At 39.4% G+C, this 57,671-nt stretch carries 53 protein-coding genes (1 of these 53 running past the window's edge); 19 read left to right on the forward strand and 34 right to left on the reverse strand.

Features of this window, described 5'->3' with window-relative positions:
- Positions 1–467: 467 nt before the first annotated feature.
- Genes IEV69_RS10120 through meaB form a run of 3 tightly spaced genes read right to left on the reverse strand, consistent with a single transcriptional unit; the run spans position 468 to position 2,421 of the window.
- Positions 468–1,046 carry a phosphatase PAP2 family protein gene (locus tag IEV69_RS10120; RefSeq protein ID WP_188442092.1) on the reverse strand — a complete coding sequence of 193 codons (579 nt, stop codon included), beginning with the start codon at positions 1,044–1,046 and terminating at the stop codon, positions 468–470.
- A 2-nt stretch (positions 1,047–1,048) separates the two neighbouring features.
- Positions 1,049–1,279, reverse strand: a complete 231-nt coding sequence (locus IEV69_RS10125) for a DUF8828 family protein (protein ID WP_188442094.1) — start codon at positions 1,277–1,279, stop codon at positions 1,049–1,051.
- Between the two features lie 59 nt (positions 1,280–1,338).
- Positions 1,339–2,421: a methylmalonyl Co-A mutase-associated GTPase MeaB gene (gene meaB, locus IEV69_RS10130; protein WP_188442096.1), complete on the reverse strand. Its 1,083-nt coding sequence runs from the start codon at positions 2,419–2,421 to the stop codon at positions 1,339–1,341.
- Positions 2,422–2,514: 93 nt separating this feature from the next.
- Here meaB and IEV69_RS10135 point away from each other — a divergent pair, with 93 nt between their 5' ends.
- Entirely contained in the window at positions 2,515–2,940 is a 426-nt protein-coding gene (locus IEV69_RS10135) for an Ohr family peroxiredoxin (protein ID WP_188442098.1), read from the forward strand.
- 189 nt (positions 2,941–3,129) lie between these two features.
- Here IEV69_RS10135 and IEV69_RS10140 read toward each other — a convergent pair whose 3' ends face one another.
- From IEV69_RS10140 to IEV69_RS10150, 3 genes are all read right to left on the reverse strand, one after another.
- The gene (locus IEV69_RS10140; protein ID WP_188442100.1) at positions 3,130–3,720 is read right to left on the reverse strand and encodes a superoxide dismutase family protein; all 591 of its coding nucleotides are present in this window, start codon (positions 3,718–3,720) and stop codon (positions 3,130–3,132) included.
- Between the two features lie 107 nt (positions 3,721–3,827).
- The gene (locus tag IEV69_RS10145; protein WP_188442102.1) at positions 3,828–5,747 is read right to left on the reverse strand and encodes a S9 family peptidase; all 1,920 of its coding nucleotides are present in this window, start codon (positions 5,745–5,747) and stop codon (positions 3,828–3,830) included.
- Positions 5,748–5,890: 143 nt separating this feature from the next.
- Positions 5,891–6,451: a PepSY domain-containing protein gene (locus IEV69_RS10150; protein WP_188442104.1), complete on the reverse strand. Its 561-nt coding sequence runs from the start codon at positions 6,449–6,451 to the stop codon at positions 5,891–5,893.
- 97 nt (positions 6,452–6,548) lie between these two features.
- Here IEV69_RS10150 and IEV69_RS10155 point away from each other — a divergent pair, with 97 nt between their 5' ends.
- The gene (locus IEV69_RS10155) at positions 6,549–8,093 is read left to right on the forward strand and encodes an NAD(P)/FAD-dependent oxidoreductase (protein WP_188442106.1); all 1,545 of its coding nucleotides are present in this window, start codon (positions 6,549–6,551) and stop codon (positions 8,091–8,093) included.
- Positions 8,094–8,835: 742 nt separating this feature from the next.
- On the opposite strand, the gene IEV69_RS10160 is transcribed toward IEV69_RS10155, so the two are convergent.
- Both IEV69_RS10160 and IEV69_RS10165 read right to left on the reverse strand, forming a co-directional pair.
- A complete protein-coding gene (locus IEV69_RS10160; RefSeq protein WP_188442108.1) occupies positions 8,836–9,837 on the reverse strand; it encodes a pirin family protein in 1,002 nt (333 codons plus the stop codon).
- A gap of 119 nt (positions 9,838–9,956) precedes the next feature.
- Positions 9,957–10,334, reverse strand: coding sequence for a LysM peptidoglycan-binding domain-containing protein (locus IEV69_RS10165; protein WP_188442110.1), 378 nt, complete (start codon positions 10,332–10,334; stop codon positions 9,957–9,959).
- 184 nt (positions 10,335–10,518) lie between these two features.
- On the opposite strand from IEV69_RS10165, the gene IEV69_RS10170 reads away from it, so the two are divergent.
- From IEV69_RS10170 to IEV69_RS10185, 4 genes are read left to right on the forward strand one after another with little or no spacing between them, the layout of a single operon-like run.
- Positions 10,519–11,145, forward strand: a complete 627-nt coding sequence (locus IEV69_RS10170; RefSeq protein WP_188442112.1) for a hypothetical protein — start codon at positions 10,519–10,521, stop codon at positions 11,143–11,145.
- A complete protein-coding gene (locus IEV69_RS10175; RefSeq protein WP_188442113.1) occupies positions 11,142–11,441 on the forward strand; it encodes a winged helix-turn-helix domain-containing protein in 300 nt (99 codons plus the stop codon). The genes IEV69_RS10170 and IEV69_RS10175 overlap by 4 nt, the downstream gene beginning before the upstream one ends.
- Positions 11,442–11,493: 52 nt before the next feature.
- Entirely contained in the window at positions 11,494–12,843 is a 1,350-nt protein-coding gene (gene creD, locus IEV69_RS10180; protein ID WP_188442115.1) for a cell envelope integrity protein CreD, read from the forward strand.
- A 29-nt stretch (positions 12,844–12,872) separates the two neighbouring features.
- The gene (locus IEV69_RS10185) at positions 12,873–13,211 is read left to right on the forward strand and encodes a potassium transporter KefB (RefSeq protein ID WP_188442117.1); all 339 of its coding nucleotides are present in this window, start codon (positions 12,873–12,875) and stop codon (positions 13,209–13,211) included.
- A 129-nt stretch (positions 13,212–13,340) separates the two neighbouring features.
- On the opposite strand, the gene IEV69_RS10190 is transcribed toward IEV69_RS10185, so the two are convergent.
- The 3 genes from IEV69_RS10190 to IEV69_RS10200 form a co-directional block, all read right to left on the reverse strand.
- Positions 13,341–13,706: a DUF2200 domain-containing protein gene (locus tag IEV69_RS10190; RefSeq protein WP_188442119.1), complete on the reverse strand. Its 366-nt coding sequence runs from the start codon at positions 13,704–13,706 to the stop codon at positions 13,341–13,343.
- A 143-nt stretch (positions 13,707–13,849) separates the two neighbouring features.
- Positions 13,850–14,281 carry a response regulator gene (locus IEV69_RS10195; RefSeq protein ID WP_188442121.1) on the reverse strand — a complete coding sequence of 144 codons (432 nt, stop codon included), beginning with the start codon at positions 14,279–14,281 and terminating at the stop codon, positions 13,850–13,852.
- Positions 14,278–16,626 carry a PAS domain S-box protein gene (locus IEV69_RS10200; RefSeq protein ID WP_188442124.1) on the reverse strand — a complete coding sequence of 783 codons (2,349 nt, stop codon included), beginning with the start codon at positions 16,624–16,626 and terminating at the stop codon, positions 14,278–14,280. The genes IEV69_RS10195 and IEV69_RS10200 overlap by 4 nt, the downstream gene beginning before the upstream one ends.
- A gap of 596 nt (positions 16,627–17,222) precedes the next feature.
- On the opposite strand from IEV69_RS10200, the gene IEV69_RS10205 reads away from it, so the two are divergent.
- On the forward strand, positions 17,223–17,456 hold the full coding sequence (locus IEV69_RS10205; protein WP_229741425.1) for a hypothetical protein: 234 nt from the start codon (positions 17,223–17,225) through the stop codon (positions 17,454–17,456).
- 301 nt (positions 17,457–17,757) lie between these two features.
- Here the strand turns inward: IEV69_RS10205 and IEV69_RS10210 are convergent, their stop codons facing one another.
- The 5 genes from IEV69_RS10210 to IEV69_RS10230 all read right to left on the reverse strand — a co-directional run bounded on the left by IEV69_RS10210 (position 17,758) and on the right by IEV69_RS10230 (position 21,233).
- Positions 17,758–19,374, reverse strand: coding sequence for a bifunctional metallophosphatase/5'-nucleotidase (locus tag IEV69_RS10210; RefSeq protein WP_188442126.1), 1,617 nt, complete (start codon positions 19,372–19,374; stop codon positions 17,758–17,760).
- 12 nt (positions 19,375–19,386) lie between these two features.
- Positions 19,387–19,830 carry a DsrE family protein gene (locus IEV69_RS10215; protein WP_188442128.1) on the reverse strand — a complete coding sequence of 148 codons (444 nt, stop codon included), beginning with the start codon at positions 19,828–19,830 and terminating at the stop codon, positions 19,387–19,389.
- Positions 19,817–20,239, reverse strand: coding sequence for a DoxX family protein (locus IEV69_RS10220; protein WP_188442130.1), 423 nt, complete (start codon positions 20,237–20,239; stop codon positions 19,817–19,819). The genes IEV69_RS10215 and IEV69_RS10220 overlap by 14 nt, the downstream gene beginning before the upstream one ends.
- 54 nt (positions 20,240–20,293) lie before the next feature.
- Positions 20,294–20,635 (reverse strand): hypothetical protein, encoded by a 342-nt coding sequence (locus IEV69_RS10225; protein WP_188442132.1) that lies wholly within the window; start codon positions 20,633–20,635, stop codon positions 20,294–20,296.
- A 184-nt stretch (positions 20,636–20,819) separates the two neighbouring features.
- Positions 20,820–21,233: a MotA/TolQ/ExbB proton channel family protein gene (locus IEV69_RS10230; protein WP_188442134.1), complete on the reverse strand. Its 414-nt coding sequence runs from the start codon at positions 21,231–21,233 to the stop codon at positions 20,820–20,822.
- 187 nt (positions 21,234–21,420) lie between these two features.
- Here IEV69_RS10230 and IEV69_RS10235 point away from each other — a divergent pair, with 187 nt between their 5' ends.
- Both IEV69_RS10235 and IEV69_RS10240 read left to right on the forward strand, forming a co-directional pair.
- Positions 21,421–22,473, forward strand: a complete 1,053-nt coding sequence (locus IEV69_RS10235) for a sensor histidine kinase (protein ID WP_188442136.1) — start codon at positions 21,421–21,423, stop codon at positions 22,471–22,473.
- The gene (locus tag IEV69_RS10240) at positions 22,473–23,189 is read left to right on the forward strand and encodes a LytR/AlgR family response regulator transcription factor (protein WP_229741426.1); all 717 of its coding nucleotides are present in this window, start codon (positions 22,473–22,475) and stop codon (positions 23,187–23,189) included. The genes IEV69_RS10235 and IEV69_RS10240 overlap by 1 nt, the downstream gene beginning before the upstream one ends.
- 248 nt (positions 23,190–23,437) lie before the next feature.
- Here the strand turns inward: IEV69_RS10240 and IEV69_RS10245 are convergent, their stop codons facing one another.
- Positions 23,438–23,833, reverse strand: a complete 396-nt coding sequence (locus tag IEV69_RS10245; RefSeq protein WP_188442137.1) for an OsmC family protein — start codon at positions 23,831–23,833, stop codon at positions 23,438–23,440.
- Between the two features lie 389 nt (positions 23,834–24,222).
- Between IEV69_RS10245 and IEV69_RS10250 the strand changes: the two genes are divergently transcribed.
- Positions 24,223–24,600: a hypothetical protein gene (locus tag IEV69_RS10250; RefSeq protein ID WP_188442139.1), complete on the forward strand. Its 378-nt coding sequence runs from the start codon at positions 24,223–24,225 to the stop codon at positions 24,598–24,600.
- 287 nt (positions 24,601–24,887) lie between these two features.
- Positions 24,888–25,055 carry a hypothetical protein gene (locus tag IEV69_RS10255; RefSeq protein WP_188442141.1) on the forward strand — a complete coding sequence of 56 codons (168 nt, stop codon included), beginning with the start codon at positions 24,888–24,890 and terminating at the stop codon, positions 25,053–25,055.
- Positions 25,056–25,284: 229 nt separating this feature from the next.
- Here IEV69_RS10255 and IEV69_RS10260 read toward each other — a convergent pair whose 3' ends face one another.
- Together IEV69_RS10260 and IEV69_RS10265 are read right to left on the reverse strand one after the other, a co-directional pair.
- Positions 25,285–25,884, reverse strand: a complete 600-nt coding sequence (locus IEV69_RS10260) for a peroxiredoxin-like family protein (RefSeq protein ID WP_188442143.1) — start codon at positions 25,882–25,884, stop codon at positions 25,285–25,287.
- 169 nt (positions 25,885–26,053) lie between these two features.
- Complete coding sequence (locus IEV69_RS10265) at positions 26,054–27,010, reverse strand: alpha/beta fold hydrolase (RefSeq protein WP_188442145.1); 957 nt, start codon at positions 27,008–27,010, stop codon at positions 26,054–26,056.
- A 294-nt stretch (positions 27,011–27,304) separates the two neighbouring features.
- Here IEV69_RS10265 and IEV69_RS10270 point away from each other — a divergent pair, with 294 nt between their 5' ends.
- The 7 genes from IEV69_RS10270 to IEV69_RS10295 all read left to right on the forward strand — a co-directional run bounded on the left by IEV69_RS10270 (position 27,305) and on the right by IEV69_RS10295 (position 34,670).
- Positions 27,305–28,288 carry a glycosylasparaginase gene (locus tag IEV69_RS10270; protein ID WP_188442346.1) on the forward strand — a complete coding sequence of 328 codons (984 nt, stop codon included), beginning with the start codon at positions 27,305–27,307 and terminating at the stop codon, positions 28,286–28,288.
- Between the two features lie 1,088 nt (positions 28,289–29,376).
- Complete coding sequence (locus tag IEV69_RS10275) at positions 29,377–30,381, forward strand: ester cyclase (protein WP_188442147.1); 1,005 nt, start codon at positions 29,377–29,379, stop codon at positions 30,379–30,381.
- A 146-nt stretch (positions 30,382–30,527) separates the two neighbouring features.
- Positions 30,528–30,665, forward strand: a complete 138-nt coding sequence (locus tag IEV69_RS13905) for a hypothetical protein (RefSeq protein ID WP_229741427.1) — start codon at positions 30,528–30,530, stop codon at positions 30,663–30,665.
- Positions 30,666–30,674: 9 nt separating this feature from the next.
- Positions 30,675–31,817 carry an alpha/beta hydrolase-fold protein gene (locus tag IEV69_RS10280; protein ID WP_229741428.1) on the forward strand — a complete coding sequence of 381 codons (1,143 nt, stop codon included), beginning with the start codon at positions 30,675–30,677 and terminating at the stop codon, positions 31,815–31,817.
- A 153-nt stretch (positions 31,818–31,970) separates the two neighbouring features.
- Positions 31,971–32,492, forward strand: a complete 522-nt coding sequence (locus IEV69_RS10285) for a hypothetical protein (protein WP_188442149.1) — start codon at positions 31,971–31,973, stop codon at positions 32,490–32,492.
- Entirely contained in the window at positions 32,492–33,352 is an 861-nt protein-coding gene (locus IEV69_RS10290) for a tetratricopeptide repeat protein (RefSeq protein WP_188442151.1), read from the forward strand. Before IEV69_RS10285 ends, IEV69_RS10290 begins: the two co-directional genes overlap by 1 nt.
- A gap of 784 nt (positions 33,353–34,136) precedes the next feature.
- Positions 34,137–34,670 carry a hypothetical protein gene (locus IEV69_RS10295; protein ID WP_188442153.1) on the forward strand — a complete coding sequence of 178 codons (534 nt, stop codon included), beginning with the start codon at positions 34,137–34,139 and terminating at the stop codon, positions 34,668–34,670.
- Positions 34,671–35,045: 375 nt separating this feature from the next.
- Here IEV69_RS10295 and IEV69_RS10300 read toward each other — a convergent pair whose 3' ends face one another.
- Together IEV69_RS10300 and IEV69_RS10305 are read right to left on the reverse strand one after the other, a co-directional pair.
- Entirely contained in the window at positions 35,046–35,444 is a 399-nt protein-coding gene (locus IEV69_RS10300; RefSeq protein ID WP_188442155.1) for a hypothetical protein, read from the reverse strand.
- Between the two features lie 710 nt (positions 35,445–36,154).
- Positions 36,155–36,373: a hypothetical protein gene (locus IEV69_RS10305; protein WP_188442157.1), complete on the reverse strand. Its 219-nt coding sequence runs from the start codon at positions 36,371–36,373 to the stop codon at positions 36,155–36,157.
- 415 nt (positions 36,374–36,788) lie between these two features.
- Here IEV69_RS10305 and IEV69_RS10310 point away from each other — a divergent pair, with 415 nt between their 5' ends.
- Complete coding sequence (locus IEV69_RS10310) at positions 36,789–38,318, forward strand: SulP family inorganic anion transporter (protein ID WP_188442159.1); 1,530 nt, start codon at positions 36,789–36,791, stop codon at positions 38,316–38,318.
- Between the two features lie 363 nt (positions 38,319–38,681).
- On the opposite strand, the gene IEV69_RS10315 is transcribed toward IEV69_RS10310, so the two are convergent.
- The 13 genes from IEV69_RS10315 to IEV69_RS10375 all read right to left on the reverse strand — a co-directional run.
- Entirely contained in the window at positions 38,682–39,167 is a 486-nt protein-coding gene (locus tag IEV69_RS10315) for a DinB family protein (protein WP_188442161.1), read from the reverse strand.
- A 7-nt stretch (positions 39,168–39,174) separates the two neighbouring features.
- Positions 39,175–40,092: a carbon-nitrogen hydrolase family protein gene (locus IEV69_RS10320; protein WP_188442163.1), complete on the reverse strand. Its 918-nt coding sequence runs from the start codon at positions 40,090–40,092 to the stop codon at positions 39,175–39,177.
- Between the two features lie 156 nt (positions 40,093–40,248).
- Positions 40,249–41,313 (reverse strand): ligand-binding sensor domain-containing protein, encoded by a 1,065-nt coding sequence (locus tag IEV69_RS10325; RefSeq protein WP_188442165.1) that lies wholly within the window; start codon positions 41,311–41,313, stop codon positions 40,249–40,251.
- Between the two features lie 179 nt (positions 41,314–41,492).
- On the reverse strand, positions 41,493–42,920 hold the full coding sequence (locus tag IEV69_RS10330) for a T9SS type A sorting domain-containing protein (protein ID WP_188442167.1): 1,428 nt from the start codon (positions 42,918–42,920) through the stop codon (positions 41,493–41,495).
- Positions 42,921–43,106: 186 nt separating this feature from the next.
- On the reverse strand, positions 43,107–44,183 hold the full coding sequence (locus tag IEV69_RS10335) for a ligand-binding sensor domain-containing protein (protein WP_188442169.1): 1,077 nt from the start codon (positions 44,181–44,183) through the stop codon (positions 43,107–43,109).
- 658 nt (positions 44,184–44,841) lie between these two features.
- On the reverse strand, positions 44,842–47,925 hold the full coding sequence (locus IEV69_RS10340) for an efflux RND transporter permease subunit (RefSeq protein WP_188442171.1): 3,084 nt from the start codon (positions 47,923–47,925) through the stop codon (positions 44,842–44,844).
- A gap of 144 nt (positions 47,926–48,069) precedes the next feature.
- Positions 48,070–49,575 carry an efflux RND transporter periplasmic adaptor subunit gene (locus IEV69_RS10345; protein WP_188442174.1) on the reverse strand — a complete coding sequence of 502 codons (1,506 nt, stop codon included), beginning with the start codon at positions 49,573–49,575 and terminating at the stop codon, positions 48,070–48,072.
- A 10-nt stretch (positions 49,576–49,585) separates the two neighbouring features.
- The gene (locus tag IEV69_RS10350; protein WP_229741429.1) at positions 49,586–49,879 is read right to left on the reverse strand and encodes a hypothetical protein; all 294 of its coding nucleotides are present in this window, start codon (positions 49,877–49,879) and stop codon (positions 49,586–49,588) included.
- 20 nt (positions 49,880–49,899) lie between these two features.
- Positions 49,900–51,084: a TolC family protein gene (locus IEV69_RS10355; RefSeq protein WP_188442176.1), complete on the reverse strand. Its 1,185-nt coding sequence runs from the start codon at positions 51,082–51,084 to the stop codon at positions 49,900–49,902.
- A 79-nt stretch (positions 51,085–51,163) separates the two neighbouring features.
- Positions 51,164–51,598, reverse strand: coding sequence for a DUF6769 family protein (locus tag IEV69_RS10360; RefSeq protein WP_188442177.1), 435 nt, complete (start codon positions 51,596–51,598; stop codon positions 51,164–51,166).
- Between the two features lie 891 nt (positions 51,599–52,489).
- On the reverse strand, positions 52,490–55,759 hold the full coding sequence (locus IEV69_RS10365; RefSeq protein ID WP_188442179.1) for a two-component regulator propeller domain-containing protein: 3,270 nt from the start codon (positions 55,757–55,759) through the stop codon (positions 52,490–52,492).
- Between the two features lie 421 nt (positions 55,760–56,180).
- Complete coding sequence (locus tag IEV69_RS10370) at positions 56,181–57,374, reverse strand: helix-turn-helix domain-containing protein (RefSeq protein ID WP_188442181.1); 1,194 nt, start codon at positions 57,372–57,374, stop codon at positions 56,181–56,183.
- Positions 57,375–57,435: 61 nt separating this feature from the next.
- A protein-coding gene (locus IEV69_RS10375; RefSeq protein WP_188442183.1) for a T9SS type A sorting domain-containing protein crosses the window boundary here: on the reverse strand, positions 57,436–57,671 show its end. Its footprint extends 1,456 nt past the window's final position; 236 of the gene's 1,692 nt are visible here — the last part of the coding sequence; the start codon falls outside the window, past its right edge — the gene reads right to left on this strand; the stop codon is at positions 57,436–57,438.

The raw sequence follows: 57,671 nt of genomic DNA on the forward strand, positions 1-57,671 counted from the left end.
CTAACCCCTAACCCCTAATCACTAGTTACTAGTTACTATTTATTGGTGGATAAACTAAAATTTTTTTTACAACAATCCCCCCTAATTACTAATTACTAATTACTAGTTACTAGTTACTAGTTACTATTTATTGATGGATGAATTAAAAATTAATAATGAAGAATTATAAATGGTCAACCTATATCAGGGAAGTTCATGGTGATTAGTGATTGGTGATTTGTGATTAGTTTTCTAACCCTAACCCCTAATCACCAGTTACTAGTTACTATTTATTGGTGGATAAACTAAAATTTTTTTTACAACAATCCCCCCTAATTACTAATTACTAATTACTAATTACTAATTACTAATTACTAATTACTAGTTACTAGTTACTATTTATTGATGGATGAATTAAAAATTAATAATGAAGAATTAAAAACGGTCAACCTATATCAGGGAAGTTCAAAGTCCCTGAGATACGTTGATTAGTATTCATTCTTCAACTGAACGCTCACATTCAACTTCCTGGCAGCTCCATAAATTAAGGTACCCAGCAGCGCGCCAATAACCATACCGGTGAGGGTGTCGAGCGGGTAGTGCACACCCACATAGATGCGACTGTAGCCCACAATTCCGGCATAGAAGAGAAGGATAAACGGCAGGTATTTATAGATGCGTCTAAACAGCAAGCCCAGAAATACAGCCAATGCCATCGAGCTGGCAGCGTGGGCTGAAAAGTAACCAAAGCGTCCACAGCGCGGTGCAACATAACGGATGACCTCCTGAAGGTGTTCCACACGGCAGGGTCTTGGACGTTCAAAACCATTTTTAAAAAGATTGGCAAGTTGGTCTGTTGCAGTAATGAGCACTGCCACCAATACCATAACAATCAGCGTGTTTTTAAGGCCGAAGTTTCGGTACACCAGATACAGCAACAACGCATAGAAAGGAATCCATGAAAATTTATGGGTAATGAACAACCAAAGGGAGTCCCAGCGCTCAGAGCCCAGTGAATTGAGAAAGATAAACAGTTGTTCATCGAGTTGCAGCAGTTGTTCCAGCATCTTTATTCGTTTTCATAACGTCCCACTTCGCGGTCATAAAAAGCGGTCGCTTCTACAATGAGACTTTCAGTTTCAGATTCAATTTCTTTTTGGTCATGAGCGTCAAACTCTTCCAGCCATTCCACTTCGTCGTTTTCAAGGTTGATGATAAACCGTGGAAATTCGGTGTGGATGACGTAAATGGCATTGGGAAAGTCGGTATTATCGCCTAAGATGTATTTAGGTAGTTCCATAGGTGTTGTTTACAAAGCTTTCATACAAAAATAGGATAACAAAACTAAACAGCTGAAATTTATGACTCTTTTTCTGAAAAAAGACTGAACAATTGTTTGGCTGCTTCAAACGGACTGGTGGTATGTGTTTCTATGGCTTTTAAAAGTTCAGGAAGCGTTGCTTTGATTTTTGGGTGGGAATAAAAGTCGGTTTTAAGTTGCTCTTCGATGGTTTGGTGCAACCAGAATTTGTTTTGTTGTATACGCTCGTGTTCAAAATAGCCATTTTCCTTAGTATGTTTTAGATAGGCTTGCACGATGTCCCAAATGGGTTCGATGCCTTCGTTTTTAAGGGCGCTGCAAGTGGCCGTTTGGGGAGTCCAACCACTTTCCTTGGGTGGAAAGAGGTGCAATGCTCTGTTAAACTCTACTTTGGCCTGTTGTGCTGCTTTGACGTTTTCGCCATCGGCTTTGTTGATGACAATCACATCGGCCATTTCCATAATACCTCGTTTGATGCCCTGCAGTTCATCACCGGCACCGGCCAGTTTGAGCAGTAAAAAGAAATCAGTCATAGAATGTACGGCGGTTTCGCTTTGTCCAACACCAACCGTTTCGATGAGGATCATATCAAATCCGGCGGCTTCACACAAAATGATACTTTCCCGTGTTTTTCTGGCCACTCCACCCAACGAATTTCCGGTAGCAGAAGGACGGATAAATGCACGATCTTCCTTGACCAATTCTTCCATACGGGTTTTATCACCCAGAATGCTTCCGCCACTCAGGGTACTGCTAGGGTCTACAGCCAATACTGCCACCTTCTTACCTTTTTGAATGAGTAGTTTGCCAAACTGTTCAATAAAAGTGCTCTTCCCCACACCAGGCACTCCCGTAATGCCAATACGCACCGATTGGTTGGCATAGGGCAGGCAGCCTTCAATGATTTGACGGGCTGCTTCACGATGCTTTTCGTTGGTACTTTCTATCAGGGTAATGGCGCGGCTCAAAGCTACCTGATTACCCTTGCGAATGTCTTGAATCAACGAGTCACTGTCTGGTGTATTTTTGCGTTTGTTTTTGATGTATGCGGCAGCAGCGGCTTCGACCGACTTGGAAGGCTTCTCTTGCTTATGGTGTGTTGATGTTGGTTTTGCTGCCATTGAGCTAGTTTAAGACAAATTTAATAATATGAATTTGATATGCATTGTTTTCTCACGTATATTTAAAATTCTAATTTTAAAAAACAACAATTTATGGAAACTTTGTACAAAACTGCTATCACCGCATCGGGAGCCAGGGCAGGGCATATTAAATCTGAAGACGGAAAAATTGATATGAAATTGTCTGTACCCAAATCAATGGGGGGTGATGGTGGTGACGGGACCAATCCGGAGCAACTCTTTGGAGGGGCTTATTCGGCTTGTTTCGGTAGTGCATTACTGGCAGCGGCCAAAGAACACAAAGTAGTGCTGGGCAACTTTACTGTTACAGCCAATGTCAAATTGAGTAAATCTGATGTAGACAAGCTGAACCTGAGTGTGGTAATGGACTGCTATTTACCCGGTCAGAGCATAGAAATGGGAGAAAAGCTAGTGAATGCTGCTCACGAGATTTGTCCGTTTTCAAGAGCCACCAGAGACAATATTGATGTGACTTTAAACCTGTTACTGGATGAATAAATGCATTTAAAAATGACTTTGGTAGGGTTTTTGTATTATGTTTTGTTATAAAGATACATCCACTTTAAATGAAACATAAAGTAAATACTCCAAAAACCGGAGTATCCCTAAAAAGAAACATTTTGAGTATACTTACAATTAAAAAAGACCCGCGATACGGGTCTTTTTTAGTTTGGTTTAGGTGGAAGATTATTTGATAATCCCTCCACAACTTATACGACCTCCGGCATCACCGGTGGGTTGCGTGACAAAGTCGTCCACTCCTTCGTGAACAATTACTGCTTTGCCAAGAATGTCTTTGGTGTCGTCACCACAGCCAATGCACCATTCGTCTGTTTTAAATTCTATGCTTCCATTTCCGTCAGCATCAGCTTCAAAGTTTCCGATATCGCCCTTGTGATAGCCGGCTTCGTCACCCCATTTTCCATGTTGGGCAAAAGTGGGGTTCCAGTGACCACCGGTCGAAGTACCATCGGGTGCTGAACAATCGGCTTTTTCGTGCAGGTGAATGGCGTGCATTCCGGGAGTAAGCCCTCTGAATTTAGCCATCATACTCACCGCTCCGTTTTCATCAACAAACTGAATTCTTCCCTGAGTGTTTGTTTCACTTTTGGGCTCCATCATTACTTTTACCATGACCCTTTCAGATTCCTGGTTTGCTTGTTTCATATCTTCTTGCGTTATGTCCTCTTCAACTACCGGATCGTCTTTTTTATCATTTTTACAGGCAGTGAATAAGGTGGCAAATGCCAATGTTGCAATCAATGCATAATTTTTCATAAGGTGTTTATTTTGGTTAATGTTTCATTAAAGTTACAGCGGTCATATTAGAATGACAAAAGATTAACAAATGATTTTCATTTTTTCTTAAAATCTCGTTATTTCTATCAGGATGCAGGGGGTTCACTTTCACCATCATTTTCTTTGTCTTTTAAGTAGGTGTCCAGAAACTCCAGAATACTTTCATAGGCCTTGATTTGGTTTTCCTTTTTTACAAAACCATGACCTTCATCTTCAAACAGGACATATTCTACCGGAACGTTGTTTTTGCGAACGTTTTCCACAATCTCATCAGACTCTATCTGCAGTACTCTCGGGTCTGTAGCTCCTTGTAACACCATCAATGGTTTGGTGACATTTTCAGCGTGAAATAAAGGGGAGATGCGACGCAGCCTGATACTATCCTCAGTATTGGGGTCTCCCATCTCCAGGTACAATGACTCTTTGAAGGCTTCCCACCAGGGCGGAATACTCTTGAGAGTGCGCAACCAGTTGGTTACACCGTAAATATTGACCCCCACATCAAATTCTTCTGGAGCGAAGGTCAGGGCCGCCATAGTCATATAACCACCATAAGACCCACCCATAATGCCAATGTTATTGCTGTCTATATCGGCTTGATCAGCCAGCCAGTTTTTACCTTCTATACAATCCTGCAAATCGGCTTCACCGTGGTTTTGATCATCCATTTTGAAGAATGTTTTACCATAGCCACTACTACCGCGGTTGTTGACAGCCAGCACTGCATAACCATGGTTTACCAGATACTGAATCAACGAGCTGTAGTTTTGACGGGATTGACCTCCGGGTCCACCATGCACCCATACCATTGCCGGTACCGGGTTGTCGGCAGAGGCGTTGTGGGGTTTGTAATACACAGCGGGTATTTCAACACCATCAAAAGAAGGGTATCGAATGATTTCTGCAGCTACAAGATCCTCTGGGTTGATGGCATCGTTGAGCACATCGGTGAGCTTGGTATGCTCTCCCGTTGCTAAATCATAGGCATACAAATTTGTAGGCATATGTGAACCACCCACATTGAGCAGGGCCCTGGATTCGTCCTTGGAAAACTGAATTCCGGTGATGTAGGCATTTTCAAATTCAGGCAAGTCGAGTTGTTCACCTGTTTCTGTATTGGTGATTTCAAGTACATTGGCCGCATCTTCATTGATAAAAACGGTTTGGTAAGTACCGTCATGGCTAAAGCCAACCCCCCAAATGTCCCAGTCTTTTTCCAGTACTTTTTCAGAAGATTTATTGGCAATGTCATAGCGCATAGCAGCAGCAAATTCTCCATCGGCATCGGTGGTATAATACAAATAGGCATCGTCTATCGAAAAGTCCTGAGGGGTATTGCCACTTTGGGTGCTGTTGATTTTTGTAAAACTTTCGTCATTTCGGTTGTAGAGAAACAAGTCGGAGTCGTTGGTATTAATCGATTTGGTTAAGGCGATGTAGTTACCGTTGTTAGAAACACCTCCAAAATTATAGCCTTCAGAATTGTCAAATACCATTGTTGAAGTAAAGCTTTCCACATCCATTTCATACACATCGCTGAAACGTGGGTCACGTTCATTACTGCCGTAATAGAACTTGTCACCCTCTTTTGACCACCCGTAAAACAGGGCCCGCACATTTTCAGCCGGGGTGAGACGGGTGATGGAGTCGTCCTCCATAACAAACAGTTTGTAAATCTCATCACCGTCTCCATCCATTCTAAACAGGATACGCTCATCATTGGGAAAATAAGAGATAGAATACACTGATGACGAATCGGATGTTGTAAGTGGGGTCATTTCACCTCCAGAAGAGGGCAGGGTGTACATATTGTAAATCCCTGAACGGTTACTGCTCACCAATACGGTGGAGTTGTCAGGAGAAAAGCCACTGCCAAAAACGGCTTCATTGTCCATAAACTGGGCAATGGTATAGGAACCGATGGCTTTTTCTTCCGGTTCTTTTTCCTTCTCACCACACGCGGCGAGAAGGAACAGCAAAGCTGTTAAAATACTGAGTTGTTTCATAAAAATGGAGTTTATTCAAATCAAAGGAACAGTCGGTTGCGTTTTTTAAATGCATTCCGATTGGTACACTTCGGTTTGGACTGGTTATTAATGGTACTAAGGTAGTGAAAAATACAGTATAAGGTATCGTTGGAAACGATTTGTTAATGTGTGCTTTGCCTTTTTTTCCTCTTGATACGCTTCGGGTTCAACCAAAGATAAAAACCGGTGACCGAGAGAATCATCAGGCCAAGACAGGTAAGCGTCACATAAGTTTTCTTTACCTGATCGCTTGAGGTTTTAAAGAAAAAGTCAATGATTGACCCATCGTGAATTTGCTCAATAATATCTGAAGTACGCGTTTTCACCGAAAGGATTTTACCACTGTAGATGCCCACTTGTACTTCGCTGTAATGGTTTTCAAAACGCACCTTGGCAGCTCCCTTATTAAAACGAATATCAATGCGATTGATTTCAGGGTCTAGATCAGTGTTTTCAAGGATGTAAGTTTGAGCGATCTCTGCAATTTGTTCAATAGGCAATGTCGAAGCTGTTGAGACATCGGTTTGAGTGGGGGGTATAAAATCAAAATCCTTTTTCCAAGCCAGCAATAAACCGGAGGCGGCGATTACAAACATAAAAACACATAAAGATAACCCTAAATACTTGTGGAACTTACGGAACTTACGGGTAGCCTGTGCTAATTTTTTTGTGGATTTACTCAATGTTTTTTTTTCGAACCCCAAAAATAATCAAATACTCAACACATCCTAAAAATTATATGTTAATCATCACTTATCTTTGCTGTGTATAAAAAACGGTATGCCCAAAGAATATAGTTTTCAGGTTTCCCCCGAAACAGCTGCCAATGCAGTAGCTCTCAAATTGTTTGTTTCCCGTAAAACAGGGATTTCAATTGATGAGCTCACGCATATTGAAATCCTCAAGCGCAGCATTGACGCCCGCCAAAAGACGATTAAAATCAACTTAAAACTTGCGGTCTATGTCAATGAAGATTTTGAAGAACTGCCGGTACTGAAACCCGCTTATCAAGACGTATCAGCACAAGAGCCCGTGTTGATTGTAGGTGCCGGGCCTGCAGGATTGTTTGCCGCATTACGCTGTATTGAATTGGGTAAAAAACCTGTTGTCATCGAACGAGGCAAAGATGTTCGGGCCCGCCGCCGTGATTTAAAAAAGTTGAATATTGAACACCTGGTGAATGAAGACTCCAATTATTGTTTTGGAGAAGGCGGAGCAGGCACCTATTCAGATGGAAAGCTTTACACGCGAAGCAAAAAACGAGGTGATGTGCAACGTATATTGGAGTTGTTGGTTGCTTTTGGTGCGACCCAACAAATTTTAGTAGAAGCACACCCCCACATAGGAACGAATAAACTTCCGGGAATCATACAGGATATTACGGCGACGATACTTGAATATGGAGGCGAAGTGCATTTTAACAGTCGGGTAGTGGATATACTCATTAAAAATAATGCTGTGCAAGGCGTCTCGCTTCACAATGGTGTTCAGCTAGAGGCAAAGAAACTTATTCTGGCGACAGGTCATTCTGCTCGTGATATTTTTCAATTGTTGCACCACAAAGGCATTGCCATCGAAGCAAAACCATTTGCACTGGGCGTGCGTGTTGAACATCCCCAGGAATTAATAGACAGCATACAATATAAATGTGACTACCGTGGTGCGTTTTTACCACCGGCTCCATACAGTATCGTAAGACAGGTGGATGGGAGAGGGGTCTATTCGTTTTGTATGTGTCCGGGTGGAATTATAGCGCCCTGCGCAACCTCACCGGGTGAGGTGGTTACCAACGGCTGGTCACCCAGTAAACGCGATCAGGCCACGGCTAATTCAGGGATTGTGGTAGAAGTGGGACCTAAAGACTTTAAAACATTTGGAGATTCGCCTTTGGCCGCCATGTACTTTCAGCAGCAGGTCGAACAAAAAGCCTGGCTGGAAGGGGGCAAAACCCAAACCGCTCCTGCACAGCGGCTGGTAGATTTTAGTGAAGGCAAACTATCAAAAGATTTACCGGTAACTTCCTATACACCCGGAGTGCGATCGGTGGAGCTTGCCCGTGTGCTGCCTGAATTTATCTACACCCGACTTCAAAAAGGGTTTGTGGAATTCAATAAGAGCATGAAAGGCTTCTATACGAATGAGGCCGTGGTGCACGCCACTGAGTCGCGCACTTCTTCACCGGTGCGTATTCCCAGAAACCCACTTACTTTAGAACACATTCAAATCAAAGGATTGTATCCCTGCGGGGAAGGCGCCGGTTATGCCGGAGGAATTGTTTCGGCAGCGATTGATGGAGAGCAATGTGCGGAAATGGCGGTGAAATAAATTTTAAGCACCAAAATCCAAAGTACCAAAATCCAAGTACCAAGCACCAAGCACCATGCACCAAATTCCAAAATATTATTAAGTATTAAGACTGACTGTCGTCCCTGATATAGGTTGACCATTTTAATTCTTCATTATTAATTTTTCATTCATCCAACAATCCTTTGCGCTTTCTTTGCGAATATCTTGGCGATCTTTGCGAGAACCCCCGGTTGAGTAAGCAACCCGAGATTAGTAACTAGTAATTAGGGGTTAGTGTTAGAAAAAAATCCAAGTACCAAATTCCAAGTACCCAACCTACAGTAAACTTTCCGCCTTGCTCCGCCAAAAGGCGGATTCAGGGCGCCTACGCTATTCACCTTCTCCGCCTCAGGCGGATTCGGAGGATAAAAAGCTTCTGCGACAGCGTGCGACGAAGCGGTTGGCGAGGCAAATTCCAAAATCCAAGTACCAAAATCCAAGTACCAAAATCCAAGTACCAAATTCCAAGTACCCAACCTACAGTAAACTTTCGGTTGGCGAGGCAAATTCCAAGTACCAAATTTCAAGTATCAAATTTCCAGGGATCAAATTCCAAAGGTCAGAATAGAATAATTGAAGAAAATTATTAGTGTATTGATTGATAAACGTACTATCTGATATGGTTGTACCACAGGGAATATACCTAGTTACACAGAAAAAATGAATACTTTTTTTTAAACTAATATCTACCCTCTTATAGCCTATTTGGAATTTGGAGCTTTTAGGATTTCACTTCCTCACGCCCATCTGCGTGAATGGCAAAACGCCCTTTATTAGCGGCGTGTACATTTTCATAACTCTCCCATGGCCAGCCTCCAAACTGGTCTTTTTGATACTGTGAGATGGCCTCCTGTATTCCCTGATGTGAATTGGCCACAAAAGGACCTTGCTGTACAACCGGCTCACCAATGGGTTTGCCTTGAAGGAATAACAACTCTGCAGGAGCTTCTCCGTTTTTAATGGTTATTGATTTTGTTGGGAACAAATCCAGTGAATGCTCTTTAGGAATCGTGAATCCTTCCGTTTCTATTTCATGGCCGTTATAAAAGAAGAGGGTTCTGTTTGTACCTTCAGAAGCTGTGGGTATTTCCAATTGCGCTCCGGGTTCCATTTTTATAGTCCAAATAGCCACTTCATTAGCAGGGTCAGCAGCCCATGAATTGGGAGTTGGGGCTGCGGCCTGGGTACCTTTGTAGTTTCCGGCAACGATTTTTAAGCGTACACCGTTTTCGTTTACTATGGGGATTTCTTCATTCCAAAGCATTCTGAAGTAGGGGTCTACTCCCTTACTTTTCTTAGGGAGGTTAAGCCATAGCTGAAATAACAAAAAGGGATTTTCTTTTTCTTGATTCAATAATGGAAACATCTCACAATGCATCACCCCTTTACCGGCGGTCATCCATTGCACATCGCCGTTTCCAAAACGCCCGGCGGCACCCAGTGAGTCACTGTGGTCTGCAAAGCCTTTTTCTACCAGTGTAACGGTTTCAAAACCACTGTGAGGATGGGCGGGGAATCCTGGAACACGTTGGCCGTGATACATGCGCCAGCCGTCTTTAATCGTAAAATCCTGACCAATATTCCTCCCCTGAAGTAAAGTGGGATCAGGTCCCAGGTGTTCATTGCCTTTGGGGAATTGATCTTTGTGATAGGCACAAAATAAAAAAGGGTCTTGTGTTTCCCAATGAAATCCGAGTTGTTTTACTTTTTTGATTGCTGTCATAGTTTAGTGTCTGTTTGATTGTAAAATTACAATAAATCTAAAACTACTTTTATTAACAAATTGATAAAAAAAAGAGTCCCGGTGATCAGGACTCTATTGCATTGAGGATGTAAGGTGTCTTAAGGATTGGGTATTTTCAATACTTGTCCGGGATGAATCATATCGGGGTTTTTGAGTTGGTCTGTATTCGCTTTAAAAATAACGGTGTATTTATTGGCATCCCCATAATAGTGTTTGGCTATCTTTGATAAGGATTCGCCACTTTTCACCTGGTGGGTTGCATAGACTGTGGTGTCGTCAACTTTGATGTCTGCCATAATATCGGAAGGGTTTTCACCACCGATGCGTTTGATTTCATCCCACAACAGGTTCTTTTCGTATTGGTTTTTGGTAGTGCCCCATAGTTTAAGCACACCGTTTTCCTCTTTTACATCGCCGTTTTGCACCTGAAGCTTTTCACCCAAGTCCAAAACAGATTGATATTTTGCTTTGACCATAATTAATTGTTTTAATATTTCTACTTAAAGATAAGGGTTTTTCTTGATTCTTAAAACCGTTTTATCAAATTACTGGTATATAAGAGTAGGTTGTCTTGTACAAGTTTTGAGAGCAGACAATTTTTTTTGAAAAAGGTGTTCTAATTCAAAATAATTATTAACTTTGAATCGCAAAGTACTTTTTATGAAAACAGAAGAAGAATACATTCAGGACATCTCACAAATCCGTTCCATGATGGAGCGCTCCACCCGGTTTCTATCACTTACCGGATGGTCAGGTATATTGGCCGGGGTATATGCCCTGGCAGGCGCTTACTGGGCTTACCGGACCTATTATGTAGCCGGGGAAAGTTTGTTGTACAATACGCTTGACACGCCCCAATTGTATGCCCCTGCACAACCTTTTTTCTTGTTGGCCACAAGTATTTTAGTATTGGCCGTTGGAACAGCAGTGCTTCTTTCGTGGAAACGAGCCCGTACAAAAGGCGAACAATTATGGAATCCTGCAGCACGCCGGTTGGTTATTAACCTGGCGATTCCGTTAGTAACAGGAGGTGTATTTGTATTGCTGTTGTTTGCAAAGGGATTGGTGGGACTCATTGCACCGGCAACCCTTATTTTTTATGGACTGGCCCTGGTCAATGCCGGTAAGTTTACTTTTGAGGAAGTCAAATATTTCGGTATTATTGAAATCCTTTTGGGACTTTTGGCGATGTACTTTATTGGATACGGACTTTTATTCTGGGCGATTGGTTTTGGGTTGTTGCACATTGTATATGGGGTCTATATGCATATCAAATATGAGCGATGAAAAAACTAGACGGTCAATTCCACAAAGCTTTTGAAAACAGAATCCGTCTGGGAATCATGTCGGCCCTGGCTGTTAATGATACACTTGATTTCAGTGCGTTGAAAGACTATTTAGAGGTTACAGACGGCAATTTAGCGAGCCACTTAAAGGCACTGGAAAAGGAAGCCTTTGTGGGGGTGAGCAAAACCTTTGTAGACCGAAAACCCAATACCAAATACAGTATCACAATGGCCGGTAAAAAAGCCTTTGAGGCACACCTGAATGCCCTGGAGCAATTAATCAAATCACATAAATAACTATTTTTTTAACCCTTTACTTTGAAATACAAAGTACTTTTAAAATCTAACTATGGAAAGAGAAAACAAAAATTACTTCGAGCGGTTAGGCCGGTCAATCAAGGCTTCTGTAACTTTAAAATTACTGTCAATATTTATATTGATGTTACTGCTGCTCATTCCGTTATCATTTGTGGAATCATTGATAAAAGAGCGGGAAAGCCTCAGGCAACAAACGGTCACCGAGGTAAGCAGTAAATGGGCCAACAGTCAGGAAATTTACGGTCCAATACTCACCATACCCGTTCAAAAAAGGGTGCAGCCGGAAGACGGCAGTAAACTATTCAAAGATGAAATTCACATCCTTCCATCCCAGTTAAACATTCAGGGGATCGTGACACCCCGAAAATTGAAACGCGGTATCTATGAGGTGGTGGTTTATGATGCTGAGGTATCGTTTTCAGGGAATTTTGACAGTATTCAAAAAGTGCTGGATCAATGGAGCGATTATGAGGTTGCCCTGGAAGAGGCCTTTTTAACCATCCATATATCAGACCTGCGCGGGATCAGGGAAAAAGTGACTTTGCAATGGAATGACCTGAGTAAGCAGGTGAGTCCCGGTTCTGCGATACCCGTGCTCATTCCTTCAGGAATTACTGTGAAAGACCTTGAAACAATACAACCGGATGCCTCCAATGCATTTGCTTTTGATTTGCAATTGCAAGGCAGTGAGCATTTAGGGTTTGTACCTCTTGGAAAAGAGACTACAGTAATGATTTCTTCCAACTGGCAGGATCCGAGCTTTTCAGGTGCTTTTCTACCCGTTGACCGCAGTGTAACAGAAGCAGGGTTTGAAGCTGAATGGAAAGTGCTGGAGCTCAACCGCAACTATCCGCAGTTTTGGTTGGGCAATGCACATACACAGCCCCTGAAGACTTCAGCTTTTGGGGTAGACCTGTTGTTGCCCGCCACAGATTATCAAAAGGCGATGCGTTCAGCAAAATATGGGTTGTTGGCAATTTCGCTTACGTTTCTGACCTTTTTTCTGGTAGAAATATTTAATAAACGTAAACTGCACCCGTTTCAGTACATCCTGATTGGTCTGGCACTGGTGCTTTTCTATACCTTGCTGGTCTCAATTTCAGAACATACTACTTTTAATAGTGCCTATCTGATTTCGAGTGGCATCATCATCGGAATGATTGCTCTTTATGCCAAGGCGATTTTGCAAAGTATTCTACAGACCCTGGTGCTGGTCATCATACTTTGTTTTACCTATGCCTTTGTTTTCGTTACCCTGCAGCTTCAGGATTATGCACTGCTGATTGGCAGTGTTGGTTTAACGGCGATACTGGCTTTTACGATGTACATCACCCGTAAAATCAACTGGTATGCCCTGAGTTCAGAAAAATCAACTACCTAATGTTTAAATCAATTTAAAACTTTAAGACTATGACCACTTCAAACACTTCCTCACCTTTTTTATTTCACACCCCATCACTCCTCAAGCATGCATTGAATGGTGCTCTCATTGCTTTTGCATTGATGGCTTTCTTTATATCAGGAGTAGACGAGCCGCATCCTGACTGGCCCACTTACTGGATGTTGCGACCCTTATTGGTCGTGTCTGTTGCCGGAGCAATTGGAGGGGCTTTTTTCTCCATCATGAAGCCTTTGCGGCAAAAACCGGACTGGAGTGGCTTTGCAGCCTATTTTGTTTGTTTTTTGGTGTATGTTATCGGCTTGTGGATGGGTTCTGTAGTTGGTTTGGATGGAACCCTGTGGGATTAAGGATAAATCCATATAAAGGGTTCCCTGTTTTGGGAATGAAGCATATCAGGGTGAATTCAAAAAACAATTTGAATCTGCAATTGATCAGGTATCTGCGGACATGCTCGATTTGACCAGTCCATTGAGGCTTTAACCTTTGCGCAGTATTTTTTCCATCTTCCTCCCTTTGGCCAGTTCATCTACCAGTTTGTCTAAATAGCGCACTTGTCGTGTGAGTGGGGTTTCTATTTCTTCTATACGGTAACCGCAGATCATTCCGGTGATGAGGGAGGCGTTGGGGTGTAGGCTTGCTTTTTGAAAGAACCTTTGAAAGGTTGCTTTCTCATCGATGAGTGTTTGCAGTGTGCTTTCATCAAATCCTGTGAGCCAGGTGATTACTTCATGAAGCTCTTCTTTGGTACGGCCTTTTTTCTCCACTTTGGTAACATAATGTGGATATACCGAAGCAAAAGTCATGGTTGCCATTCGTTGATCGTGTTCCGGTGTTGTACTCATTGTTGAAGCTTTTAAGGGTTTTTCTTGTTGTTTTAACTGGCTTACTAAGGTACGATTTTTGTTTATTTCGTGGAAAACAGAATGGACACCGTGGGTCAGAGGTTTATTATTTATGAGGAACTGTTGAACGTTTTTTTAATTGTTTATGAGACGGAGGAAAAGCTATAGTTGTTTTTCAAATCGCTTAGAAAATTTTTGGTAATTGGTTTTTCCTTCATGGCTATAATGTTTTCATCTCTTTTGGCTTTCGCCTTGTCTCGCTTGTCAATTGATGAGGAAATAATGAAAACGCTGCATTGTTTTTTTAGGGCAGGAGGAAATTTATCATAAGCTGCCATAAATTCAAACCCTGACATGCCCGGCATGTATATATCCACAAAAATCACATTGGGCAAGAGGGCGGTGTTATTCTGATTTTCCTGTAAATAATTGATTGCTTCTATCGCAGAGGTGTACTGCAGTACTTTACTTCCAAAATTACTTTTGGTAATCAGGCGTGCTACAATATAGAGGTCGATCAGGTTATCGTCAATGATCATAACGTTTTCAAAACTTGTGTGGTGTTCGTCTATCATGGTTTTAAATTTTTAAGTTTAATGGAAAAGGTAGTTCCTTCTCCTATTTCTGATTGAATTTCAATACTTCCCTGCAGTTTTTCGATGGCTTCTTTTACAATATACAGCCCCAATCCCGAGCCTTCAGTTTTACCGGGCAGACGATAAAACATATTGAATATTTTATCGTGATAGTTAGGGTCTATACCCATGCCATTGTCTGCAATGCAGAGTGTCAATTCTTTTTTAGTTGAGGTACCGCTTATTTTCAGATACCTTCCTGAAGCCTTAGTTGTATGGTACTTGATGGCATTGGAAATAAGATTTTCAAGAATGGTATTGAAACGTTTCCGGTCAGAATGAAAGGGAAGCCGATCGTCAATATCAATCTGAAACGAGATCCCGGCAGCCATTTTGATGTTTCGCACTGAATCTACAATTTCATGGATGGCTTTTGCGATGGGAATTTGCTGTATTTCCAGATCCATACGGTTGTTTTGGGAGTAACTCAAAATGTTTTTAATAAAACCGTCCAGGCGGGTAATACTGTTGTGAATCATTTTTACCTGTTCAAGGGTTTCGGGTTCTTTGCTGTCTTCTTCAATTATAGAAATAAGGCCCAAAACAGAGGTGAGCGGCGAGCGTAAATCATGAGAAACACTATAAACAAAGCGATCCAGTTCCCTGTTTGTTTTAATTAGTTTCCTGTTTGAAATTCTTAATTCTTTGGTTCGTTTTTCTTTTTCTTCATTTTGGTCAGCGAGTTTTTTGTTAAGGGACTTGAGTTTCTCATCGGTGATTTTTTGTGCGGATATATCGGTCACCATGGCCAGACTTCCTTTATAGGCACCTTCTTCATCAAAAAGCGGATTTGTTGAAATATGGGTCCAGACTTCTTTGCCGGATTTTGAAATGTATTTAAACTGTAATTTATCAGAATAGCCTTCGTTTTTATTTTCCATCAATGAGATTGCCAATTGCCTGGCCTCTTCGTCCATAAAATAGAAGATGTTTTTTCCCATCATCTCGTTCCGGGTATACTCAAGAATCTCACAGAGTTTATTATTGACAAAAGTGGTTTTATTTTCTTTATCTATCAGCCAGATTCCTTCCTGAGCAGTTTCAACAATTTGCCGGTATTTCTTTTCACTTTCACTGATGATTTTTTCTGCTTTTTTACTTTCCGTAATGTCAATCAAGACACTGACTACCTCGGTCATCTCACCGGAGTCATTGGTAAAAGGCACCGGATAGGGCCTTACATTTCTCTTTTGTCCATTGGGGCGCTCCACGATGATTTCCTTGTAGTTGATGTTATTGCTTTTTTTTGCGGCAATCGCCACCGGCCACAGGTCGACCGGCAATGGTTTGCCATCTTTGCTGTAAATCTTCCAGGATCCGCACCATTTTTTTCCAATATCCGGTTCTTTTCCCCATAAAGTGACAGCCGCTTTGTTATAAAACAGCAGGGTTCCCTCAAGGTTACAGGAATAAGTAGCCACCGGTAGATTTTGAATAAGCTCTTTATAGCGGCTTTCACTTTCTTCAATTTTTTTACGCGCCTCAACCAGCTCGGTCACATCAGTGGCAAAGAATAAGATGCCATCTATCACGCCTTCGTGATCTCGATTTGCCTGATAAATATAGTTCAGGTACCTGTCTGTGAGTTTACCGTTTCCATTTTGATCAAATTTCACAAGCATTTCATCGGCAGCAACCGTTTCGCCGGTTTTATAGACTTTGTCAAGGTATTCAAAGATGCCCTGTGCTTCCAGTTCGGGCAGGACTTCTTTTACGGTCTTTCCAATCACTTCTTTTACACCTATGAGCTCCAGATAAAGCGGATTTGCCAATTCATACACATAGTCAGGACCTTTTAACCTCCCCATGCAGGAAGGTGCCTGATCGTATAACTCATTGAATCGTTGTTTTTCACTTTCAAGTGATGCTTCTATTTTTTTTAAAACTGTTACATCCTCTATGGAGTGTAAGATATGAGTGATTTTATTGTGCTCATCTTTTATGGGAATATTCTGAATGGTAGCATACTTGACTTTAAACCCGGAAGGATTGCGAATGGGAATGTCATATTTTTGAAGTGGCATGGTGTCGGGTGCTTTGGTGTCAACGACATTCATCAGGGAGTTTCTTAGGTTCTCAACGCCTTTTGAAAGCCTGTCTTCAGGATTTTCTGGAAAGGCTTCAAAGATTCCTTTTCCTATCAACTCCTTTTCGGGAGTATTTACTATATCCAAATAGCAATCGTTGGCTGCTACTATCGTAAATTTTGGAGCATCGGGCAACAAAACGACACTGGGAGCAGACATGCATTGAAAAATCGGTCTGAATTGATGATGATGGTGCATACTTCTTTTTGGTTAAACAGCGTATAATAAAATGGGGAGTGTGTAATCGAAGTAATTGATCTTACTTGATTTTTATAAAATTCAAATCATTAAAAAGAATAGAGGAGAGTAAAAAATTTGTAGGGGAGTGGTCAATCATTTCACGAATGATTTCCTTTTTATTTCTGTAAAGACACACATTTTGTAGCTGTCTATTTCAATCAAAAAAGGATTGACCGGTATAAAAACAAACTCAAACGTACTACAATTAAATGTAATTAGTACGCTTCCAGATATTTATTATTCTAAATTATGAAAATTTTGTGTAATAAGTGGGTGTTTGCGATAAACTTTAACAAAAGCGCAATTTGTTGAAGCCGATTGAAATCTAGTCTTTCTTCCTATATTTTAAAGGTTTTGTGAACGCGATTAATGTCAGTATCGGCAGGCTTTGAGCAAAGAGTTGAATATATTCTCACTTTAAAAAATCAAGTCATTACTACTTAGAAATCTGTGATTTATGTAACATTTATCAGGATTTGTGTAACACCTGTTAACACTACAGGAACCATCTTTGTATGATTGCAATTAGAGACCACCAAAAAAATAATACAGTTATGGAAGCAAGTAGCGAAAACGGAACGAATATGAGCGCTATATTTATAATTAGAGGTGACTGGAACAAGCAATCGAATGCCTTAAAAATAAATTATCCGCATCTTACGAATGAGGATGTGAATTACGAAGTCGGTAAAGAATCAGAACTATTTAACAGACTTGAAAGCAAATTGGGCAAAAACAGAAATGAAGTAATTGGGATTTTAAAAAGTACCCAAGAGCGGGTTTTTTAAAGTTAGTTTAGTTTGAATGTTAAAAGGGAGCCTTTGGGGAAGGGCTCTCTTTTTTTGTTTTATATCCCCGCGAATGCGGGGATCTCTTCATTTAAATGCACTAACATAAATTCAAATCAAAAAGCTCAATAATGCGGGGTTACCCATCTCACCCAATCCCCACGACCTTGCCCTCCAAAAATGAAAACCTAAAACCCATGAAGTGTTTTAAACACTTCATGGGTTTTGGTTGACTTTGAAGTTTTCTTAATTTGAACGCTCACTTTAATTAATTGCCTCGATGGGTAAGGCTTATGAAAACTTACTCAAACCGATAATCCCCCTTCTTCATTTGAGAAAATGCTTGCGGGCCTAAATCTTTTGCCACTGCCCTGCTGTCCAGGGTGGGGTGGATGGTTCCTTTTTCCTTGAGATAGGCTTCAACAGCATCGTGCAGGGTGTACTCCTGAATTTCCACATCCCTGGCATTCTTCATTCTACACATATTGGTATGTGGTTCGCCAGTGCGGTTGCAGGAGGCCATGGTATAGATTCTGTCTAGTTTAAGGGGCTCCCCTTGAATGGTGATGCTTTCAATGCGCTCTCCTTTTGCTTTGGAGCTGTCAAACACCAGTGTCAAGCCGGAAAAACGCACTAACCAGCCGCCAAATCGCTCACTATAGTTTGTTGCAAAAGCGTTGTTGATTTCCTGTTCCAGCCAGTTGTGTATTTGGCGGCCGCTCACTTTTCCAATTTTCATATGCTCATCCACCGGCAGCATCCGCCAAAGGTCTGCTTTGGTGATGGGTGCTTTTCCACCGGCCTCCGGGATGATGGGCACCCCAAAACGGAATCCGTTGGAGGTGGCAAAATCGGCACCGGTTTTCCACAACAGGGCATCGGTGATAAAATTATCCATTGGGTTTTCAACCACCAGATAGCGATAGAGGGGTGCGGTGGTATAGCCCAGCACGGTTTCCATTTCAGCGCGATAGGGTTCCAGTTGTGTGTCAATCACGCGCTGTACTGTGGCATCTGCTTTGTATTTTTCGGGGTCTACTTCGATGAGTTCATAGCTGTAATCCACAATCTTTTTGTCTTTTACTTTCAGGTCGAGGCGACCCAGGAAGGAACCAAATGCACCGGGTTCCACCACCTTGGCATAGTTGCCTTCTATGGGTTTACGGATGCGCTCGTGGGTATCATTCCCCAGGATAAAATCCACACCTTCCACGGCGGGATGATCAGCCAGTAACACCTGCTTGGAGATACCCAGGTGGGTGGTGAGAAACAGGATGTCTACACCTTTCTCTGTTTTGAGTTGGGCAATTAGTTCTTTCAGGTTTTCTTCCACGGGAGTAAACCGCATGCCTTTACTGTATCCGGGATTTTGACGGATGGGTACTTCAGGGTCGTTGTAGGCAATAAAACCGATTTTTATTCCTTTCTTTTCGGTAATCCAATAAGGCGGGAACAACGATTCCTCGGTTTCTGAATCAAACATATTGGCCGCAATCACCTGCGTGTTGTAGCCTTTCATCACTTCGAGCATGAGGTCTTTGCCGTAAATCACTTCCCAGTTACCTGGAATGAGCAGGTCATATTCCATCGCCCGTACAATGGGTGGAAAAATCTTTCCCTGAGAGCGCATACTGGCACCGCTACCCTGAATGAGGTCGCCGCCGTCGATCAGCAGGGTGCCTTCGGGATTTTGTGCCTTGATGCTGTCGGCCAGTGTTTTGATGTGTGCCAGACCACCGGCTTTTCTGAAAACTATACCGTCTTCTTCTAAAAACAATTCGTTATGCGGATTCAGATAGGCATGAATGTCTGCGGTTTGAAGGATGGTGATGGTTTCTTCGTTTGTTTGAGCCGTTGCTTTGTTAGTGACACTTAGCGTCAGTAGTGTTATTCCGGCTGTCATAAGTATGTTTTTCATTTTCAATGTTTTTTAAAGAATGATTGTTTTAAATCCTTGTTCCTGCAGCCCCAACATATAAATCAGGCCGTTTTGGGTCACGGGTGTTTCGACCGGGAGCAGGGTGGTGTCCACCTCAAATTGCTCAATCGACAAACCGCACACCAGGATGTTTAATCCGTGATCATTGACGGCCGATTTAATTAAGTTTTGCAATTCGGGGTTGGTTGAGATTTCTTTGACCAGTTTTCCGCAGGTGACGATATGAACATCGATGGCAGTGCTTTTGGCTTTAACCGTTTTTCCGGTTTTGATTGCGGCTTTCAGATGTTGTGGGTTCATCACCAGGATGCCGTACTTACCTTCAGCCTTAATGGACTGTTCGGTGGTGGTGATGGCGGCTTCGGTTTGTGCCTGAGACATGGTTGTACCTGTTAAGGCAATTAAAAGGATCAAGATAAATTTATATGTTTTCATAGTTCTTTTTTTTAGAGTGATATAAACAATAGGTATTTGGATTGTTGATGATAAAGAAAAGGAGGCCTCCAAACAGTGCCACATTTTTCCAGAGCGGTCCATGCATCAGACCGTTACCCATTTGAATGGTGATGGTGATGGGGACCAACACGACTAGGAGCAAGAGCGCTGCCTGACGGGTATACACACCCAGTAATAATGTAAATCCGCCAATAAGCAAGGCAATTCCTGAGAGAATCCCCATGATATAGGGGTCGCCCAAGAATGGGGTAAAGGCTGTTGCCTCGATGCGGAGGGTTATGAGTTCGGGTTTGATCAGGTGGGTGAGTCCCGCCGAAATAAAGATACCGCTCAATAACACGCGCAGGATAAAAACGGACGTTCCGTTTACTTCAATTGATTTGTTCATGATGATGTATTTGAATTGATACGCAATTAACACTTCGGGGAAAAGTGCAGGCAATCAAATCAAAAACTGTCCGAAGACAAGGTGGGAAGGTATTTTTTCTTTGTAGTCGTTGTAAAAGTCAGGCAGGAGGAGGGGTTGTCCCGGATCCATCCGGCTGACAGTTTGAGTTGTAGTAGCTAAAGGGCGTAATTTTTTTTCAGCCTGTATTTTTTGTGAGTGTTCCTTAAGTTCCTGATAGGTGGTGCAGACACTCTTGGATTTTGCACTGTTTGAAGTAGCAGCCGATTCGATATTTAGCAGCTGTTTGGTATTTTGTTTCACCGTGCAGGGCACGGCCAGCAGCATAGCTAAAGCCAGTACCAGAAAGTTGCTGTATGATGATTGGAATAGAAACATGAAATGCAAATATATAGTTTGTTATGCACCCGCTTTGTAACATATGTCACATTGAGGGTCTCGATACAAATTTGCTTTTTGCTTTGTTTCGCTCTCAAAAATCAAATTCATCTTCCATCGGCTGACTGGCTTGACCTGACAGACGCGAGACACCACTGCCTCAGGCAAATTAAAAATTGAATACTTATTCCTTCGGAGCTTCAATTTTCTTGATTCCTTTTAAAATAATAATACCAATCCTGGGTAAGATAAATGTGATACTCCCAAACAATGTTGTTAAGAATGATACTTTAAGTCCGCTACCCATCACGCTGATGTTCTCCAGGGCTTCCACCGTATCAAACGCCTCAATCAACCCGATGATGGAACCCAAAAGCCCAATCACCAATCCCAATATGCTCACTTCTGAGGTGAGGTTGATCATTTTGGCTGACTTCTGCGGGTTCTTTTTTAAATAAATAAAACCCAGCACCAGGAAGACCAAGGCGAGTAGAAAACATATTAAAATAAGGGTCATAAAAAACGGTCCGCCTTCGCTAAACCGGTTGGCTAGTTCATTGAAAATACTTCTGTTTTGTACAAGTGGTAGTGCTGTCATATCTTTGGTTTTAGTTAAACATACTACAAACCTACGTTTCATATCCCTTCTAAAAACAAAAATGCGACAGATGACTTCTTTAGCAGGTTTTATAACAGGATGTAGAAACACCTGCTAATCCCGTCATTCGTCTACAAAATAGGCATGGGTGTAAAAAAAGCAGTACTATTGTAAGAAGGGATCCTTTATGATGGTAAAATTCATAGGAAAGAAACTAGGGCAACTCCTGCTGCATACCGTTTTTTGGTGTGGGGTATTGTTGTTTTATACCTATTTTTTTGGTGTGGACAGCAGTGATTTTAATTACGTTCTATCCTTCTCCCTCTTTTTAATGCCTATCACCATTGCGACTACCTATGTCTCTATTTACAAGCTCATCCCGGAATATTTGATGACCAAACGGTATTTTCTTTTTGGCTTGTATTCTTTATACACATTGATTATTTCGAGCTATTTAATTGTCATATCGGTTTTTTTCGGACTGGTGTATCTCTCCGGTTTTGAATATTCCAATATGGCTCCCATCAGCAGGAATATGGTGTTTGTAGCGGTTTCAGTGTATCTGGTGGTGCTCCTGGTAAGCGCTTTTAAGCTGTTACAACTCAACCTGAAACATACTGAAGAAACCAAGAGACTGGAACATCAAATTATAGAAACCCAACTCAAACTAAAGGAGCAGGAGTTAAACTACTTAAAAATGCAAATCCACCCGCATTTTCTGTTCAATACCTTGAATACCATCTATGGTTTTGCTTTAAAAAAAGCCGATGAAACCCCCGAAATGATCCTAAAACTTTCAAACCTGTTGGATTATTTACTGTATCAGGCAGACAAGCCTTTTGTTTCCTTACAAGAAGAACTCAACCATATCCACGATTATATTGCGTTAGAGAAAATGCGCTTTCACGATACCTTGAGCATTTCCTTTACCTCCCAAAACATCCCGGATGATTTAAGAATAGCCCCCATGTTATTGTTGCCATTTGTTGAAAACAGTTTCAAGCATGGTGTCATCAAAAAGGGTAAGCTCCATGTAAGCATGCATATACGCTGCGAAAACAAAATCCTTTGTTTTAATATTGAGAATACCCATTCCCGGGCGAACAGTCCTCAAAAAGGCATTGGCCTGGAAAATATTCAAAAGCGTCTGGATTTAGTATATTGTAACCAATACACTTTAGCTATTGACGATACACACGAGAAGTTCAAAGTTGCTTTAACCTTAAACCTGAATGTATAGTGCCACAAGATAATTCCATAAGCTGCATCATTGTTGATGATGAATCCATTGCCAGGGAAATCATCGAGACACATCTGGCCAAAATACCGGGTGTTACCCTTATGGGAAGCTATAGCAATGCGATGGATGCGTTAAACTGCTTGCGCGAACACACCATCGATTTGGTGTTTCTGGATATCAATATGCCCGATATATCAGGGATTTCCTTTGCCAAATCCATCAATAAAAACATCAAGATTATCTTTACGACCGCTTACAGGGAGTATGCCGTGGAAGGATTTGAGTTGCAGGCGGTAGACTATTTGCTCAAACCCATTTCGTTTGAGCGCATCTTAAAAGCCGTTACTATGTATCAGGAAATCTATGCGGGTGTTTCTAATAACGAACTAACAACAGTGCAGGAGCAGGGGTTTATGTTTGTGAGGGCCGACCGGAAAATGATCAAGATTGATTTTGATGCGATCCTCTATATTGAAAGCTATGGCGATTATCTTAAAATTCATTTAGCCGATGACACCATCGTTACCCGTGAAACCATTAGTGCCATTGAAGCAAAATTGCCTGCAAAAAAGTTTTTAAGGATTCATCGCTCCTTTATTATTGCCTTGAAACACATCACCTCTTTTACCCATGAAGAAATCATTATCAATAACAAAGCCTTGTCAATCAGCAGGAGTTATAAAAAGGAGGTTTTGGATATTTTAGAAACGTTTTAGTTGCAAACAGCTGTCACTCCAAGCCTGCCTGTGGTAGCTTTTCAACCTCCGAAACCTACAGCGAAGGATGATGTTTGCAGAGGCACAAAGCAAGATGTACCGAGTTGGGAGATGTGAGACTTTTTGAAAAATCCGTCTAAACCTCCCTTTCCCTAAAAGAGTAGGAGGATTGAAAAAAGTATATGGATACATCACTTAGTTATTGAGTATATGAGCTGACAGTCATACATTTATTAGTTGTTTATTTCTTAAACCAACTTTACCGTGCCCTCCACGCGGCAACTTTTGGCAACAGTGTTGTAAATCGTGCCGAATTTTTGTAGGTTTTTCTTTAGCAAGTCTGTGTTGAGTTTGGGGTCATTGCTTTGGAGGGTAAGGGTATAAGTGAGTTGCTCAATGCGCGGTGGTTTTTCTTCGCGGGTGGCGGTGACTTCCACAGTGGCTTGATCATAATTGAAATGCATCATATCTGAGAAACGGGCAACATTTTTTAGCATACAGGCGGCAAAAGCACTGAGGAACACCTCTGCCGGATTGGCCAACTGAGGGCTTCCGGCTTCTGTGCCAAAGTGAATTTGGGTTTCCCGGATGTCGATGTGCCCGTTGGTTTCTTTGCCCGCTGTGGCTGTAATGTTGTAGTTCATGATGCTGGTTTAAAACATAAAGATACTTTGAATTGGAGTGTAAAACAATGAGGGGTGTCATTCTTTGGTGATTGGAGTGATAGGTGGGTACATTCTCTTTCGCTTACTTCATTTCGATGCGTAGTGAGGAATCGCATGAATCCAATAATGGAGTTGATGAATTATTTTTTTGAGTAGAGGAGCTGCACAGAATTTGAAAAATCACCTATATTTTTTCAATACACTGATTTATATATAGTTAAAATAAGGTATATTTGAAGTGTTTCCAAGATTTTTTAGGGTGAACAACATTTTTATAAATGCGAACTAGCTTGTATATCAGCCATAGAAATCAAATTATAACAGTTATCTCTAGGTTGGCATTCATAAATCTTAAATTAGGATAAGATATGAGTAAATCAGCTAAAAGTGTTTTCATATATGGTCTCTATTTAGCACTTAACGGACTATTGCTTTTATGTGTCCCTAATCTGCTACTGAATTCCTTGGGTATCGAGCCTACTACTGAAGTTTGGGTTAGACTTGCGGGGATTTTATTAATGGCTATTTCCGTGTACTATTTCCTGGCAGCTAAATATGAGCTTGTTGTGATCATGAAGGCAACTGCTTTTATAAGATTCACCATCATTTTTTTCTTTACAGCGTTTGTATTCCTGAAATGGGTGTCTCCAAGCATAGTAATAATCTCCGTAATTGACTTTTTAGGAGGTGCTTGGACTTTCATAATGTTAAAAAAAGAAGGACATTTTGCACAAAAAATAAAATAGTCCTGACATTACAACGGCGATTCGTTATTGCTTCTACCGGCTCACCCACTAAACTGGATGACTGGTGACAGGTAAATAATGATGGGTGAACTTTATTAACTCCTAGTAACTATTTTCTGGGAGCACTGCACCCCCGCAAACCCGCACCCCCGCAACCCCGAAACCCCCTCAAACCCGAAAACCCCATAAATATGTATGATTTTTTCATAATTCCGTAACACTCAAATAATGTAGAAAAGCCATCTTTGTATCAATGCAAAAAAGTACAGTTTAAATTCAAGAAGGCGATGGACAGCAAGAGTAAGGAAAAGGGAAAAAGAAAGAGATTCAATGTAAATAACAGAATCATCAGTAATTGGAACAAACAGTTAAAAGTTTTTAAAGACAAAAACCCAAAGCTTATTTCTGAAGAGATGATTTTTGAATCAGAAAACGAAACACCTTTATTTATATAACAAGCTTAAACTAGATTAAGAAAAAACCTCCAGGGAACTATTGATTTTTGATTAAACCAATCATCCAAGGGTTTTTAAAAGCATTATCAATGCAGACACTTAATCTGGATTAAAAAAGGGGAGTCCTTTGGGGAGAGGCTCCCTTTTTTTATGGTTTTGGCTGCAAGCTGTGAGCAACAAAAATTTTAATACTTTTTGCTCGACATGCACTACTATTCCTAATTCCAGACTATTTTTTTAAAGAGTTTAAAACAGCCAAAAGCAGCGCACCGCTGATGCGTTGTTTGTAATTGGGGTTGATATAGGTAAACTCCACTTCACCTTGGGTATTGATGACCAGTAGTGTGGGCACCGGCATTACTTCAGAGATACGCCCCTGGGGGTTTTTGGAAGCAATATATCCTGAAAGCGTTTCAGGGGTTTTAAAAGCGACACCTATTTGTTTGATAAATTGCGACTGTGGGTCTGAAAACAACCGGTAACTCACTTGCTCATCGGTATCAGGACTAATTAAGTCCACCACTTCATCGGGACTGATGGCTATCAGTTGGTAACCCAGTAGTTGGATGTCCTTTTCCACTTCGTTCAGTGCTGCCAGATGGGTGCTGCAAAAGGGGCACCAGCCCCCGCGATAGACCACAAGCACTGTGGGTTTTTCCTTAACCAGGTCCATAAGTTCAACCGATTGGTTGTTCAAATTGAGCAGGTTGACCTCCGGGATTTGTTGTCCCACCAGTATGGGACATATCGCTTCTGCATTTTCAGGAATTTGAGCCGTTGTGGTCATTGTACTTGCAATTAAAAAGATGAATAAAAAGAACTGTTTCATAGTGTTGCTGTTTTTGGAGGGGTTCAAACCCCTTGGTCGTAAAAAAACCTAAAACTTAACAAAGCGTATTTATTGGGTTTTAAATGGAAGCTTAGCGATAAGGTGTATGCAACGACCAATTTCTCACTACGCAATACTGTACGTCTAGCGTGGCCGTGCTTGTGAACCCTTATTGATTGGAGGCATGTTTGTTTAAAAAGGTCACTACTTTTTCATTTACTGTCGCTGCCTGATCAATGGATAGAAAATGACCTGCATTTTGTATCACCTCACCCTTTCCGTTTGGTAACTTATTTGCAATTTCAACGGTTTTTTGTTCATTGATGAGATCATCATCGCCTATTAGAACCAACACAGGCATTTGTAAGGACATTAGTTCTTTATTAGAAAAGGGTTGCATACTGCTTACAAATTTGTTGTCAGAATTTTTTTCTAAACCCAATTGATATTGTTTTATGTAAACTTCGCTGATATTAGCGGGATTACTGGATAAACTTTCCAGGCTTTGTGTGAGCTGTTGATCCTTTGAAGAAAACAGGGAGGCAATATTTTTAAATAAACCCACACTGGGTCTGATCCACATAAACGTTTGAGCCGGACTTAATAATACCAGGCTTTTTACCTTGTTCTGATTGTTTAATGCAAAATGCACAGCCATCCAGCCGCCCCGGGAGGCACCCATCAAATGAAAGCTGTCTACTTCCAATACAGCAAGTACTTCCTCATACCAATCGGTTACGTTTTCTATGCTTTCGATATCGTTATTCAAAAATGATTTTCCCGGTTCCAAAATAAAATCAATGGCAAACACACGATGGTTTTTAATGAGGGACGCCATATTGGGGTACCACATTGTTGAACTGGCATTCATTCCGTGCAGCAATACCAGCGGTGTTGCATTTTTAGGGCCACTTACAATGACGTGTGCGGTACCGTTTGAAGTGGGGATATACAATTCTTCATAAGAGACCTTCCATAATTTTAAGGTTTCGTCATAGGCTTTATAGTAAGCTGAATCCAGCCCCGATGCTTTGGTGATGTATTCCGGGGTGTTTGTATAAGCGTCATACTTATCAGCACAAGCCGTAACTAAAACAATACACGCAAGCAATAAAAATAGCCTCATAAAACAGATGTTAACAGTCGTTTCATAGCACCCCTAAGTTGTGACCCAATACAGGAGTGGTATCAATGTTGCACAAATATAGTCTAATTTAAGGACGCGTTGTTAAATGCTTGCAGCGAGACAACAATTAGCTATAAGCTCTAAGCAGCAGTGCAGGTTTCTCGCAAATCTACCTACCGGTAGGCAGGGTCGCTAAGCCGAAAAGCTAGCTTTAACCCCCATAACTAATAATTTTAAATACCCTCCTTCAATTCTTATTACTATTTTAGCGTTTACAAATAAGACCCTGAAACCATACAAAGGCGAAAATTTATCAGAAATACCAGCCATAGAGGACTGGGGCTGGTAGCAGTTTCTCCGGTTTTTGGGATGAAATCCACCATAAACCCTCAGCTCATGAAGAAATCGACACCTATAAGTATAGCCACCTGGAATTTTCCCAAAGCCACTATCAAAGCGGGGGAAATGCTGGAAAAAGGAGCCTCAGCCCTGGATGCCGTTGAGCAGGGTGTGATGGTGGAAGAAGCCAGGTTGAAGAATACGACTGTGGGAAAAGGCGGAAGACCGGACAGGGAAGGGAACGTTACTTTAGATGCCTGTATCATGTCCTCTAAGGGCGACGCAGGAGCGGTCGCATATTTAAAGAATAATACCCACGCAGTATCCGTGGCCCGTAAAGTGATGGAGGAAACCCCTCACGTAATGCTGGTAGGTCAGGGTGCAGATAAATTTGCACAAGAACAGGGATTTGATAAAGAAGAACTTCTAACAGAAGATTCCAAAGAAGCGTATCTGAAATGGCTCGAGAATAAAGAATACAAACCCCTCATTAACATTGAGAATCACGATACTATAGGAATGCTGTGTATGGATAAAAAAGGGGATATTTCGGGAGCTTGCACCAGCTCAGGCCTCTCTTACAAAATGAACGGCCGTGTGGGTGATTCACCTATAGTGGGTTCCGGGCTTTTTGTGGACAATGCGATAGGCGGAGCCGTTGCCACCGGAATGGGGGAAGCCATCATGAAAAGTGTGGGAAGTTTCCTGATCGTGGAACTGATGCGACAGGGCAAGTCACCGCAGGATGCCTGCGAAACCGCCCTGATGCGAATCGTCAAAAACAATGTGAATTATAAGGAATTTCAGGTAGCCTTTATCGCTTTGAACAAAGCCGGGGAGGTTGGTTCCTACTGTATCCAAAAAGGTTTTTCTTACGTCAAATATAAAAACGGAAGAAATTCGGAAACGAAAAGCAAGTATTTTATAGAGAAGCAATAGATTTTTTTTCGTTTTTCCCCAACTCCAGTGACAAGCATGGGACAAGCTCTAAAAGGAGTCGAAAAAGCCTCTGATATGGAGGTGCTAAATGCCAATAGCTGTATACTGAAGGCTAACTCAATTGCTTCATCTTTTCACTATCGTTTGAGTCTTTGTACTTCTAACATCTAACTTCATTTTGTCTTTTTTCTCTCCTCTATTTTCTTTTTTCTTATTTCTTATTTTGGAATATAGCTAACGCTCAGTTCGGCCTGTGGCCTCGTGTGGTGCTTGAGTTTTTGGAATTTCCTTTGGATTTTGCCTCGCCAACCGCTTCGTCGCACGCTGTCGCAGAAGCTTTTTATCCTCCGAATCCGCCTGAGGCGGAGAGGGTGAATAGCGTAGGCGCCCTGAATCCGCCTTTTGGCGGAGCAAGGCAGAAAGTTTACTGTAGGTTGGGTGCTTATAATTTGGAATTTTTTGTCCTACGTCTTAAGTCCTGTTGTCCTAAGTCAATAATTAGCTCTAAGCTTTAGGCAGTATGCTATAAGTCATAAACAAACCTTTGTACTTCTAACTTCATTTTGTCTCTTTTCTCTTCTCTATTTTCTTTTTTCTTATTTTGGATTTTAGCTAACGCTCAGTTCGGCCTGTGGCCTCGTGTGGTGCTTGAGTTTTTGGAATTTCCTTTGGATTTTGCCTCGCCAACCATAAGTTTACTGTAGGTTGGGTGCTTATAATTTGGAATTTTTTGTCCTACGTCTTAAGTCCTGTTGTCCTAAGTCAATAATTAGCTCTAAGCTTTAGGCAGTAGGCTATAAGTCATAAACAAACCTTTGTACTTCTAACTTCATTTGTCTCTTTTCTCTTCTCTATTTTCTTTTTTCTTATTTTGGATTTTAGCTAACGCTCAGTTCGGCCTGTGGCCTCGTGTGGTGCTTGCTGATTGTAATTTTCACAAAACAAAGAAATCCATAAAATGGATTCATTGACCTGATTTATATTTGTTTGGATGGTTTGTTAAAAAAAGATTTATATTTGAGGAAGCCCCTGGGTCGTTGTTATGATTGGGATGATGACTCCTTTATTTTTTAAATATCCTATTGTTTATGTCACTTATAGGATATGTAAACAACTTAGATTTAATTATTGAAAGTACATTCAAAATGGAAAGAGCAATTAGTATAAGAACATCAGTCATCGCATTCACCTTAATCATCCTTGCTTTTGGTTGTGATGAAGCATCAAACAAAAAAGTAGCGCAAGAAGGAAAAACCGAAACCATTGCTTCTTCTACAAAAGAGCAACAATGGACGCAAGACCAAGCAGATGTAAAAGCTATGATTGAGCATTTCCTGATAGTAGCGGGCAATTATGACCTCGATGCCATGGATGCTATGATTTTGGATAAAGCAAACGTTGGAAGCATCAGACTCATTGACGGAGCGTGGAAAACTTCTACAATAACCATTGCAGAATACTTTGAAAAAAGCAGCAACAATGAGTTGAAACCCTATTTTGAACCGGTAAGAGATTGGGACATTAAAATCAGTAAGGGACAACTCGCATTTGTAGAAGCCGATGCCATATTGCACAGTTATGGGGTTCCGCGAAGAAACAATGTTGACTTTTTTACGCTTATCAAAGAGGAGGGCGACTGGAAGATTTTTAATGTTACGTTTACCTCTACTGCATTGCCCGATGACGAAAAAAAACTCAATATGGAAACTTTCGCCAGAAGCTATGCACAAGTCTGGAGCGGCGTGCGTCCCGAGTTTGTTGCTATGTTCTTTGAAGAAAATGGAGTATTGCAAGTGAACGAAAGCAAACCTGCAGAGGGAAGAGCACAAATTGCAGAAGTGGCACAAGGCTTCATGCGCGACCTTCCTGATATGGTAGTGAGGTATGACAGTCTTGTAACTAAACCAACGGGAACTGAATTTCATTGGACACTAACGGCCACACATTCCGGCCCTGCAGGCACAGGCAACAAAGTAGAAGTAAGTGGATATGAGCTATGGCAAATGGGTGACAACAACCGCATCTTAAAATCCCAGGGACATTTCCCAACCGAGGAGTACAATCGCCAACTGGGAATTGAAATAGAAAATTAAATACGACCACTTACAGTGTATCTTACTAAAAATGAGCAGGGGAGTAGTGATGTTTGGGTTTGTAACCAGATTGAATATTCACGCAAACAACTAGGTTTGTGCTTCGAAATCTCCTACTTTTCATATACTTAACCTTAGGTTCCACTATGAAAACTAAAATAAGAATGATTAAAGACACTACAATGACCAATAGATTAAAGATAGTCTTGGCAATAGGGTTTATTATGTTGTTTCAACAATTTGTAACAGCACAGGAACACCAAAAGCAACAGTTTTTACAATAAGTTGGTGTTTTGGATAGTCTCTATTCCAACATACTGAACGAGTCAAGAAAGATCTATATTCAATTACCCGACAGCTATAACCCTGAGAAAAATCAAAAATATCCTGTAGTTTTTATTTTAGATGGAGAGCTATTTCTTCCAACACTTAGCGATGTGCATTCATATTATAGTGGCGGTTTTATGCCCGAAATGGTACTGGTGGGCATCTCTAATGATAAAAACAGGCTAAGAGACTTAACCACTTCAACCATAACCACTAATTATGGGATGCCTTTTAATGAAAAAAATGGGGAAGCTCATCATTTTAGAAAATTTATCGAAACAGAACTGATCCCTTTTATTGAAAAAAAGTACCCGATTACTAATTATAGAACCTTAATCGGTCATTCTTATGGAGGCTTGTTTACTATTTCCACGTTAATCCATCAACCCGGTTTATTTGCGAATTATTTAGCCATTGACCCAAGTCTGGACTGGGATGACCAAAAACTATTAAAAGACGCACAAGAATTATTTGCTACCCGTACTTATGAAAACAAGGCTTTATTTATCTCATTAAGTGGGCAATTGCACATGCAGAACTCTCAAATAACGATTGACAATGTAATGCAAGACACTTCAGATTTTACCTTGTTCGCCCGTTCAAACATTGCCTTTTCAAACACGGTAAAGCAAAATGCTAAAAACGGTTTGACTTTTGAATGGAAATTTTACCCCAAAGATCTCCATGGCACAATTCCTTTTCCATCTATGATGGACGGTTTAATTTCACTTTTTGAATGGTATCAAATGGAAAACACAGATCAAATAAATTCATTTGACACCCCAAAAGAAGAGCTTTTGAGCATAATCAAATACAGAGAAGAGAAGCTCAAAGAACACTTTGGATATTTTGAACCACCTTACCCTGAAGAACTTTTAAATATGTCAGGTTATATGAATATGGATATGCAACAACCGGCAAAGGCGAAAATGTACTTTGAACTTGCGATGGAGTATTATCCTGAAAGCGCAAATGCTTATGACTCTATGGCCGACTATTATGAAGCACAAGGTGACTACCCTAATGCCATTAAATATGTAACGAAAGCTTTTGAATTAAATGGCAATGATTTCTACAAAAAAAGAATCGAAGCACTTAAAAGAAAATAACTGAGGCTAATTTTTATAAAATATATGGCAGTTGATGTAGTTACTATCAAGATGAGTGCCCTGCTCAAGTTGAGTAGCGCTTTGACAGGAAAGTACCATTCAAACAGCCACTACTTGACCAATTTACCGTTGTAAGCCATTTGAACAAAACCTATGAGAAAATCGCTTTTAAACATATCAATACTCATTTCAATGCTTTATAGCTGTCAAACAGAAAAAAAATCCGGCGAAAAAGGCGACTATTTGCGTTGGGTTGGAGACATTGAGCAAAATGATCAAATCGACCCACCGGAGTTTAAAATTTGTAATGGAGATGACAATATTTTTCAGTATTTTAATATAGGAGAAGGGCCGGTTTATCATGGAGAAAAATCAAAAATCGTACACACCTTCCACTCAAAATACAACCCCATAACAGGCAACAATGAAAACGGATTCATTCGAATACGGTTTGTTGTAAACTGTGAGGGAACAGCCGGCAGGTTCAGGGTTTTACAATCAGATGACACCTATCAGGAAACTGAATTTGATCAAGCAATCGTTTCTCAACTTTTAAACATCACGAAAGGGTTTGAAAATTGGGAAGTCCTTAAAATAAATGAAACAGTTGTTGATTATTATATGTATTTAATTTTCAAAATAGCAGACGGACAATTAATAGAAATTTTACCTTGATGAAGCATATTTTCATACTAGCAGTGTTTTTATCATCTTCTATGGCTTTCACACAAAATTGCGAGGCTTACAAATATTATGGAGATACCTTAAAATACAAAGCGTGCAACAAAGCAAAAGAAGCGGCAGGGCACTATCAATTCAGTAAAGAATACCAAATAGCTTTGGATGAATCATTAGAAATTGACCCCACTTTTGACCACGCATATTTTGCAAAATCTATTGCTTATTTAAAAAGCGGGGATTTTGTGACCTGGAAAAGACTCATCGATCAGGCCGTTCAATACAATCCAAAAGAACACCTGGGGTATAGAGGTTGGTGTCGCTATCAATTTTTTAGAGATTACAAAGGCGCAATCAGAGACATTGAAAAGCTGGATCGTTTAGTAGACTACGATATAGGGCAGTCTCAAAATGGAACCTATCATTTGAATATTGCTAAAGGCTTATGTTATAAAGCAATTGGAGAAAAAGACAAAGCCATAGAAATCATAGAAAAACAAATCAAACTCAACGAAGAAGAGAATTTTGTTGGAGCTTATGACTATGTACATCTTGGGGTGCTCTATTTAGAAACCGGAAAATTTGAAAAAGCCATAGAGACGTTCAAGAAACAAACGCACTATAATGAATTGGCTGAAAATCAATATTATTTAGCGTTAACGCATCAAAAGCTGGGAAACAAAAATGAGTCCCTAGCTTGTCTAAAAAAAGCAAAGGAGCTTTATATTGGTAAAAGAAGAATGTTTGACACCTATTCAAACCCTATGGACAAAATATATTTAGAGGATATTGAAAATAAATTAAAAACGCCTTTCAACCCTCCCGATGGCAGGAGTCCTGCAGTCCTAAGTCAATAAATTAGCTGTAAGCTCTAAGCTTTAGGCAGTATGCTATAAGCATAAACAAAGCTTTGTACTTCTAACTTCATTTTGTCTCTTTTCTCTTCTCTCTTTTCTCTTTTCTCTATTCTAAACCCCGTCTTACGTCCTAAGTCCTGCTGTCCTAAGTCAATAAATTAGCTCTAAGCTTTAGGCAGTAGGCTATAAGCATAAACAAAGCTTTGTACTTCTAACTTCATTCTGTCTCTTTTCTCTTCTCTATTTTCTCTATTCTATACCCCCGTCCTACGTCTTACGTCCTGCAGTCCTATGTCTTAATACTTAATACTTTATACTTAATACTATTTTTATTAGTCTCTTTTCTCTTCTCTATTTTCTCTATTCTAAGACCCCGTCCTAAGTCAATAAATTAGCTGTAAGCTCTAAGCTTTAGGCAGTAAGCGGTAAGTCATAAAAAATCTTTGTACTTCTAACTTCTAACTTCATTTTGTCTCTTTTCTCTTCTCTATTTTCTCTCTTCTAAACCAAGGGTGAGCGACACTTTATCCCTTTTTTCTCAACATTGGACGAAAACTTGAACACCCTTTTTTAATTTTCCCTATTTTTAATAAAGAATGACAGAGTGATGTTGGGTTATTTTTCATCATTCTGTTTTTTCTAGCCTACTCCTCAAAACTCATCCACCTATACTGTAGCTTCCCGAAGCGGGTAAGTTCTTTTATATATACGGATTTATTAACCAGTTATATTTTTATTAACCAATTCTAAATTTTGTTTTATTATGAAAAAAGTGATGAGTATTTTGAGCAGGCTTGGCCTTCTGGCTTTAGCAACAGGTTTTATGGTCGTGTTTTCCGGCTGTCAAAAAGAGGATATAGATGTCCAAAGTGAAAGTTTGGTAATCAAGTCTTCCGCAACAATGACCATGGCCAGTGGTCAGGGAACTTTAGTTCTCGAAGACACCCCGATTAGCGGGGAGGGTTTTCGGCATTTTACTTTCCAGGCTAGGGTAAAACCGAACGGAAGCGTAGATGGTAGCGGTATCCTTACCCATATTGGTGGTGTCCGAAATGCAAGTTTTGATATTGACTGCTTATCAGTCAACGAAAATCATGCTATTTTGTCGGGTGTTATCACCCGGGATAACCAGTTTCCCTCAAATGAAGGAGGACTTATCTGGTTTGAAGTATTTGATAACGGGGAAGGCGCCAATGCAGATCCTGATCAAATATCAGTAGCGTACTTGGGAACAAATCCTGCAACCTACAACTGTGCCAACGATTTTGATGTCCCGAGCTATGAGATATTAGGAGGCAATATACAGGTGAGAGAATAACAAACTTAAAACTTGAGAAAAAAACCCGTCGTAATGATGGGTTTTTTTATCGCTTTAACTAAAAACAGACTGTTGCTGGGGTATAAAATCCGGCTAAAAATTGAAGGTAAGTCATAAAAAATCTTTGTACTTCTAACTTCAAAACTTCATTTTGTCTCTTTTCTCTTCTCTATTTTCTCTCTTCTAAACCCCCGGTGTCAAGAATGTCAAATGTTGCTGGATCGTCGCTTTCACATTGAAAAGCCGTTAAACATGGAAATAACATTAGTAAAAAAAGATGTTTTTTCATAGCACTTATTTTTATAATAAAAATAAAATTTAAACTGGTATTACTTGTGAATTCTCTGTTATTAAAATGTTATATACAAATGATGCTTACTCAATATCTTTAGTTTTTATTTCATATTTGTACTTAAATACTCTTTTCATAGGTTCACTACCAATCCAATCATCATTGACATTGTAGATGTTCTTTCCAGGACTATTCTCTTTATAAATTTTCAGAATCGCTTGGGAAGAATTTCGAACAACTACAGAATCATAGTCTGTCAGTGATGGTTGCAAGAAGGTATTGCCAACATCGAAGACCTCTTGAAAAAGTGCAGATTCATTTGGTTGAATCTGAAGTGATTTGTTTAAAGATTCATCGAATGAAATAAAATCAATTTTAAGTTCTTGAGTGGTCAGGTTTTCAATATTTGCCTCCATATCAGATACAGGATCACAACTCACAAACAAAAATATCATAATAGTAATGGACAAATGATTTTTCATACTGTTTTGTTTTTTTACGTGAAGATGAAAAAAACTCGAAAAGGTTGCGTCAAAATGAAGCACAACATTAGTTTATAAGAACATCAGTTTCTTATTGTTGATATATTCCATTTCTGTTTAATTCAACAATACCATTTTATAGATGATATACACCCATAAAGGCGTATATACAAATAGTATTTTATTTAGTGGGGATATTGCCGGTTATATTGATGTCAAGTTGACCGGCACCACCAAATATATAAAAAAATGTTAAAACCCCTTTTAATAGATAAGAGAATAAAGAAAATAGAGAAGAGACCACGCCCGTGAATACAATACATAACACGCGATGCAATCGCTCGGGAGCGAAGGACACTCTGTTCCTATTTAGGGGCGAAGCCGTCTACTCGATTGGGCTTTCGTACTTTTTAATTAATGTCCTTTTTTAACTTGTCAGGATTTTGTCTTGTGTCAAAGATTGTAATTATTTCTATTTCTTTTCGTTCGGCTATTATTCTGTAGAAAAATGTCGTTTGCTTTGTTACAACACATTTGTAAAGATTATTAAATTCCGATGATTTTGGACAACTATCAGGTTGATTTGATATTTGTTTTATCATTTAGTTTAGAAAGAAACTTGTCACGAGTTTTTAAGTTCCACTCTTCTAGTAAATATTGGGATAGCTTTAGAAGTTTTGATTCAGCAAGTTCGGATAAGAATACTTTCATTAAGAAATTTTCTTTAGGAATGACTCGTAGGAAACCCTTTTGCCTTTATCCAATTCCTCAATGCCTTGCTTTATTTCAGATTGCTCTGGCAAAGTCAATTCGTCCCAAAAATCAACTTTCTCTTTTTTTACAAAGTCAGCTACCTTCTGGATGAAATCAGTATTTTCAGTCTCCAAAATCGTTTTGAGCAGTTCAAGTTTTGTTGTTCGAATATCCATTATAAAAATTCTTTTAATCAAATGTACAAAAAATATGATTCAGTTCCATTTTTTGTCAGTATGAAGCCCAACGTTTAGTATATGAAAAGTAGGCGATTTCGAAGCACTAAACTTTCAGTTAAGCACAAAGTTTGATACGAGCCAAAACCTTTGATTTTACTATTGTTTCGCCTATTTTTTATATACATTGTTACCCACTGGCTTTTTTCTTTTTTTAAGTCAGATTTTTTATTACTTTTGCAACTTCAAAAAATGACGAGTACAAATATAGCATATAATTTTCTCCTGCCTGCGGTAACTCCGCCCTGAATTGCTGTATTCAATCAATTCCTTGTTCTCTTTAGAACAGTCTCAATAGTCAATTTTAATACAAACACATTTAAACAAATGGATGTCCATTTGTAACAGAAAAATTATGAAGAAATATTTAAACTTATTCGATTTTAAACAAAAAGTAGATTATAAAACAGAAGTCTTATCAGGTCTTACAGTTGCTCTAGCTCTTATACCTGAAGCTGTAGCTTTTGCCTTAATTGCGGGCTTGTCTCCATTGACAGGTCTTTATGCAGCATTTGTAGTAGGTTTGGTTACATCTATTTTAGGTGGTCGACCTGGAATGATATCAGGTGCTACTGGTGCAGTTGCTGTTGTCATTGTCGCTTTGGCAATTTCTCACGGTCCTGAATATATTTTTGCCACAGTTGTTTTGGCAGGTATTATTCAAATGTTAGCTGGATTCTTAAGGTTAGGAAAATTGATGCGATTAGTGCCACATCCTGTTATTTTCGGATTTGTTAATGGTTTGGCTATTATCATATTTATGTCACAGCTTGACCAATTTAAAGATTCATCTGGAAATTGGCTATCAGGTCAAGCTTTATACACTATTCTTGGTTTAGTAGTTTTAACAATGTTGATTATATGGGGGTTACCTAAACTAACAAAAGCAATACCTGCATCCTTAATCGCAATTTTAGCCGTTTTTGGAATTGTTGTTGCTTTTGGAATTGACACAAAAACTGTTGGCGATATTGCTTCAATCCAAGGTGGTTTTCCACCCTTTCATATTCCTAATGTGCCGTTAAATTTTGAAACCTTGGCATTAATATTTCCTTATGCTGCAATTATGGCTGGTGTTGGTTTAATTGAAAGTTTGTTAACATTGAATATTATTGATGAAATTACAGAAACTCGTGGAAGAGGAAACAAGGAAGCCGTTGCTCAAGGTGCTGCAAATATCTTATCAGGTGTTTTCTCTGGAATGGGTGGTTGTGCTATGTTGGGTCAAAGTCTAATCAATATTTCTTCCGGTGCAAGAGCGAGGCTTTCTGGAATTGTTGCTGCTGTGGCACTATTAATTTTCGTAATGTTTGGAGCAGGTTTGATTGAACAACTACCGATGGCAGCTTTAACGGGATTGATGATGATGGTGGCAATAGGAACTTTTGAATGGGCAAGTATAAAAACTTTTAATAAAATGCCAAAATCCGACATCTTCGTTATGGTTGTTGTTACGCTGGTTACTGTAGTCCTGCACAATTTGGCTTTAGCAGTTATTGTCGGTGTTATTATTGCAGCTTTAGTTTTTGCTTGGGATAATGCGAAGCGTATTCGTGCAAGAAAGTCCGTTGATGAGCACGGAATAAAACATTATGAAATATACGGTCCATTATTTTTCGGTTCTGTAACTGCGTTTAATGAAAAGTTTGATATTCTAAACGACCCTGATGAAGTTATCATTGATTTTAAAGAAAGTCGGGTTGTTGATATGTCAGCAATAGAAGCACTAAACAAAATAACAGAACGCTATTTAAAAGTCGGGAAAAAAGTCCATTTGCGTCATTTGAGTACTGACTGTCAAAAGTTACTCCAAAATGCCGATAGAATCATTGATGTCAATGTCATAGAAGACCCAACTTATAAAGTCGCAGTCGATAAGGTTTAATGTTGACGGTCGTTTTTTTCCGCTTGTGGGTAACATTAGTATATAAGAAATAACAGGGTACTTATTACTGACATATTAATTCAAGTCAATTTTTTAATAGCTGATATACACCTATTTAAGGGTATATATAAATGTTTTTTAATTGTGGGGATAATACCGGTTGTGTTGTTATCAAGTTGACCGGCACCACCAAATATATAAAAAAATGTTAAAACCCCTTTTAATAGATAAGAGAATAAAGAAAATAGAGAAGAGACGCCCGTGAATACAATACATAACACGCGATGCAATCGCCCGGGAGCGAAGGACACTCTGTTCCTATTTAGGGGCGAAGCCGTCTACTCGATTATAGGCATTTTTTTATTATAGAGATGCTTTAATTTTGCCTAAGTGATGAAAACTGTGTCGAAGAGCATGATCCTCAATAAAAAACTGAGCAGTTAAAGGAGCATCATGATACAATGATACTGGAGCAGAATTATCTAATTCCTCATCCGTAAATTCCCTTATTGCATTGGCAGCATTTTCACTATTGGTTCTCAGTAAATCCAATGTTTTCTGTCTGTCAGCCTGTTCGTTTTCAGTGGCATGTTCAGCATTCATTTTATCAATTGCTTCTTTGGTAACTTCTGTAATTGGGTTTCCTTTGCCAAGAATTTTCGCTAACTCAACTTCTACAGGGTAGACGCTTGCTACATGATGAACAACGACACCGATGGATCTACCATCTCCTAAAACAGGTGTATCCCATTCTGAATCTGATAATCCTTCTGCGAATTTGGCAAGTTTCATAGCCCCTAAAATTAGACGATCAGCGAGTGCGTTAGCACGGTTGTTTGAATTAGACATCGTATATTTATTTAGTTGGTTTTATTGAAAAATTAAAAACATCTGGTCGAGAATAGTGTCCCACAACATCGAACATTCGTTTAGCTTCCGTAATCGTGTTTAAGTCTATTTCTGCGTATAGAATGCCTTCTTCAGCTTCTAGTGGACCTGCAATAATTTGACCTTTTGGATCAATGATACAGCTATTTCCAGTATTGACCCATTCTCTTCCTTCGGGATAAAGAGTTTTGAAATTATATTCTTTCGGGATATCGTCCATTCGAAGCGCCATGCAAGTGCTGATTACAAAAAGGCCTCCTTCACGAGCAATGTGTTGCATTGATTGTAACCAATTTGGACTTTTATCCCATGTTGGTGCAGCCAGAATCTGTGCACCAGTTTCATAAACAGCATTTCTTGCTAACGGCATGTAGTTTTCCCAGCAGATCAAACCGGCTACTTTACCTGCAGTCGTATCGTAAGAATGAAACGTTGAGCCATCTCCTTGTGCCCAGATAAGACGTTCTCCACCTGTGGGTATTAGTTTACGGTGTTTTCCTGTTATTACACCTTCCTGATTAATGAAGAGCAGGCTATTAAATAAACTTGTTCCACTTGTTTCTGAATTCCGTTCATGCATTCCCATAACAACACTTATTCCTGCTTGTCTTGCTGCATGACAGAGTTTTTTTGTTGAATCATCCGGAACAGAAATAGCATTATCCACTAATTTCACATATAATTCATTTAACTCTGCTCCTTTACTGTTTGGGATTAACCATACCCAATCAGGATAACCTGAAATGAAAGCTTCGGGGAATACGATCAGCTTGGCTTCCTTTTCTCCAGCTTCCAAAATTGCATTACATGCTTTTTCTATTGTTCTTTCTTTGTCCAGAAAAACAGGGGTTAGTTGGGCTGATGCTATTCTAAAAATTTTAGACATAATCTTTTCTTTTTAATTGCCTACGTCCCGTATAAAAACAGTGCTTGCTAGCAAGCTTGATTGTCCGCAGGACAATCCGCTAAGCAAGCGAGCAGGAAATTTCGATTTGAGACTGTGTTAAGCATAGTTTTTATATACATTATTAGCTGTTGCCTTTTATTTATTCCTTCTTGTCATATCAGTAACTACTTCTCCGTCATATTTCCAAAATCCATTTGTTCCACCAAACCAAATGTTGTCTTCTTTATCTCCGACTATAAAGACTATCCGTTCGTAAGTAACATTTTTATCATCAACAAATCGAGTAAATTCCTTTCCGTTATAGATACAAAATCCTTGCATTCCACCAACCCATAAATTACCTTGGGTGTCTTCATAAATTGCTCTGACATTTTTGGTGCAAAGTCCGTCTTTCTCTGTAAAGGTTTGAAATGAATTACCGTTAAAGGATGTCAGGCCACTTTCTCTATTACCATTGAAACCAAACCAAATAATTCCCTTACTGTCAACAATAATTGTTCTTACTTGGTCGTCACTTAATCCATCTTTCGGCATATATTGAGTAAAGGTTTTTCCGTCAAATTTGTGAACTCCACCGTGAGACATTGAGGCGAACCATAAGTTTCCGTAATTATCTTCTGTAATTCTTTGAATAACGTTGTGATAAAGTCGATCAGGCATAGTATCGCCAATTTCTGATAAGTGGTTCGTGAATGATTTGCCATCGTAACGATATGCTCCGGCACCATTTGTTCCTATCCAATACATTCCATTTTTATCTTGAACAATAGATTGTACTTCATTTGGATTGACCATCGGATATGATTTTTTAAGCCAATCGGTTGAGATTTTATATTCTGGAATTTTTAAGTGCGTAAACTTTGTTCCATTAAAAATGGAAATTCCGTTTGCTGTTCCAAACCATAAATCGCCATTATCAACTTGATAAATACAAGATATTTTATTGTTAGAAAGCCCGTCTTTTTCTGTAAAATGAACAAAATTTGAACCGTCAAATTTATAAACACCATCGTTGGTAGTTCCAAACCAAAGATTGTCGTCTTTATCTAAAAAACCGCAATAAACATTTCCATTTGGGTTTTCTATTTTTCCTGTCGTTATATTATCTTCAATTTTCTTTTGCTTGACCTGTCCATTACAAGAAGACAAAATACATATCAAGCCTACAAGTGTAAAATATTTTGGTAAGATTAATTTCATATGCTTCCCTATTGGTTTTTGGTTTGTTTAGGTTACAGCTAACGGTTCACGGCTATGAGCTGTGGCGTGGTTTGAGCAACTAATGTAGCAAACAAAACCCAGACCTGAGGAAAATCCGAGAGGATTTTCGTGAGTAGGCTTTAACTAGCAATTGTTTATGGGCGGTGTTGGCAAATCGTTTATTTTTTTAGTATCTTTTCAATTATAGAGCCACCATTAGTGTTTAACTTAAGAAAGTACAATCCTTTTGGTAGTTTATTAAGATTTAGTTTAAGCTTAGTTGTATTTGAATAGTTAAACTTCATAATCTCTTGACCTAATGTGTTTAAGACTTCAATGTTCAGGTTCTCAAAAGCTTTGTTTAAATTAATAAATAAATAATCAGAAACTGGATTTGGATATATTTCAAAAGAATCCTCATCATACTCTTTAATGTTTAATGGTTGACAAAAATCATAGGTGTCAAATTCATTGAAATAATTGTCAATATAGTTAGGCAAACCTAATCGAGAATCTTGTCCATTCAATGATAATCCATCCAAAATGAAATCACAGTTTTGACCCAATAGATTGGGATTGTTAATAACACCTAAAAATGCTTCATTCCATCTTGCAAGATAAATTTTACCATCAGGAGCTATTTGTAAACTCCCAAATGGATTTGTAACAGCTCCTGAACCTGGAAAAGTTTCGGTGAAAACAGTAAATTGGGATTGAGGTATATCTGTACTTTCTAAATTATATTGATACAGTCTATTAAATGCTCCATCTGTTTGTATATTATATAAAGTTGATATGTATAACTTTGAACTATTAGGAGAAAAAGAAATGCCGTATTGGGTTTCATTTGTAGCTGTATTGCGAGGAAGAGTAGAATGAAAAAATAGTTCTCCGGTTAGGTTATTAAACGTAAATAATTTAGAGTCGCCTCCGCTACTAGAATTACTATTAGTGTATGCCAGCCAATTTCCATCAGGTGAAAATTTCATTAGTTCACAGCAGGTGGCAAATATTGAATGATTTATTGGTGTTATTTCCGGAGTAGATATTCCAGTATTTGTTATTAAATAATTATAAAATGAAGTTGAAGAAATATTCATAGTTAGCAACCAAATTCCAGTTTTATCAGCATTATAGGTCGCTGCCATTCTTTCTGAAGCGTTATTATGCAGTAAGGTGTTTTTGGTAGCTGATTTGATATCTCCTAAACCTCCATTTAGATTTGTATCAAATTCGGAATACCGAAGCCCATTAACGCCACCTTCAAAATCAGAATAAATAATAAAATAATTAGTTTCTGTTTGTGGAATTATAAGAATCTGACTTGTGGAGATATGTCCTAAAAGGCCCTCTCCGTTAGGAGTGATAGTATGAGTAGAATCCCATACATTTATTCCATTTGTATAGAATAGTAAATTTCCTGCACAATCTGAAATAGATGCACTAGCTTCAAATCCGTCCATTGAGCTATTTAATAGAATTGAAGGAACTCCAGTTGAAAAGTCTATTCCTACTTGTTCACCAAAATACCAAATATCGGCTCTACCTTGACTAAACATTATTTGTGTAAAAAACAGAGGAATAAAATAGAGTAAAGTTTTCTTCATTATTTTAAATGTGGTTTTAAGTAAAAAGTCTCAAAAATGTCATGCCAACGGTCTCAACTATGGCTAGTGCAGGATTTTAAAGTACTTTTTTTTCCGTTTAGCAGTTAGTTTGTTTAATTTAATTGCTTTCATATCAGCATTTTTACCCGCATTATGTATAGCCATTGATGTGCGTTTGCATTTCTTTTACCAAGGGCCATTCTTGGTTACATTCATAAAGATACCGTTTTCTAATCTAAAAGCACCACCAAATCCAACGAACCAAAGCCTGTTGGCTTGGTCTTTAAATAGTTGAAAAACTACCGGGCCTTTATTATCTTCTGATGGTTGGAATTCTATGAGTTCATTGCCATCATACGTATACAAATAGTGTTGATTGGAAACAAACCATAGATTGCCGTCTTTGTCTTCTGCTATACTTCCTATCCCTTTTCCTGTTTCAATGTTCCCTTTTGTTATATTTTCAGCCTTATTCTCTGTTAAATGATAGAGTCCTTTTTTTGTTGACACCCATAATTCACCCTGTTTATCTTCGAATATTTCATTGACAAAGTTCGTTTCAATTCCTGCTTTCTCAGAAACATTTATAAGTGAATGATTGGCGTATGAAAACAGACCAGCATTTGAACTAAACCATAATGTGCCATTACTATCTTCAAATATACTATGCACCATTTTTGCACTTGAAATACCCCGGGTAGCATCTGCTTGTCCTTCGGGAAGTTCAAATGTTGTGAACTCCTGACCATCCAAAACACACACACCGGCTATAGTTCCAATCCAGATCCTGCCATTTTTATCAGCAGCAACAGACCACACATCATTGCTAATTAATCCGTCAGATTCATAATAATTTCTCACAGTATCTCCATCAATACTGCTTATTCCATCTGAATGTCCTAACCATATTTTACCATCCTTGCTTTCTGTAATTTCTTTTATTGTTACACCTTTTCCCGACTCACTAATGATTTTATCAATATGAATTAATGAGTCCCCAACAACTTTAAATGCTCCGTTTTGTGTTCCAAACCAAATAATCCCTTTGCTGTCTTGAAAAATGGTCCTTACAACTTGACTAATTTGATCATGAATAACTGAATGAAACAAAGAGCGTTCATTGTTGTAAGGATTTTGCTTATGCTCTTCTGGTTTTTTTTCTGAGTTTATAGATTGTTCTATCTCTATCTTGCTTTTTTGTTCACTACAAGTATTTAAAAAAAGCGACAGAGCTAGGGCAGTAAATAACTTAATTTTTATCATCAGCGGTTTTCAATCATATTTGAAGCACAATGGTCTCGGCTCGTATGTTTATACAATGTTTAATTTATTAAACATAAATATAGTAGTTTTCCATTTAATACTAAGCGCTAAAATAGAAGGGACAGAGAGTTTCCCGGCTAGATAGAATTAGTGATTAGTAAATAGTGATTAGTAATTAGGGGGGGGAGTGTTGTAAAAAAAACTGAACTTCCCTGATATAGGTTGACCAAATAAGTAAGTAGTGATTAGTGACTAGTAATTAGTGAACCCTTCGATAAACTCAGGGCAGGCAGGCTCAGGGTGACAGATTTGCCCTTCGGCAGGCTCAGGGTGACAGATTTGCCCTTCGGCAGGCTCAGGGTGACAGATTTGGAATTTGGTGCTTGGAATTTGGTACTTGGAATTTGGTACTTGGAATTTGGTACTTGGAATTTGGTACTTGGAATTTGGTGCTTTATACATCCCTAAATAACGTTGACCCAATTTGACAATATTTTATTATTATTTCTACTTTTAAAATTTAGTAGATGATGATGATTTTATGTTGATTCCGGGAAATTATAACTTTAGTTTTTTAGCACCTTGAATACTTATGGCAAGAATATCAATAGCTAAATATAATTTGAGCTGCTTCTTGCAGAAACAGCCCAAATATACTTTAATCATTATTTTTTGTCGCTAATTGATAGACACAAGGAATCACAATTAAATTCAAAATGGTTGCTGAAAGTAGTCCGCCAAGGATAACCACAGCCATTGGGCTTTGTATTTCACTACCGGGTTGTCCGCCTTTTAAAGCTAGCGGAATCAATGCCAAACCTGTGGTGAAAGCGGTCATTAAAATAGGGTTTAAACGGTCTAATGCTCCTAACTTAATGAGGTTGATTCCGCTTTTGCCTTCTTTTCTTAAGTCTTCATACCGAGACACCAACAGTATACCGTTTCGGGTGGCAATACCAAATAAACTGATAAAACCAATGGTTGCTGCAATGCTTACAATTCCTGAAGTAAAGTAGACTATCAAGATTCCACCTATCAAGGCCAACGGTAAATTAATCAAGACTATAAATGCCAGTTTTACGTTTTTAAATTCGTAAAACAACAACAGGAAAATAACGCCAATAGCCAAAAAAGCTGTAATCAATAAGAGTTGTGATGCTTTGGATTCGCTTTCAAACTGCCCGCCATATTGTATGCGATATCCATCGGGCAGGTTGATGGTGTTATTTATTACTTCTTTAATTTCGTTTACGGCACTGCGCAAATCTCTACCCTGAACATTGGCAGCCACTACAATTTTGCGTTGAACATCTTCCCGACTTATGGTGTTTGGACTGCTCACAGAAGCGATGGTTGCCAGTTCACCCAATACGGTTTGTCCGCCATTGGGTAAACTAATGAGTGTGTTTTTAAAGGTTTCGATATTATCACGAAACGGTTTTTCGTAACGAACTACCAATTCGAAATACTGTTGCCCTTCATAAATTTCACCCACTTCTTCACCTGCAAAGGCAATGTCTATTTGTGTCATCAAATCGCCTACAGTCATACCATAGGCTGCCAAAATTTGGCGTTTGGGTTGAATGCGAATTTGAGGCACTTCAATTTGTTGATCAACGGCAACGTCTGCCAGCCCGTCAATGGATTGAATGTTTTGCTCTACTTGTTTACCCAATTCAAACAAGCGTTGTAAATCTGAACCAAAAATCTTAATGGCAATGTTGGCACGTGTACCTGACAACATATGGTCTATGCGGTGTGCTATGGGTTGCCCCAGCGTGATGTTTACTCCCGGAACGATGCTTAACTTTGTGCGTACTTCTTCAAAAAATTCCTCTTTGGATGTATCTTCCAGGGTAAAAGGGACATCAATTTCTGCGGCATTTACCCCTTGGGCGTGCTCGTCTAACTCTGCACGGCCTTGTCTGCGGGTTACCACATCTACTTCGGGCATTTCTAGTAACAAGGTTTCTACTTGTTTTCCTGTTTTGTTGCTTTCTTCCAACGACATTCCCGGTGGGCCCACCACGCTTAAAACTAACGAACCTTCATTAAATTCAGGTAAAAAGCTTCTTCCCAATTGGGTTGCAAACGCCAAACTTAAAATAAAGACAAGAACGGTAATGCCAATGATGGTTTTTGGAATTTTAACGGCTTTATCCAAGGTACCGGCATACTGTTTTTGAAGCCATCGTTCTACTTGGGTGCCTTCGGCCTGTTTGTTAAGTAGTTTTTCATTGTTCAGTAAATAGGAACACAAAATGGGTGTTACGGTTATGGCCACGATCAAAGAGGTTAATACTGCTGTTACAAAAGCAATACCCAGTGGTTGCAGCAATCTGCCTTCCATACCGCTTAAAAAGAATAAAGGCACGAAAGATACAATGATGATGAGTGTCGCTATGATAATGGAACTACGAATTTCAATCGAAGCATCTCTAACCACTGTAATAACTGATTGCTGTTCGGCTTTTGGCAAGCGGTTGTTTTCGCGCAAGCGTTTATAGACATTTTCGACATCGATAATGGCATCATCTACCAAGGCACCAATAGCGATGGCCATACCACCTAAGCTCATCGTGTTTATGGTATATCCTAACCATTTCAAAATAATGATGGACACCAATAATGAAATGGGAATTGCCAATAGGGAAATCAGGGTTGTACGCCAATTCATCAGGAAAATAAAGAGGATAACCACTACAAAAAATGCACCTTCTAAAAGGGTTTCATTGAGATTGCTGATAGAGGCTTCAATAAAGTCTGCTTGCCTAAAGATGTGACTTTTGATTTCTACCCCTTTTGGCAAGGTGTTTTGTAAATCGGCAATGGCTTCATCCAATTGTTCGGTCAACCTTAGGGTGTTGACATCAGGTTGCTTTGAAATGGTTAAAATGACGGAAGGTTTCCCGTTTAAAGAACCATCACCAATTTTGTCTGAAGCACCTATTTGCACCGTTGCGACATCTTTTATTTTGATGGTTTGCCCGTTGATTTGTTTTACCACTGCTTCCTCTAAATCTTCCAAAGCATAGGCCCGACCGCTTCCTTTGATGATGTATTGGTTGCCGTATTGATTGACAACGCCACCCGGTGCATTGACATTGGCTTGCTTGACTTTTTCTACCAATTCAGAAAGACTCACGTTGTAATGTTTCATCTTTTCAGGGTTGGCAAATACTTGGTATTGTTTGTAGTCTCCACCTATGACTACCACATTGGCAATGCCGCCAATGGCTTTGATGCGTGGGCGAATGGTCCAGTCAGAAAGTGTTCTTAATTCCATTGGTGACAAACTATCTGAAGTCACGCCCAACAGCATTATCTCGCCCATAATGGATGAGATGGGTGCCATCGTGGGTGCACCTATACCTTCAGGCAGGTTTTCGCGTACCATTGGGATGCGTTCACTTACAATTTGGCGTGCCCGATAAATATCGGTTCCCCATTCGAATTCAACCCAAACTATGGAAATTCCCGCTGCCGACGATGAGCGAATACGCCTTACATTTGGCGAACCGTTTAAGGCAGTTTCTAGCTGATATGTGACCAGTTTTTCCACTTCTTCCGATTCCATTCCGTGGGCTTCGGTGAGAATAGTAACCGTGGGTGCCGTAAGGTCCGGAAATACATCCACGTTCATCGTTTTTGCATAATAGACACCCAACACACTTAGCACCACCGCTCCTAACAGGATAAGCAATCTGTTATGAAGAGCCAGATTTAATATTTTAGTTAACATTTTTTTTAATTTTTAATTTTTAATAGACCCCATATTCAACATTCAACATTCAAAATTCAACATTCAACATTCAAAATTCAAAATTCAAAATTCAACATTCAACATTCAACATTCAACATTCAAAATTCAAAATTCAAAATTTCATCAGTGTTCGTGTCCGTGAGCGGGTGTTGAGCCCGACATAGAAGCCATTTTTACTTGGTATGCTCCTGTGGTTACGACGACATCGCCGAGCTGTAAACCTTTAAGGACCTCCACGTTTTTACCATTGCGTTTACCAATAGAAATGGGGCGTCTTTCAAAACTTTCACCAGAGAGTTGCAGCATCACCGAATAGTTGCCATAATCTTCCAATAAAGCAGATTGGGGCACTAGGGTTGCTTGTTCTGCATCACCCATTGCTATTTGTACTTGGGTTAAACTGCCATCGGGTAAGTTTATAGCATCGTTAACTTTAGCGTATACCGAAATTAACGGACTGTTGCGTTCTACATCTTTTGATATGGATAGTATTTCACCTTCTGAATCTGAAATGCTTTTCCAATCGCCTTTTTCGGTTTGATACCAAACGTTTTTAATGTTTTGCATCGTTAATCCATACGTTGGTGCTATTTGTGATTTTAGCACTTTGGATTCTTCAGTTGCTACACTAATCAAAACAGCACCTTGATTTACATAGTCGCCATTGGCCACATTGATTGTTCTTATAAAACCATCAAACGGTGCCCGTATTTGTTTACTGCCACCCGAAACACCCGATGCAATGGATTGATACTGCGATTTTGCAATGGTGTAGTTGCTCTCCACTTTTTCAAATTCGGATTTTGGAATGATTTTGCTTTCGTAGAGTTCTTTCTTTCTGTTGTACTCTGATGTGGCTTGGTCAAAATTTGCTTTGGCTTTGGCGACATCTGCACTTAAATTATTGTTTGCCAAGCCTTGACTGCTAACATTCATCAGCAATTGGCCTTGTTTTACTTCTGTTCCTTCTGTGAGGTTTGTAGCGGCAAAATTTATGGCACCATTGGCCGTAGCTACCAGTGTTTTTACAGAACCCTGTGCCGGTTGCCACACACCGGAGGTTTTAATAACATCGAAAATTTCGCCTTTAACCACCGGTGCGGTTTGAAACTCAATCTTCCAAGCCTGTTCTTTTAAAAAGGAAATGGAGCCATCTTCACCGGCTTCTCCCATTGCTTTTTTGGCTTCCTCCAGACTGGCATAGACCATCACCTGTTCAATCACAATTTTGTCAGAGTATTGTGGGGTAGAAAGGTGGAATACCAATTGTTGCAATCCTGCTTCTTTTGGCTGGATGATGGGTGAAAATATGCCCGGTGATGATGGAGCTTCTGCAGTGGCACGAATGCCTTTATCACCTTTAATTAAACTCACCGTAACCGAACCTTCGCGCACGGGCTGGTGCTTGTCCATTTCTGTAAAATGGGCTGCAAACTTGCCGGGTTGCCCCACAATAAGTACGGGGAATTCAACAAACAATTCGGTTTTGTCTGTCCAAATGGTATAATCTAAGCGTGGAATTTCATCGCCCACGTGACTGCCGTCAGGATTATGAGCGTGGTTATCTTCATTATTTTGTTTACAAGCTATTGCCATAAAGGCAAGCACAATTATTAAATAGGTCTTCATTTGTTCTTTTTTAGTGGTCTTGGTGTTCTTCGCCGTTATCGTGTGTGTGTGTGTTCTCTTCAGATTTAATGGAATCCTTACCCATGGTAAATTCTTCTTGTTTTACTTCTTCGTGCTCGTGTGAGTGGTCAGATCCTTCATCGTGTGAGTGACCGTGGTCATCTTGTGTTTGTTCTTTTTTTGTGTCCCGGCATCCGGTAAGGTTTATCGCTATGATTACCATAAATGCCATTAAAAGTTTTGATACTGTTTTACTCATAATGAGTTTATTTGTTTTAAGGTGTTCGTGAATCTTTGATTTCATTGTCTTAGGTTTTTAAATTGTTATAATTGATGTATTAATAATTGTGCTTGTAAAAGCTGTAATTCTTTTTCCATTTGCAGCATTTTGCCGGTGGCATCCCGATAAAACTGCACTTCCATATAGTATTCCAAAAAGGAATATTCGCCCAAACTATAGGCTTTAAAAAGCAACTCTTCGCTGTTTAGGTTTTCTATGGTATTTTGATATTCGGTGTATTTGTCCAGCAACACTTGATATTGATTATATTGCTGCAGTAGCTCTGCATACAAATGTTGTTTAGCTACTTGCGAGTCCGATTGTTGGTATTCATAATTTGCCTGTGCTGCTTTTACTTTGTTTTTACTGTTCCAAAGAGGAATGGACAAACCGCCGTAGATTCCTGAATGATTATTGCCGTTTACCCCTTGGTAATTGTAACCCAAATCGATGTTGGGCAATCGCTTATTTTTTTCGAGTTTTACGTTTTGTAGTGCTGTAGCTTCATTGGCATGTAATTCCAAAAGTTTGGGGTCTTTAGCCAATTTTTCATTCCAAAGGGTTTCAACCGATTGCAGTTCAAAAGGCATTTCTACTCGCAGCTTGTTTAACTCAAGCAATTGTCCGCCGTTTAAATTTTGCAGCACCGTTATTTGGTTTTGGATGTCTGCCTGTAGTTGTTCTACGACAAACTGATCTTGTATCCAGGCTACTTTTGCTTTGTTGAGGTCCAAAATGCCTACTTGCTCCTTCTTAAACAGTTCTTGCATTTGCTCATACACTTGTTGGCTTTGCAGCTTTCTATCATCTTCAATGTCTTTTTTCTTTTGAAGTATATAAAGATTGATGAAACCCTGTTTTGCTTTTAAGAGTACTTCCTGTCTTTTTTTGGTGAATTGGGCCTGTAGCTGATCTTTTTTTAGGGTATTCCATTTACTGCGGGCTACATACACGGTTGGAAATTCAAACGCTTGTGAAATTTCAAACTCGGTATAATCGCCGCTTTGGTGATCGCCAAATGGCAAATAGTAACCCGAAAGCTGAGGATTTGGTAAATTATTCCCGCTTATATTTTGCAGGTTTTGCCCATCAATAAATTGTTGATAGGCTTTTAGTTCTGTATTATTCTGTTCTATTTGGTTCAGTAATTCGTCAATTGTTGTAGTTTGAGAAAAGACTTTACCAACAAACAGGCATACGACTAAAGCGCATACTGATTTTATGTTCATAATGATGTTGTTTTAGGTTTATTAAAATAGAATAACAGGGTCATTTTTGTCTCTACTGACAAAAACCCTGTATACCTTATTAACCTAAACTTGGCGGACCCCGAAGGGAACAATTGGGGAAATAGGTGTTTTGAAGATTATCAGGAGGATGATATCCGTTTTCGATAAAGGTCTCTTCTTCTAAGGTTGTAAGCTCAACAATTTCAGCAAGCAGCGTTTTTACAGCTCCCTTTTCTAGGGTAATCTTTTTAGCAGTTTCTTGTCTCAATACCAGCACATCGGTTGTAACATTGGTATGAATGTGCATATCGGTAAACCAGTCAAAAAAGCCATTTTTAGAATTGTCTTTTTCGGGTTTTTCGTGATGGTGCTTGTGATTGTGTGAATGTGCTACTTCACTATGCTGATGTTCTTCTTGATGCTGATGATGCCAATGGGGTACTACCTGGTGTAACAGTAACATACTGAAAATGACCAGGAAAAAGAGTGCCTTTATGTTTTGGTGTTTATGCATTCAAGACAAAAGTAGGGATTTCAGTTTAATTAATTATTACGATTGTTTCAAATTTGTTTTCATCTACATGTTCCTTCTGAGCTTTGTGCAATCGTAATTTTATTTGGTCAATAGCCTTGTTGACGGTTTGTGCGTGAAACGATGATCCATTAACAGAAGCTGACTTATTACCCACTGTTTTAAAAGGACTTCGTGTTTAATACGGTGTACGTCCCTGATATAGGTTGACCATATAAGTAAGTAGTGATTAGTGATTAGTAAGTAGTGATTAGTGACTAGTAATTAGTGAACCCTTCGATAAACTCAGGGCAGGCAGGCTCAGGGTGACAGATTTGCCCTTCGACCCTTCGATAAACTCAGGGCAGGCAGGCTCAGGGTGACAGATTTGCCCTTCGACAGGCTCAGGGTGACAGATTTGGTGCTTGGAATTTGGTACTTTTTACATCCCTGATATAGGTTGACCAAATAAGTAAGTAGTGATTAGTGACTAGTAATTAGTGAACCCTTCGATAAACTCAGGGCAGGCAAGCTCAGGGTGACAGATTTAGAATTTGCCCTTCGACCCTTCGATAAACTCAGGGCAGGCAAGCTCAGGGTGACAGATTTGCCCTTCGACCCTTCGATAAACTCAGGGCAGGCAGGCTCAGGGTGACAGATTTGGAATTTGCCCTTCGGCAGGCTCAGGGTGACAGATTTGGTGCTTGGGATTTGGTGCTTGGAATTTGGTGCTTGGGATTTGGTACTTGGAATTTGGTACTTGGAATTTGGTACTTTGTACGTTGTACATCCCTGATATAGGTTGACCAAATAAGTAAGTAGTGATTAGTGACTAGTAATTAGTGAACACGATGAGCATGCCTGAATAAGGTAGACTTTAATGTGATCTCCATTTTAACGTTCCTTTTTTGCTGTTACTGAATATCCTTTTGCAGTAATAACTTGTTCATTTTCGGCTATGTTCGTTTTTGAAATTGTAAAATAAAACGTTGTGCCTTCGCCTAGTTTAGAATTTAACCAAATTCTTCCTCCTAAAAACTCAACACTTCTTTTTGCTACTGACAAACCGATACCTGTCCCATCATAAGCCTCTCTATTATGCAGGCGTTGAAAGATAATAAATATTTTATCATAAAATTGAGGATCTATACCTATGCCATTATCTCCTATAGCAAATTCCCATTCTTTATCCTTTTCAACTGCTGTGATTTTTATAACGGGAGTTCTATCTTTTTTTGAATATTTCAATGCATTATCCAAAATTGAATGAAAGATTTGTGTTATGGGCGCTTTGTGTGTGTTAATTTCAGGTAGTTGTTCATATTCAATTATAGCATTTTTTTCTTTAATAAGTTTATCTCTTAGTTGCTTGAAATCTGACAATATATCATTTAAATTTACTACTTCTAAAACTTCTGAAGGCTTATTTGCGCGGGAATATAGCAGTAAATCTAAAATGATTTGTTTCATTCTTTTTGCTCCATCTGAGGCGAAATGAATATATTGGAGTGCCTTATCATCCAACTGATCAACATATTTCAGTCTCAATTTGTCCATAAAGCTGGAAATCATCCGCAGGGGCTCCTGCAAATCATGCGAGCTGATAAAGGCAAATTGCTCCAACTCTTCATTGGAACGCTTCAGGTCTTTGAGTAAAACCTCAAGTGTTTGATTTCTCTCTTGTAACTCCTTTGTTTTTTCATCTACTTCCTTCTTTAGTTCTTTGCCCTTCTGTGACTTTGAGTAAAAAAGACGAACAAAATAACCGGCCATAAACAATCCTGTCAAGAGTAAGGCAGTAAACCACCAGGTTTGGTAAAAAAAAGGTTCAACATCAAAAGAAACGGATGCAATTTCAGATTCTATACCAAACTGTTCCGCTTTAACTTCAAATGTATAACTCCCCGGATTTAAAAAAGTAAAGTATGCTACACTTCTGTTTCCGACAGATTGCCATTCATCACTCAGTTCATTCACCCTATATTTATAGTTTATTGTGTGAGGTTTTTTGTAATCAAAGCTCACAAAGTGAATCTCTAAATTATGAACACCGGGGGGTATTGCTATATTTTCTAAATCACTAAACTCATTTTCACCAAAACGCATCGATAAAATATGTACTTCATTTTCTTTTTGAGTTTCATTAAACAATGAAGGGTTTATTTTTGCGATTCCTTGAATAGTTGGGAACCAAATCTCTCCATTATCCATCTGCCAGCCGGCCGGAAATACTCCTCCGTTTGCCTCACGATTAGCCATTCCATCAGAAATATCGAGCAATCTTGCTTTGATTCTTTTTTCATTCGTTTGATCATGTTTTATTGCCAGCAGATCGTCTACGTTCATTCTCTGAATTCCAAAATTACCGCTTGCCCATAGGTAACCGTGATTGTCTTCAATCATTCTGAATATTCCATTGAATTGCAAGCCATGGCTTCGATTAAACAACTTGAACTGATTATCTATTAATACTAAGAGCCCTTCATTTGTACCGGCCCAGATTGAACCTTCAGGATCCTCATAGAGGCTCAATACCCTTTCGGATGATTGTCCATCGTACATAGAATAACCAGTTGCATTATCATTTCTGTCCAGTTTTAGAATTCCAACTGATGTTGTACTGAACCACATGTTACCGCTACTGTCTTCAAGAATGGTGATAAATTCTGCATTCTTAAATAAATCAGGGACTTCTATTCTTTCCAACTCGGCATGATTATGCAGCCTGTGAATACCTCCACCTCTTGATGTAACCCATACAATACCAAGACTATCCTGATAAATAGCTTGTACAATATTGCTTGCAAGACCATCATCAGTTGTAAATGTTCGATCAATCTTCTTAACAAGTGGATTATACCGATATAATCCATTGCCGGTTGCGAAATATATATAATCATCCACTCCATAAATACCCAAAACCACACCCGTTTTCATACCTGCTTCAGGAGTAATATGAGTTATCTCTCCATTTTCAATTCTGTTTACTCCTGCACCTGCGGTACCTGTCCATATTACACCGTTACGATCTTGATAAATGGCGAGTGTTACCTCATAGGAAAGGCCGTCTTCCTCTCTCAACATTTTTATATCTGCCGGAATCATCTGTATGATGCCATAGCCCGTGGCAGATAACCAAATATTTCCGGATTTAGAAATATAAATATCATTTACTTCATTGTAGCTAAATTCTATTTCTCTGAGTGTTACAATTTCATTTCTGGTAATTATTTGTACACCGCCCGTACCCATTCCGGCCCAGATACGCCCGTCATCAGCTAACTGTAATACATTTACCCGATTGTCGACCAAACCATTTGATTTATCGATTACGATTAATGAGTCCTGAAGCTGATGAAGAATACCACTATTTATGGTGCCAGCCCAAATTTCTCCTGTTTTGGATTCTGTAGCAGTCCTGATTTCAAATCCAGAGAACTCAGGAATTTCCACAATATCACCAGATTCGAAATAATATTTATGAAGGCCGGTTTGGGTACCGATCAGTAAACCATCCGAAACTCGATTCAAAGTCATTACGGAACCTTTTCCTTTTCTACTCCAAGCTTTCACCTCTAGTACTTCACCATTCATCAAAATAAGTAGATTCCCATTTTGAGTACCGGCCCACACATTTCCTTGATCATCTTCTGATATACTGGTAATCCATGATCCCTGAACAAACTCTCTCGCATCAAATACCTCTATTTTATTTTTGAAGGCGTGCACAATTGAATTTGCATTGGCTGCCCATATCCCTCCCGAGGAGGATACAGCAAGGTCATAAAAATATGGGGATACAATTTCCGAGACATTCTCTTGATTAAAAATGGTAAAATTTCTACCATCAAGCCGAACAAGACCTTCTTCAGTTGCTGCCCAGAGAAAACCGGTTTCATCTTTTAATATACTGTAAATGGCATTTACAGGTAAACCTTTTGTGTTATCCCAATTTTTTGATACATATTGCTGATCTGACAATCTCACATTTACAGATTGTGCATGTACATCCAGCATTCCATTTATGATAATAATTAAGAATGAAAGTAAGAGCAGAATGTTTTTTTTGGCTCTAGTTCTATTCTTCAATTTCATTAACCTACCGGGACTTTGATATGGAAAAGGAAAAGTGCTGCCTTCAGCTAGTTTTGGAGATTGTTTCATACTTTGATATTTGGAGTTAATGCGTCAAAATGTAACCCTTTTTGTTGTATACATTCTTGCAAGTAAAATTTTATAAAAGTATTATTTAATATTACATTTAGTGTTGTATGGAATATTTTTTAGAGAAGTTAAAAAAAAACAAGATAAGCTTTTTTATTTAATACTGAACTTCCCTGATTAGAGTTGACCAAATAAGTAAGTAGTGATTAGTGACTAGTAATTAGTGAATCCTTCGATAAACTCAGGGCAGGCAGGCTCAGGGTGACAGATTTGGAATTTGGAGCTTGGAATTTGGTACTTTGTACATCCCTGATATAGGTTGATCATATAAGTGATTAGTAAATAGTGATTAGTAATTAGGGGGGGAGTGTTGTAAAAAACCAGTCACTAATCACCAATTACTATTAAACCAGTCCACCACTTAACTCAGCTTAACTTTTTTGTCTGAAAGGTTTTGATGCAGGTTTTTATATTTTGAGGGAGCCATGCCGGTTTGTTGTTTGAAGACCCTGTTGAAGCTGGCTTTGGAGGGAAAGCCGCATTCATAGGCCAAGGCGATGAGGGTGTATTTTTCATTTTCGCTTTGGGTGATTTTCTGTTTGAATTCGTTTACACGGCAGGTATTGATGAGGTTGTAAAAACTGGTGTTGAGGTGTTTGTTGAGTAATTCTGAGAGTTCTTTATTGTTGATTCCCATTTCGTCAGCCAGTTCGGTTAAGCTCAGGGAGTCACTCAAATAGGGCTTTTTTTGTTCCAGGATGGTTTGTAATTTTTGAATGAGTTGGTCAATTTCAGTATCAGGCAGTCCATCCAACCTACCCGTATAGGCTTTTTTGGAGTCTGATTCCAAAAAAGAGGCTGCCGTACTTGCTTCGGGTTCGGATGCCAGAAAATCGGGCAGCAGGATTTTGGCCTGAAACATTCCTTTGTATCCTAAAATGGAGTAGAGGGCGATGAATGTAAAAGCGATGATGGTCCCGATGTTCCAGGAATAGACCGGTGCAAACAATTCGTATATGGAAAACAGGCTGTCCAGCACAATGATAGAAAGCAGTCCAATGACCAGCACACCAAACCAGTTTAGGTTGTTTTTTTCCAGGGAGGAGTAGTGGTTTTCACAGGCTTTCTGTATGCGTTTGAGTAGCCTTAGTGACAGTAGAATGTACACAATAAAAAAGGTGTTCTCAACCAGGTTTAAATAATCGGCGATACCGGCATAGGCTTTTCCATAGGCGGTTGTTTCTTCAGAGAAAATACTGTAAGCGACGGGAATAGAAATCAGCACAAAGGAAGCTGCAAAGGGTATGAGGTGTTTTACAAAAGGCTTGAGTGTTTTTCTTTTGGGCTGAACGAGTGCTTTCAGGTAGAAGAGCAGGGCAGGGCCCAGGAGGTAGCCTGTACCGTTGCCAAACAGGAAGGCGATGCCCCCCAGTATTTTTGCCCGGTGAATGAAGGCATAATAATACAGCAGGAAGAAAAAGGCATTGATAAAGAAAAGGATCAGTATTTTTTTTGAAAAATCGGTTTTTGATTTCAACAGAAACACACTGATCAGGAAGAGCAAAGCCATTCCTGAAATCATTAAAAAATCTACAAACATGCGCCAGTTTTCCATAGTGCGAAAATTAGCACATAATTTGTAGATTTACAAGAATTGATTTTTTTTGAGGTGCTGACTAACGTATCAGCAACTTAACAGGGTTTGATTCAGCTACTTTAATAAAATACAAACCTGTTTCCAGTGTGCTTACATCAATGGATTGGTCGGGACCCATACTACCGGAACGCAGCAAACGCCCTTTGACATCAGTTAGTTGATATTCCTGAGCAATTTCCCGGCTTAAGCCTTTAACATAGACCTTATCACTGGCAGGGTTGGGATATACACTTAGCTGCGGACCCGTCACATCGG

Source organism: Planktosalinus lacus (assembly GCF_014640155.1).
Lineage (GTDB): Bacteria > Bacteroidota > Bacteroidia > Flavobacteriales > Flavobacteriaceae > Planktosalinus > Planktosalinus lacus.

Coding starts and splice junctions, on each gene's coding strand:
- IEV69_RS10120 (WP_188442092.1), bottom strand. CDS start 1,046: ATGCTGGAACAACTGCTGCAACTCGATGAACAACTGTTTATCTTTCTC.
- IEV69_RS10125 (WP_188442094.1), bottom strand. CDS start 1,279: ATGGAACTACCTAAATACATCTTAGGCGATAATACCGACTTTCCCAAT.
- meaB (WP_188442096.1), bottom strand. CDS start 2,421: ATGGCAGCAAAACCAACATCAACACACCATAAGCAAGAGAAGCCTTCC.
- IEV69_RS10135 (WP_188442098.1), top strand. CDS start 2,515: ATGGAAACTTTGTACAAAACTGCTATCACCGCATCGGGAGCCAGGGCA.
- IEV69_RS10140 (WP_188442100.1), bottom strand. CDS start 3,720: ATGAAAAATTATGCATTGATTGCAACATTGGCATTTGCCACCTTATTC.
- IEV69_RS10145 (WP_188442102.1), bottom strand. CDS start 5,747: ATGAAACAACTCAGTATTTTAACAGCTTTGCTGTTCCTTCTCGCCGCG.
- IEV69_RS10155 (WP_188442106.1), top strand. CDS start 6,549: ATGCCCAAAGAATATAGTTTTCAGGTTTCCCCCGAAACAGCTGCCAAT.
- IEV69_RS10160 (WP_188442108.1), bottom strand. CDS start 9,837: ATGACAGCAATCAAAAAAGTAAAACAACTCGGATTTCATTGGGAAACA.
- IEV69_RS10165 (WP_188442110.1), bottom strand. CDS start 10,334: ATGGTCAAAGCAAAATATCAATCTGTTTTGGACTTGGGTGAAAAGCTT.
- IEV69_RS10170 (WP_188442112.1), top strand. CDS start 10,519: ATGAAAACAGAAGAAGAATACATTCAGGACATCTCACAAATCCGTTCC.
- IEV69_RS10175 (WP_188442113.1), top strand. CDS start 11,142: ATGAAAAAACTAGACGGTCAATTCCACAAAGCTTTTGAAAACAGAATC.
- creD (WP_188442115.1), top strand. CDS start 11,494: ATGGAAAGAGAAAACAAAAATTACTTCGAGCGGTTAGGCCGGTCAATC.
- IEV69_RS10185 (WP_188442117.1), top strand. CDS start 12,873: ATGACCACTTCAAACACTTCCTCACCTTTTTTATTTCACACCCCATCA.
- IEV69_RS10190 (WP_188442119.1), bottom strand. CDS start 13,706: ATGAGTACAACACCGGAACACGATCAACGAATGGCAACCATGACTTTT.
- IEV69_RS10195 (WP_188442121.1), bottom strand. CDS start 14,281: ATGATAGACGAACACCACACAAGTTTTGAAAACGTTATGATCATTGAC.
- IEV69_RS10200 (WP_188442124.1), bottom strand. CDS start 16,626: ATGCACCATCATCATCAATTCAGACCGATTTTTCAATGCATGTCTGCT.
- IEV69_RS10205 (WP_229741425.1), top strand. CDS start 17,223: ATGGAAGCAAGTAGCGAAAACGGAACGAATATGAGCGCTATATTTATA.
- IEV69_RS10210 (WP_188442126.1), bottom strand. CDS start 19,374: ATGAAAAACATACTTATGACAGCCGGAATAACACTACTGACGCTAAGT.
- IEV69_RS10215 (WP_188442128.1), bottom strand. CDS start 19,830: ATGAAAACATATAAATTTATCTTGATCCTTTTAATTGCCTTAACAGGT.
- IEV69_RS10220 (WP_188442130.1), bottom strand. CDS start 20,239: ATGAACAAATCAATTGAAGTAAACGGAACGTCCGTTTTTATCCTGCGC.
- IEV69_RS10225 (WP_188442132.1), bottom strand. CDS start 20,635: ATGTTTCTATTCCAATCATCATACAGCAACTTTCTGGTACTGGCTTTA.
- IEV69_RS10230 (WP_188442134.1), bottom strand. CDS start 21,233: ATGACAGCACTACCACTTGTACAAAACAGAAGTATTTTCAATGAACTA.
- IEV69_RS10235 (WP_188442136.1), top strand. CDS start 21,421: ATGATGGTAAAATTCATAGGAAAGAAACTAGGGCAACTCCTGCTGCAT.
- IEV69_RS10245 (WP_188442137.1), bottom strand. CDS start 23,833: ATGAACTACAACATTACAGCCACAGCGGGCAAAGAAACCAACGGGCAC.
- IEV69_RS10250 (WP_188442139.1), top strand. CDS start 24,223: ATGAGTAAATCAGCTAAAAGTGTTTTCATATATGGTCTCTATTTAGCA.
- IEV69_RS10255 (WP_188442141.1), top strand. CDS start 24,888: ATGGACAGCAAGAGTAAGGAAAAGGGAAAAAGAAAGAGATTCAATGTA.
- IEV69_RS10260 (WP_188442143.1), bottom strand. CDS start 25,884: ATGAAACAGTTCTTTTTATTCATCTTTTTAATTGCAAGTACAATGACC.
- IEV69_RS10265 (WP_188442145.1), bottom strand. CDS start 27,010: ATGAGGCTATTTTTATTGCTTGCGTGTATTGTTTTAGTTACGGCTTGT.
- IEV69_RS10275 (WP_188442147.1), top strand. CDS start 29,377: ATGTCACTTATAGGATATGTAAACAACTTAGATTTAATTATTGAAAGT.
- IEV69_RS13905 (WP_229741427.1), top strand. CDS start 30,528: ATGAAAACTAAAATAAGAATGATTAAAGACACTACAATGACCAATAGA.
- IEV69_RS10285 (WP_188442149.1), top strand. CDS start 31,971: ATGAGAAAATCGCTTTTAAACATATCAATACTCATTTCAATGCTTTAT.
- IEV69_RS10290 (WP_188442151.1), top strand. CDS start 32,492: ATGAAGCATATTTTCATACTAGCAGTGTTTTTATCATCTTCTATGGCT.
- IEV69_RS10300 (WP_188442155.1), bottom strand. CDS start 35,444: ATGAAAAATCATTTGTCCATTACTATTATGATATTTTTGTTTGTGAGT.
- IEV69_RS10305 (WP_188442157.1), bottom strand. CDS start 36,373: ATGGATATTCGAACAACAAAACTTGAACTGCTCAAAACGATTTTGGAG.
- IEV69_RS10310 (WP_188442159.1), top strand. CDS start 36,789: ATGAAGAAATATTTAAACTTATTCGATTTTAAACAAAAAGTAGATTAT.
- IEV69_RS10315 (WP_188442161.1), bottom strand. CDS start 39,167: ATGTCTAATTCAAACAACCGTGCTAACGCACTCGCTGATCGTCTAATT.
- IEV69_RS10320 (WP_188442163.1), bottom strand. CDS start 40,092: ATGTCTAAAATTTTTAGAATAGCATCAGCCCAACTAACCCCTGTTTTT.
- IEV69_RS10325 (WP_188442165.1), bottom strand. CDS start 41,313: ATGAAATTAATCTTACCAAAATATTTTACACTTGTAGGCTTGATATGT.
- IEV69_RS10330 (WP_188442167.1), bottom strand. CDS start 42,920: ATGAAGAAAACTTTACTCTATTTTATTCCTCTGTTTTTTACACAAATA.
- IEV69_RS10335 (WP_188442169.1), bottom strand. CDS start 44,183: ATGATAAAAATTAAGTTATTTACTGCCCTAGCTCTGTCGCTTTTTTTA.
- IEV69_RS10340 (WP_188442171.1), bottom strand. CDS start 47,925: ATGTTAACTAAAATATTAAATCTGGCTCTTCATAACAGATTGCTTATC.
- IEV69_RS10345 (WP_188442174.1), bottom strand. CDS start 49,575: ATGAAGACCTATTTAATAATTGTGCTTGCCTTTATGGCAATAGCTTGT.
- IEV69_RS10350 (WP_229741429.1), bottom strand. CDS start 49,879: ATGAAATCAAAGATTCACGAACACCTTAAAACAAATAAACTCATTATG.
- IEV69_RS10355 (WP_188442176.1), bottom strand. CDS start 51,084: ATGAACATAAAATCAGTATGCGCTTTAGTCGTATGCCTGTTTGTTGGT.
- IEV69_RS10360 (WP_188442177.1), bottom strand. CDS start 51,598: ATGCATAAACACCAAAACATAAAGGCACTCTTTTTCCTGGTCATTTTC.
- IEV69_RS10365 (WP_188442179.1), bottom strand. CDS start 55,759: ATGAAACAATCTCCAAAACTAGCTGAAGGCAGCACTTTTCCTTTTCCA.
- IEV69_RS10370 (WP_188442181.1), bottom strand. CDS start 57,374: ATGGAAAACTGGCGCATGTTTGTAGATTTTTTAATGATTTCAGGAATG.